Below are 47084 nucleotides of genomic sequence, written 5' to 3'. Positions count from 1 at the left end.
GGTGGATGCACGAACCTTGGACAGTGAAAAAATACATAGACGAAGTATTAACCGCGGGACACGGCAAGCTTTACCACAGTGATGGCCGCCATCGTGTTAATCCGACTGAAGGCTACGGCACAGGCGGTTTATTGCAAGGCAAAAAATACATACTTTCGCTTACTTGGAATGCCCCGATTGAATCCTTCACCCGCGAAGGCGACTTCTTCGAAGGCAAAGGCGTGGACGCCTTGTACATGTACTTCCACAAACTCAACGAATTCATCGGCCTTACCCGTCTGCCGACATTCTTATGTAACGATGTGATTAAAAATCCACAAGTAGAAAAATACTTAGCGGACTACCAAGCACACTTAGAAAAAGTGTTTGGTTAATTGCAAAAATACGTTGAAATTTGACCGCACTTTGATCTGCCCCCAAAAAGTTGGACAAGTTAGTTAACTTTTTGGGGCAGATCAATTTACAGAATCTCTATTTATTTTTAGTAATAAGAGTGCTCTCCACGTTGGTGTTCGGTCACATCTTTTACGCCTACAAGTTCTTCTGGGAACATTGCAAGCAATTGTTTTTCAATACCTTCTTTTAAGGTAACATCAACCATTGAGCAACCGTTACAACCGCCACCGAATTGTAGAATAGCGATTTTGTTGTCGGTAACTTCAATTAAGGTAATTTTACCCCCGTGACTGGCTAATTGTGGGTTGATTTGGGTTTGAATTACATAATCTAAACGCTCAATAAATGGCGCATCGTCTGCCACTTTACGCATTTTGGCATTGGGGGCTTTTAGGGTCAGTTGTGAGCCCATTGGATCGGTGATGTAATCTATCTCCGCTTCATCTAAGAATGGTAAGCTAATTTCATCCACAAAGGCAGAAAAGCCATTGTAGTCAAATTGACTATCAGTTTCTTCTACTGCGTTTGGTGGGCAGTAAGATACGCCACATTCTGCACCAGGTGTGCCTGGATTAACCACAAAAATACGGATATTTGTGCCTTCTTCTTGCTGCTCCAATAAGCGGCGGAAGTGGGCTTGGGCATCTTCAGAAATGGTGATGTGAGTAAGTTGTTCTTGTTCCATTTTTTCTCTCTAATCTGCTAAATATTTGACTAAAACTATTGGATATTCTACGCCTAAAAGCGGTTTTAGGCTAGTTAAGCGGTCAATTTCTTTGATAGTTTTACTTGCTTTTATTTCAAAAATGCATAACTTATTTGAGGTATTTGTTAAAATTTTCTGAGTAAAATGTTGATAAAGTTCAAACTTTTCAAGAGTAAAATGTAAAAAAGTAGGGATTTTATAGAAAGTTTTTGCCATTTTAGGTAGAATAGGGCGTTTTATTTTGTATCTTTGAGATTGATTTTCGAGAGGATGCAGAAACGATTTGAGAACTTTTTGTAACCTTTAATTATAAGTGGGGGAATTCGCTTATGATTAAATTAGTTACGACTCAATACGCGATTGCGATTGTTCGCAATCATTTTTTAACCCAAGAGAAGTAGTGCAAATAATATGATTACAATCAAAAAAGGCTTGGATTTACCTATTGCAGGTGCTCCAGCACAAGTAATCCATAACGGCAATACCGTGACGGAAGTTGCGATCCTTGGCGAAGAATATGTAGGTATGCGTCCTTCAATGAAGGTACGTGAAGGTGATGTAGTGAAGAAAGGTCAGGTGCTTTTTGAAGATAAAAAGAATGCTGGCGTGGTGTTCACTGCTCCTGCAAGCGGTACTGTGGTTGCAATCAACCGCGGTGAGAAGCGTGTTCTTCAGTCTGTAGTGATCAAAGTTGAGGGTGATGAGCAAGTTACCTTTACTCGCTATGAAGTAGCTCAATTAGCTTCTTTAACAGCTGAGCAAGTAAAACAAAATTTAGTGGAATCTGGCTTATGGACTGCGTTACGCACTCGTCCATTTAGCAAAGTACCAACATTAGATGCAACGCCATCTTCTATTTTCGTGAATGCGATGGACACAAGCCCATTAGCGGCAGATCCAACTGTGATCATTAACGAATATAAAGCGGATTTTGAGCACGGTTTAACCGTTTTAACTAAATTAGGCAAAATCAATTTAGTGAAAAAAGCGGGTTCAAATGTGCCTTCTGTAAAAGGTGTGAATGTTCACGAGTTTGCAGGCGTTCACCCAGCAGGTCTTGTGGGTACGCATATTCACTTTATCGATCCAGTAGGCATCAATAAACAAGTATGGCACTTGAACTATGAAGATGTGATCGCTATCGGTAAATTATTCACCACTGGTGAATTATTCACAGACCGAGTGGTGGCTCTTGCAGGCCCGCAAGTGAAAAATCCTCGTTTAATCCGTACTCGCATTGGTGCGAACCTTTCACAATTAACTGCAAATGAACTAAATGCAGGTAATAATCGTGTGATTTCAGGTTCTGTACTTTATGGTGCGAAAGCGGAAGGGGCTCACGATTATTTAGGTCGTTATGCATTACAAGTGTCTGTGATTGCAGAAGATACAACAAAAGAATTTATGGGCTGGATTTCTCCACAAGCAAACAAATTCTCAATTACGCGTACGGTATTAGGTCACTTCGGTCGTAAGTTATTTAACTTCACCACGGCTGAAAATGGTGGTCACCGTGCAATGGTACCAATCGGTAACTATGAGCGTGTAATGCCGTTAGATATTCTTCCATCACACTTGCTTCGTGATTTAGAAGTAGGCGATACAGACTCAGCACAATTATTAGGTGCGTTAGAGTTAGATGAAGAAGATTTGGCGTTATGTACTTTCGTCTGTCCAGGTAAAACCGATTACGGTTTCTTCTTGCGTCAAGCATTAGACAAGATTGAGAAGGAAGGTTAGAAATGGGTTTGAAAAATCTTTTTGAAAAAATGGAACCCGCGTTTCTTCCTGGTGGTAAATACGCAAAATTATACCCTTTATTTGAATCGGTATTTACTTTGTTCTATACACCAGGTACAGCAACGCAAAAAACGACTCACGTACGTGATGCTTTAGACTCAAAACGTATGATGATTATCGTTTGGTTAGCATTGTTCCCAGCGTTATTCTACGGTATGTATAACGTGGGGCACCAATCAATTCAAGCGATTACTAGTTTAGGAAACTTGCAACAAGTAATTGCAAATGACTGGCACTATGCATTAGCGCAAGCGATCGGAATTGACTTAACTTCTGCAGCAGGTTGGGGAAGCAAAATGGCTCTGGGTGCGATTTTCTTCTTACCTATCTATATCGTCGCATTCGCAGTGGGTATGTTCTGGGAATTATTATTTGCTATCGTTCGTGGTCACGAAGTGAATGAAGGTTTCTTCGTAACAACCATTTTGTTCGCGTTAATCGTTCCACCAACATTACCATTATGGCAAGCCGCTCTTGGTATTACTTTCGGTTTAGTTGTTGCGAAAGAAGTCTTTGGTGGTGTAGGTAAAAACTTTATGAACCCAGCGTTAGCAGGTCGTGCGTTTTTATTCTTCGCATATCCAGCACAAATTTCAGGGGACTTAGTTTGGACGGCTGCGGACGGTTTCTCAGGTGCAACTGCACTTTCACAATGGGCACAAGGCGGCGAAGCAGCACTTAAACACGTGGCAACAGGTGAACCAATTACTTGGATGGATGCGTTCTTAGGCAACTTACCTGGTTCAATGGGTGAGGTTTCAACTCTTGCGTTAATTATCGGTGCTGCAATCATCGTGTTCGCACGCATTGCGTCATGGCGTATCATTGCAGGTGTAATGATCGGTATGGCGGCAACTGCAACGATGTTTAACATCATCGGTTCAGACACTAACCCAATGTTCTCAATGCCATGGCATTGGCACTTTGTGTTAGGTGGCTTTGCAATCGGTATGTTCTTTATGGCAACCGACCCAGTATCTGCATCATTTACCAATAAAGGTAAGTGGTGGTACGGTATTTTAATCGGTTTCATGGCGGTGCTTGTTCGTGTCGTAAACCCTGCGTATCCAGAAGGTATGATGCTAGCAATCTTATTCGCTAACTTGTTCGCACCAATCTTCGACTACTTAGTGGTTCAAGGTAACATTAAACGCAGAAAAGTGAGAACTGCCGTAAAAACGGGGGAAACTGCATAATGGCTAAATTTAATAAAGATAGTGTTGGTGGTACTTTAACCGTAGTTGTATTGTTGAGCTTAGTTTGTTCTCTTATCGTAGCAGGTGCTGCGGTGTTGTTAAAACCAACACAAGAGATCCAAAAACAGCTTGATAAACAGAAAAACATCTTACAAGCGGCTGGTTTAATGCAAGAAAATACCAATGTGCAAGACACTTACGCAAAATTCATTGAGCCAAAAATTGTAGATTTAGCAACAGGTGATTATGTTGATGATATCACTAACTTTGATGCAAAAGCAGCAGCAAAAGATCCTGCACAAAGCGTGCAAATTGCCCAAGCAGATGACAAAGCAAACATTAAAGTGCGTGCAAAATATGCTGAAATTTATCTTGTAAAAGATGAAACAGGTAAAGTGAGCCAAGCCGTATTACCAATGTATGGTAATGGTTTATGGTCAATTATGTACGGCTTTGTGGCAGTTCAACCAGATGCAAATACCATCAATGGCATTACCTACTATGAACAAGGTGAAACCGCTGGTCTTGGTGGTGAGATTGCAAATCCAAACTGGCAAAAACACTTTGTAGGCAAAAAATTATTTGACGAACAAGGTAATGTGGCTTTAACCGTCGGTAAAGGTGCATCAGCAAATAAAGAACACGGTATTGATGGTCTTTCAGGTGCTACCTTAACTTCAAACGGTGTGGATGGCTCATTCAAATACTGGTTCGGTCAAAATGGTTTTGGTCCATTCTTAGCGAAATTTAAAGCAACAGCAGGAGCTAACTAATGGCAGGCAACAACCTTAAAAAACTCTTGTTATCGCCAGTGGTTGATAACAACCCAATTGCATTACAAATTTTAGGTATCTGTTCTGCATTGGCGGTAACTACACAGTTAAAAACTGCGGTGGTAATGGCGATTGCGGTAAGTTTAGTAACCGCTTTCTCAAGTATGTTCATCTCAATGATCCGTAACTACATTCCAAATAGTATCCGTATCATCGTGCAAATGGCGATTATTGCATCATTAGTAATCTTGGTTGACCAAGTTTTACGTGCTTATGCTTATGAACTTTCAAAACAGTTATCGGTATTTGTTGGTTTGATCATTACTAACTGTATCGTAATGGGGCGTGCAGAAGCATTCGCAATGAAATCAGGCCCCGTCGAAAGCTTCGTTGACGGTATCGGTAATGGTTTAGGTTACGGTGCAATGTTAGTAATCGTAGCTTTCTTACGTGAACTTATTGGCTCAGGTAAACTCTTTGGGATGACTATCTTCCAAACTATTCAAGATGGTGGTTGGTATCAAGCAAACGGTTTATTCTTACTAGCACCAAGTGCATTCTTTATTATTGGTTTCGTGATCTGGGGTATCAGAACATGGAAACCTGAACAAGTGGAGAAATAAGATGCAAGAATTACTCAGTATTTTTGTAAAATCCGTATTCATTGAGAATATGGCACTTTCTTTCTTCCTTGGTATGTGTACATTCCTTGCGGTGTCTAAGAAAGTTTCGACCGCTTTTGGTTTAGGTATTGCGGTAATCGTTGTATTAGGTATTTCTGTACCTGCAAACCAATTAGTTTACGAACACGTTTTAAAAGATGGTGCATTAGTAGAAGGCGTAGATTTAACCTTCTTAAACTTCATCACTTTTATCGGTGTGATTGCAGGTATCGTGCAAATCCTTGAGATGGTATTAGATAAATACTTCCCTGCACTTTATAGTGCCTTAGGTATTTTTTTACCGTTGATTACTGTAAACTGTGCGATCTTCGGTGGCGTATCATTCATGGTTCAACGTGAATATAGCTTTGGCGAATCTATTGTGTATGGTATTGGAGCAGGAACAGGTTGGATGTTAGCGATCGTTGCGCTTGCCGGTTTAACTGAGAAAATGAAATACTCAGATGTGCCAGCAGGTTTACGCGGTTTAGGTATTACCTTTATCACTGCAGGTTTAATGGCATTAGGTTTTATGTCATTCTCAGGCATTCAATTATAAGGAGCATATCGTGGATAGTAATTTTATTTTCGGTATCGTGGTATTTACTGCCCTTGTATTAGTGCTTGCAGTATTTATCCTTTTAGCAAAATCTAAGTTAGTGGATTCGGGTGACATCACCATTACCATTAACGACGATCCTGAAAAATCAATCACCCTTCCAGCGGGCGGCAAATTACTTGGTGCTTTAGCGAGCAAAGGGATTTTCGTATCATCCGCTTGTGGTGGCGGTGGCTCATGTGGTCAATGTATCGTGAAAGTAAAATCAGGCGGTGGAGAAATCCTTCCAACTGAACTTTCTCACATCACCAAACGTGAAGCCAAAGAAGGTTACCGTTTATCTTGCCAAGTAAACGTAAAAGGCAATATGGACGTTGAACTTCCAGAAGAAATCTTCGGCGTGAAAAAATGGCAATGTACTGTTATCTCTAATGATAACAAAGCAACCTTCATCAAAGAGCTTAAATTAGCGATTCCTGAGGGTGAAGAAGTGCCATTCCGTGCAGGTGGTTATATCCAAATTGAAGCCGAACCTCATACAGTTAATTATAAAGATTTCGATATTCCAAAAGAGTATCACGAGGACTGGGACAAATATAACCTCTGGCGTTATGTCTCTAAAGTGGATGAGCATATCATTCGTGCCTACTCAATGGCTTCATACCCAGAAGAGAAAGGCATTATTATGCTTAACGTGCGTATTGCAACGCCACCACCAAGTAACCCAGATGCACCTCCAGGTCAAATGTCTTCATACATTTGGTCATTAAAAGAGGGCGATAAAGTGACTATTTCTGGTCCATTCGGTGAATTCTTCGCGAAAGAAACTGATGCAGAAATGGTATTTATCGGAGGTGGTGCAGGTATGGCACCAATGCGTTCACACATCTTCGACCAGTTAAAACGTTTACACTCAAAACGTAAAATGTCATTCTGGTATGGTGCACGTTCTAAACGTGAAATCTTCTATCAAGAAGACTTCGACCAACTCCAAGCTGAAAACGATAATTTCGTATGGCATGTGGCGTTGTCAGATGCATTACCTGAAGATAACTGGACTGGTTACACAGGCTTTATCCACAATGTACTTTATGAAAACTACTTAAAAGATCATGAGGCACCAGAAGATTGTGAATACTATATGTGTGGACCACCAATTATGAATGCATCGGTAATCAAGATGCTGAAAGATTTAGGTGTGGAAGACGAAAACATCTTATTAGATGATTTCGGTGGTTAATCTCACTTAATCCATAAAAGCGGTTCGATTTGTAAAAAGTTTTGCAAATCGCACCGCTTATTACATATAAGCAATGACAGAGATATTAGATACAACTGCACTTGAAAAGGTTTTTACTTGGAAGAAACCTAAAAAATCTTGAAAAATTAAGAATGGTTTAATGCTCAACAGTTAAGCATACAAGATACATTGATCGCAGGAGTAATTAAAAAATTTTGGTTTGTCTATGAATTAGACATAAAATGCTCAAACGCCAACTAAAACGTATGTTTCAAATAATTTAGATATTGATAGTGCTTGATTTTAGAGATGTGCTATGCTTTTCTATGCAATATGGATTTAAACAATAGAAGATTAGCTAAATTACCGTAAAATGCAAAACATCGCTTCTCATCTGACTTAAATTTGGCATTGCTTACGAAAACACCACGAACGATTCACCAGCAGAGAGAATTATAAGACGCTTTTTCAGATTCAGATTTACCGTTTAAAGTGGATCTGATTGATTGGGCAAGTTGTAGTAACAGCTTTAAACAGATCATATTAGCTCGCTACGAAGAATTTCCTTTGTTAAATAAACCTTTATCAGCCAAAACGGTAGAATAATGAAACTTAAATCCTTTTTATTTCTTGCAGTCGGTTCACTTTTTTTAACCGCTTGCGAAAAAGCTCCAGAACAAATTTCTTTTGAAGGTAAAACTATGGGAACGACCTATCACGTTAAATATATTGATGATGGTAAGGTACAACTCCCAAAAGCTGAAGAAGTGCAAAAGCAACTTGATGGTTTGCTCAAAACGGTAAATGACGAAATGTCCACTTACCAAAAAGATTCGGAGATTAGTCAGTTTAATCACAATACTGAAGCCAATCAGCCTTTTGCAATTTCTAAAGATTTTGCCAAAGTAGTGCAAGAAGCGATTCGACTTAATAAAGTGACTGCTGGGGCTTTAGATGTGACTGTCGGCCCTCTTGTGAATTTATGGGGCTTCGGACCAGATAAACGCTTAAACAAAGTACCAAGCGAAGCACAAATTGCAGAACGGGCTTCCTTGGTAGGGATTGATAAATTCAATCTTGATATGACGGGTGAAAAGCCAACGCTCACTAAAAGCGTAAAAGGGCTTTATCTCGATCTCTCTTCGATTGCCAAAGGTTTTGGCGTAGATAAACTTGCCGAATATTTAGAGCAATTAGGTATAAGCAACTATTTAGTTGAAATTGGGGGAGAATTGCGTGGCAAGGGCAACAATTTACAAAATGAACCGTGGAGAATTGCAATTGAGCAACCGACTTTAGTCCAAGGTGAATCGGTGCAAATCATCGCTCCATTGCATAATTTAGGAATGGCAACTTCAGGCAACTACCGCAACTATTTCGAAGATGAAAATGGTAGCCGTATGTCTCATATTATCGACCCCGCAAAGCTTAGCCCTGTCAGTCATAATCTTGCTTCGATAACTGTTCTTGCGCCAACTACAATGACCGCTGATGGCTTATCTACAGGCTTATTTGTGCTTGGTGCAGAAAAGGCATTAGCAATCGCTGAAAAAGAGAAATTAGCAGTATTTTTAATCATCAAAAAAGGTGATAATTTCGAAACCCAAATGTCGAGCGAATTTCAAAAACTTATCGAATCTAAATAGGAGTGAATAATGGAAACCCTTTTAATTACTTTCGGCTTTTTCATTGCCGTGATTTTTGCTATGTCTATCGGCTTTATTATTAAAGGTAAAACTATCAAAGGTAGCTGTGGAGGCATTACAGCCTTAGGTATGAAAAAAATGTGCGACTGTGAAGAGCCTTGCGATAACTTAAAAGCAAAAATTGCGGATGGTACTGCAGATCCAGAAGAAGTGGCTCGTTTTAATAAAAATGAACCGCAGTTTTATGAAGTAAAATAGGTATTATTCATCTAGAGTAAATCATAGCTATTTCGTTACTGTGAATTTGCTCGTTATTGGCATAGTTTTTAACAGATTAGAAACTTTTTTGTCTACTATGCCTTTTTCTTTATATTTCTTATGCAGGAATGCTCCCCTAATAGGAGAGCATTCCTGTTAATATGAAAAATTAAGTTAGTTTTATATACGGTATTAACGATTATTCTTTCCACACAACGTGATATTCTCGGTTTTCTTCTTCGTGAGAAATCAAGAATTTCGCAAATACATCATCCATTTCATCTTGGTCATTGACCAAGCCAACCCATACTTCTGCGAAAGCATCAGGATCGATGAGTGTACCAATTTCTTCATCCCAATTATCGGCAGTTTCTACCATTTCCACCGCACCGCGATCTTCAAATTGCAGATTAAATAATAAAATATCGGCAGGATCTAAATTTTCTCCTACCATTTCAAGGAAAATATCGTAAGCAATATCAATTGCCTCATCTGGAGTTAATCTTTTCATAAGGTTCTCTTTAGGTTTAAATAGAATTTACTTGAATTAAACGGCTTGTTACCATTCCTGCCGATTTTTCTTTAATAACTTGCCAATTCTTCGCTAATAATAGAGGCGGATGATTTTTCTCGGTTTCTACATAAATTAACGCATTTTCTGCCAACCAATTATTTTGCTGGAGCAAAGTCAATACTTGTGGGACAAAATTGTGATGGAATGGCGGATCAATAAAAATAATCTCGAAAGGCTCAGTACTGTTTTTTTGCGATAAATAAGTGAGCGTATCGGTGTTAATCACTGTGCCTTTATCCGTTTTTAAACTGGCTAAATTTTTCTTTAATTGCTGAGCAGCATTAGCAAATTTTTCTAAAAAAACGACCGCTTGTGCTTGACGAGAAAGGGCTTCAATCCCAAGCGAACCACTGCCCGCAAAGCAATCTAAGCATCGAGCATTCGCCACATCAATCATCAACCAGTTAAATAACGTTTCCTTTACTCGGTCGGTTGTCGGGCGTAACCCCTCCGCATTGAGCACGGGTAATTTCCGACCACGCCATAAGCCAGCAATCACACGCACTTCGCCCATTGCTTTTGAGGTTTGTTTTTGCGGTTTTGAATTTGGTGTTTTTCGCATAATAAAATTGAAAGTAAAAAGAGGTTTATTTTAGCCTAGAGAACGTAGAAAGGTCTAGTTTCTCAACTAGACCTTTTATGAACTATCTCAACAACCGTTGGCTATTTAACACCACCGTTATAGATGACATCATCATCGCAATAGCGGCAATCATTGGATTGAGCAAAGTTCCTATAAAAGGATAAAGCACGCCTGCAGCAATAGGAATAGCAATAACATTGTAGAAAAATGCCCCTGTCAGGCTCTGTTTCATATTGCGAAGTACATGTTTTGAGAACGGTAGAATTTCTGCAATTGGTTCAAGTCCTGATCGTAAAAGTGAAAGATCGGCGGTTTCAATCGCAATATCAGAACCTAAGTGCATCACAATCCCTACGTGAGCTTGGGCAAGGGCAGGAGCATCATTAATGCCATCGCCGACCATCGCTACGATTTTACCTTGCTGTTGCAATTGCTGAATTTTCTCTGCTTTTTGCTCTGGCAAGACATCTGCAATTACACCATTTAAGCCTAACTCTTTGGCGAAATAATCGGCTGTCGATTTTCTATCGCCTGTGAGCATATAGCATTGGTAGCCTTCCGACTGAAATTTGGCTATGACTGCTTTACTTTCCACTCGCAATTCATCCGCAAGTGTGAAGACTGCTGCGAGCTGGTTGTTCACGCTTAAATAAATTTGAGTTGAACCATTATGGGCTTGCAAATTAAGTGAAGAAATCAACCGCTCATCAAGTTCTAAGAACGCTAAATTTCCCATTTTGACCATTTGACCATTCCATTCACCCGCAATACCTAAGCCTTTCACCACATTGATATTGCTGATTTCAAGGTTTTCTGCTTGTTCGGCAAATCGCACAATGGCTTTAGCAATTGGGTGGGAAGCCTGTTGTTCCAAACTTTTGGCTAATCCCAAAAGCTCACTCTCATTGCCTTGTAAGGCAGTAAATTGGGTGACAGTCATCTCACCAGTGGTAAGAGTTCCTGTTTTATCAAACACGAGCGTATCGATTTCACTGCTGGCTTGCAAAGCATCAATATTTTTGACTAATACGCCCATTTCTGCTGCACGTGCAACGCCTGCGATGGTAGACAGCGGAATCGCCAAACCAAGAGCACAAGGGCAAGCGATAATAAGTACCGTAGTAAAGACAGATAACGCAAAGGCAAAGTCTTTGCCAAGAGCCAACCAAATCAAGGCAGCGATTAACGCAATCGTAACGACGACAGGCACAAAAACAGAAGCGATTTTATCGACTAAATGAGCTAATGGTGGTTTGCTGCTTTGTGCGTGGCGAACGGCATTAATCACGCGAGCCAATGAGGTTTGAGAGCCCACTTGCTCTGCTTTGTAAATGCCTGAGCCATCTTGAATAAGCGTCCCTGCATGGACTTTATCACCCACTTTTTTCTCAACAGGCAAGGCTTCGCCCGTGAGCATTGATTCATCTACCCAAATAATACCGTCGGTTAAGATACCGTCTACCGCCAAGCGATCGCCCGTTAAGACTTGTACTAACATATCAGGCTTAATACCTTTAACTGGAATGGTTTTTGCAACGTTCTCTTCAAAAATAACCGCTTGTTTTGGGGCTAAATCAAGCAATTTCTCAAGGGCAAGCGAAGAGCGTTGTTTTGCTTTCAGCTCTAAAAATTTACCTAGGTTGATAAAGCCTAAAATCATCACACTGGCTTCAAAATAGACGTGGGCATGTACTTGAGAGAAAAGCAACAAGCCGAACGAATAAAACCATGCGACACCTGTGCTAACCGCAACGAGCGTGTCCATATTTGCTGCACGGCTTTGCAAGCTTTTCCACGCACCTATAAAGAAATCTTTACCTGAAAAATACATTGTCGCAAGACTAACAAAGGCAAGCGTAAACCAAGTAAGATGATTGCGTTCAGTGACCACCATGCCGATAAACATTCCCACAGTCATTAATCCAAAGCCGACAATTAATGCCAAAGCAAACTGCCATTTTTTATGACTTAAAATGGCTTTGGTTTGTGCTTGTTGTTTAGTACGACGTTCTTCTTCACTTTCCAACATTTCTGCACCAAAGCCGATTTTTTCGACCGCTTGAATCATCGCTTGCGAATCGGCATAGCCTTCTACGAAGGCGGTTTGGTCGGCAAGATTGACTGAGGCAAAATTCACTCCTTCAACTTTGTTAAGAGCTTTTTCCACACGGCGAACACAAGCGGCACAGTGCATACCGCTGATTAAAAGTTGGGTTTCTGAGTTAGACATTGCCTCCCTCCTTAATTACAAATTCGCCTCAAATCCGATTTCATCTACTGCATCAATTAATGCTTTTGGATCGGAATTTCCTTCAACAACCGCTTGTTGTGGTTCGAGAGAAACATTCACGCTTTCCACACCTGCAATTTCACGCAAGGCTTTTTCTACGCTTTTCACGCAGTTTCCACAATGTAAACCGTCTAATTTTAAGATGATAGCCATAATAAACTCCTGTTAAATAGTGAATGACAAATCAAAAGATCGGGTATATGCTAAACCTTAACCATAGGTTAAAGTCAAGAAGAAAAATGAATATTAGCCAAGCATCGAAAAAAACGGGGCTTTCCGCCAAACAAATTCGTGATTATGAAAAAGCGGGCTTATTACCGAGAGCTTGTCGAAGTGAATCAGGCTATCGTATTTATACCGAAGCCGATTTGGAACGATTGCATTTTATTTGCAACGCCCGTAAGGTGGGGTTTTCATTAGCTCAAATCACACATTTATTAGCATTAAATGATGACCCGCATCGTACCAGTCGCGAAGTAAAACAGCTTACCGAGCAACATATTTTAGCGTTGGAACAGAAAATCCAAGATTTACAGCAGATGCTGACGTTATTGAAAGGTTGGAACAAAACTTGTTGTGGAAATGACAATCCAGAATGTGCCATTTTAAGCGGATTGCACAAATAACCGCTAAAATTAACTTGAATTTACATAACTTGACCGCATTAACTTAGCCTTTCTGGGCAAATTAACATATAATAACGCCTGATTTTTTTAGGTATTTTTAATGAGCTTATTTAACCACTTTCACCGCAAACCGTTATTATCGCAGTTCCTTTTAGGAATCCTTGCGATTTTTTCATTGCCTGAAATTCAGCCTTGCCCTGAAAGTGAACAGACCATTCTAAATCAACCGCTTGTTCAATCTATTACCGCAGAAGTAGAGCAAGAGCAACACTTATTTCTGGCAGAAATCAAACCAGAATGCAGCGCAAACGAAGTGCAAGCGGTCGAAATTACCCCATTTTTTGCAAAAGCCTTCCATTTTGATGGTGATTTAAATCATCCGATTCGAGCAGGACCTGCATTGTTTATCTCTTAAGATTTTTAACTATATTTAACGTTTAACAAGAATGTTAAGTAGGGGAGGGTTTATCCCCTCCCGATAAATCACATAGATTTTGGACGGGGATAAACCCCGTCCCTACGATGAAACTATATAAAATAAAAAATAGGATAAACAATGATTTCAAGAGTATTAACCGCAGTTTTCGGTTCAAGTAACGATCGTACATTAAAACGCTTGCGCAAAACTGTTGCAAAAATCAACAAATTAGAACCAGCCTTTGAGCAACTTTCAGATGAGCAATTACAAGCGAAAACCACTGAGTTTAAAGAGCGTTTAAGTGCAGGCGAAACCTTACAAGCGATTTTGCCAGAAGCGTTCGCAACCGTGCGTGAAGCGAGTAAGCGTGTGATGGGAATGCGTCACTTTGATGTGCAATTAATTGGTGGTATGGTACTGACCGACCGCAATATCTCAGAGATGCGTACAGGTGAAGGTAAAACCTTAACGGCAACTTTACCTTGCTATTTAAATGCATTAACAGGCAAAGGCGTGCACGTGGTGACCGTGAATGATTACTTAGCACGACGCGATGCAGAAACTAACCGCCCATTATTTGAATTCTTAGGAATTAGCGTTGCCGTGAACGTACCTGGTATGTTGCCAGCGGATAAACGCGAAGCTTACAAGGCTGACATTACTTATTCAACCAACAGTGAATTAGGTTTCGACTACTTACGCGACAACCTCGCCCACGATAAAAATGAACGTTTCCAACGTGAATTGCACTATGCATTAGTTGATGAAGTGGACTCAATCTTGATTGATGAAGCACGTACACCATTGATTATTTCAGGTCCAGCAGAAGATGCTACTCAAATTTATCAAGCGATTGACCAAGTGATTCCACACCTTACTTTCCAAGATAAAGAAGATAGTGATGAGTACACAGGCGAGGGCGATTACACCCTTGATCTGAAAAACAAACAAGCACACTTAACCGAACGCGGTATGGTGAAAGTGGAAAACATTTTAACGCAAATGGGCTTAATGCAAGAGGGCGAAAGCCTTTACCAGCCAGCTCGCATTGCGTTGTTACATCACACCTATGCAGCATTACGTGCACACAAATTGTTTGAAAAAGACGTGGATTATATCGTTGAAAATGGCGAAATCGTGATTATTGACGAACACACAGGTCGTACGATGGCAGGTCGTCGTTGGTCTGATGGCTTGCACCAAGCGATTGAGGCGAAAGAGCACGTAAACATTCAAGGCGAAAACCAAACTGTTGCCTCTATCACTTACCAAAACTATTTCCGTTTATATGAAAAATTAGCGGGGATGACTGGTACAGCAGATACAGAAGCCTTTGAATTCCAACAAATTTATGGCTTAAACACAGTGGTGATTCCAACCAATAAACCAATCTTGCGTAAAGACCATACAGACTTAATGTTCAAGAGCGAACCTGAAAAATTCGCAGCAGTCATTAAGGATATTAAAGATTGTATTGCACGTAATCAGCCTGTATTGGTGGGTACGGCATCGGTTGAAAAATCAGAAGTGCTTTCTGACTTACTTAACAAAGCGGGTATTGCACACAACGTATTGAATGCGAAATTCCACGCACAAGAAGCGGAAATTATCGCTGATGCGGGCTTGCCAGGTGCGGTAACTATCGCAACCAATATGGCGGGGCGTGGTACGGATATCGTTTTAGGCGGTAACTGGAAAGCGGAAGTTGCAAAACTGGAAAATCCAACTGAAGAACAAATCGAAGCAATCAAAGCGGCGTGGAAAGAACGCTATGAAACCGTAATGGCAGCGGGTGGTTTACATATTATCGGTACAGAACGCCACGAATCACGCCGTATCGACAACCAGTTGCGTGGTCGTTCAGGTCGTCAAGGTGACCCAGGTTCATCACGTTTCTACTTATCATTGGACGATCCTTTAATGCGTATTTACCTCAACGAAGGTAAGCTCAATATGATGCGTAAAGCCTTTACTGAGGAAGGCGAAGCGATGGAATCGAAATTACTGACTAAAGTGATTGCTTCAGCACAAGCGAAAGTGGAAGCACATAACTTTGATGGTCGTAAAAACTTGCTTCAATACGATGATGTGGCAAATGAGCAACGTAAAGTAATCTACGAACAACGTAATTACTTACTTGAAACGGACAACGTTTCTCCAATGATTGAAACCATCCGTGATGATGTGTTTAACCAAATCATTAGCCAGTATGTTCCTCCACAATCTATCGAAGAAATGTGGGATATTGAAGGCTTAGAAGTGCGTTTGGATCGCCAATTCGGTATGAAATTACCAATTCAACATTGGTTAGAAGATGAGCCAGATCTACACGAAGAAACCTTACGTGAACGTATTCTGAACATTGCGAAAGAAGAGTACAAAGCAAAAGAAACGATTGTGGGCGAAGAAGTGATGCGTAACTTTGAAAAAGGTATCGTATTGCAAACTCTTGATGAACTTTGGAAAGAACATCTTTCAGCGATGGATTACCTCCGCAAGGGGATTCACTTACGCAGCTATGGTCAGAAAGATCCGAAAAACGAGTACAAAAAAGAGTCGTTTGCTATGTTTACTGAAATGTTGGATCTGCTTAAAACCAACGTCATCAGTGTATTAAGCCGTATTCAAGTGCGTAGTCAAGAAGAGGTTGCTGCAGAGCAACAAGCTGCTCAACAAGCACAAGAAGCAACAGAGGCTGAACAAGCAGTAGATATGGACAACCTGACTGAAGAGCAATTAGCGAACTTACATATTAGTCGCAACGATCCATGCCCTTGCGGTTCAGGCAAAAAATACAAACATTGCCACGGCAGCAAAGCAAAATATGCGTAAGCAATAACGGAAGCTAGACTGGCTTTCATATTGGAGATGCGGGGTTTATCCCCGCCCATTCATTATTTCGGATTTCTTTTACTCTATATAGTTTCTATATTTGAATGCCATTTTTTTATTACTTTATAAACTCATTTTATGACAACACAAACCGACAAAGAAAAAAAACAAGCCTACAATCTTAACAAACTGCAAAAGCGTTTACGTCGCAATGTGGGCAATGCGATTGCCGATTTCAATATGATTGAAGAGGGCGATAAAGTGATGGTCTGCCTTTCGGGCGGGAAAGATAGCTACACGCTTTTAGATATTTTGCTTAATTTAAAACTCAACGCGCCAATCCATTTTGATGTGGTGGCGGTGAATTTAGACCAAAAACAACCTGGTTTCCCAGAGCATATTTTGCCCGAATATTTAGCCAGCATTGGCGTGGAATATAAAATTGTGGAAGAAAATACCTACGGCATCGTAAAAGAGAAAATTCCAGAGGGGAAAACAACTTGCTCACTCTGCTCGCGTTTACGCCGTGGGATTTTATATCGTACCGCCACTGAACTGGGGGCAACCAAAATCGCACTTGGGCATCATCGCGATGATATGCTCGAAACCCTCTTCCTAAATATGTTTTATGGTGGTAAATTAAAGTCTATGCCACCGAAGCTGATTAGCGATGATAGCAAGCAAATTGTGATTCGTCCGCTGGCTTACTGCAAAGAAAAGGACATCGAAAAATATGCGGAAGCGAAACAATTCCCGATTATTCCGTGTAACTTATGCGGTTCGCAACCAAACCTGCAACGCCAAGTAATCAAAGAGATGTTGCAAACGTGGGATCGCCAATACCCTGGGCGAATTGAGACGATGTTCAGTGCCTTACAAAATGTCACCCCATCGCATCTTTGCGACCCGAATTTGTTTGATTTCAAAAATATTAAACACGGGCAAATGATTGAAGGCGTAGAAGGTGACCTTGCTTTTGATAAGGAAGAAATACCAGCAATTCCTGTTGTTGCAGGATTAGATGAAGACGATCACGAATTTGCACAGGAAGGATTGATCCTATTTAAAGCGGTTTAATTTTAATTAAATTTTGCAAAGTGCAAACAACTCAAATTAAGAGGATTTCTTATGTTTTCAAACGAAGTAGTGATTTCGATCATTACGTTACTCGTATTAAGTTTAATGCGAATTAACGTGGTCGTTTCACTGATTATTGCGGCCTTGGTCTGCGGGGAGATCGGCAATTATGGTGTCGATAATACCACGCTTTTCCAAGCATTAGAGAAGACCATCGGTAGCTTTACTGGTGGTTTAGGCGGCGGAGCAGAAACCGCGATGAACTATGCGGTACTCGGTGCATTTGCGGTAGCGTTATCTCGCTCTGGTGTAACCGATTTATTGGCTTACAAAGTGATTTCACACTTTGGCAAACGTCCATCGGGTCGCTCAGTGTTCTGGTTTAAATACATCATTTTATTGGTATTAACTGCCTTTGCGATCTCATCTCAAAACTTGATCCCAATTCATATTGCGTTCATTCCGATTGTTGTGCCGCCACTTTTAGGTGTGATGAACCAGCTGAAAATTGACCGCCGTGCAGTGGCTTGTGGTTTAACTTTCGGTTTAACTGCCACTTATATGTTAATTCCTGCAGGCTTCGGGCAAATCTTTATCGAAAGCATTTTGGTTAAAAACATTAATAATGTGGGTTCACAATTTGGCTTAGTGGCAACCACAGCGGAAATGACCAAAGCGATGTTTATCCCTGTGCTTGGTATGATTTTAGGCTTGCTCTTTGCATTCTTCGTTTCTTACCACAAACCTCGCACTTACGCGGAAGTGCAAGAGAAAAATGCAGATGACATTGCAGAACGTGTCGCCCACGTAAAACCATTCCACATCTGGTTAAGCGTTATTGCGATTATCGCGACCTGTTCAACGCAATTAGCGACCAATTCAACCATTATGGGCGGCTTAGTCGGTTTAGTGATTTTCGCATTAGGTGGTGTGTTTAAACTTAAACAATCGAACGATGTTTTCCAAGATGGCTTACGTTTAATGGCGATGATTGGCTTTGTAATGATTGCCGCATCTGGTTACGCAAGCGTTGTAAACTCAACGGGTGGCGTGGCTGAATTAGTGGAAGGCTTACGTGGCTCAATTGATAGCAAAGGCACCGCTGCATTCTTAATGCTAGTTGTTGGCTTGCTGATCACTATGGGTATTGGCTCATCATTCTCAACCGTGCCAATTATTACCTCTATCTATGTGCCTTTGTGTGTGGCTTTCAGTTTTTCACCGCTTGCAACGATGTCTATCGTTGGCGTTGCTGCTGCACTTGGCGATGCGGGTTCACCCGCTTCAGATTCTACCCTTGGTCCAACATCAGGCTTAAATGCTGATGGTAAACACGACCATATTTGGGATTCAGTTGTACCAACTTTCTTACACTTTAACATTCCGTTGTTAGTGTTTGGTTGGATTGCGGCAATGACGTTGTAATTATTATAATGTAATCATTTACTGGGGCGTGTTGCACACGCCCTTTTATTTCGTTCAATATATAAAAATATTCCGAAAAGGCTATTTATGAAATTTATCTCTTTTAATATCAATGGTTTACGTGCTAGACCACATCAACTTGAAGCTATTATCGAAAAACATCAACCCGATGTCATTGGCTTACAAGAAATCAAAGTTTCAGACGAAGATTTCCCTTATGAGTTAGTCAATCACTTAGGCTACCACGTGTTCCACCATGGGCAAAAAGGACACTACGGTGTGGCACTTTTAACCAAAAAACAGCCGCTTATAGTACGTAAAGGTTTCCCAACCGATAGCGAAGATGCACAAAAAAGAATGATTATGGCTGATATTGAGACTGAGTTTGGCGTGCTTACTGTGTTAAACGGCTATTTCCCACAAGGTGAAAATCGCAAGCATGAAACTAAATTTCCAGCGAAAGAAAATTTCTATGCGGATTTGCAAAATTATCTAGAAACCGAATTGAAACCTGAAAATCCGATTGTTATTATGGGCGATATGAACATCAGCCCAACAGATTTAGACATTGGAATTGGTGAAGTAAATCGCAAACGTTGGTTACGTGATGGAAAATGTTCCTTCTTGCCAGAAGAGCGAGAATGGTTAGAGCGTTTACAAGGTTATGGATTAGTAGATACATTCCGAACAATGTATCCAGCAGCCGATGATAAATTCTCGTGGTTTGATTATCGCTCAAAAGGCTTTGATGACAATCGTGGTTTACGTATTGACTTAGTGCTTGCATCAAAACCATTAGCGGAACACTGTGTAGAAACTGGTATTGATTTAGAAATCCGTGCGATGGAAAAACCTTCTGATCATGCTCCTGTTTGGGCTGTTTTTAAGTAATCTATTTACTAGGCATAGTAAACAAAATAAAACAGGAGCGATGCTCCTGTTTTTATAATTCAAGATATATTATCTCTGTCCTAAAGTAATAATATGCTTATTCGTGGCAATATTTGCCGCAACCCAGCCAATAAAAATACACATCACGACAATGAAAAATATTTCACTGAAATCTAAGCCAGTTAGCTCAAATTTCACGGTGAACATATCCGTTACATATTTTACGACACCGACTAAATAGCTAATAATAACTGAGCTAAATAAGATTGCTAGTAAGCTACCTAGGAAACCGTAAATCATACCTTTGTACAAAAATGGGCGGGCGATGAAGTGATCGGTTGCGCCTAAAAGTTGCTGCACTTCAATGGAAGCTCGGCTATTTGCCACATCCGTACGAACTACATTGCCAATCACTAAAAAGACGGCAATCATCATCAATAAGGTACAAAGTGTGCCAATGCGCGCGAAAAGCCAAGTTAAAGCGGTTAATTTTTCTAGCCAACCATTATCTAATCGCACTTCTTGAACGCCTTTGATATTTTGCAAACCGTTGCGAAGTGCCAGCATTTCATCATTGTTAGCAAAGGCTTTTTTCGGTTTAAGTACCACTACAGCAGGAAGCGGATTATCCTCAATAATATCTAAGGCTTCGGCAAAACCAGACCACGTTTGGAAATCTTCTAAGCTCTGCTGGCGTGAAATAAAATTCAGATGTTCAATTTTATCGGTTTCGAATTGACGAATTTTTTCTACGACAATATTGGCTTCGTTATCCGACAGATTTTTGTTGAGATAAATGGTTAATTCAGGCTCAGGATAAAATTCTGTCGAAGCGTGGTTGATATTTTTCCATAATAGATAGCTAACGGTTGGAATTGTCAACGATGCTGCAATCACCAATACGGTTAAAAACGTGCCTAACTTACGTTGCATTAAATCTTGCCAAACTGCTCGCAAGATATAGCGAGTTTGTGCACCTAATCGCGTATTCAATAAAGAAGCCATTTTCAGTCCTTTTGTTTAATTCGTTTGTAGATGCCCTTGTTCTAATACAAGGCAAGGTTTGGGGCGTTTTGCAATGATATTAGTGTCGTGAGTTGCCACAATCACTGTCGTACCTTGCTGATTAAACTCTTCAAACAGGCGGAAAATTTCAAACGAAAGTTTTTCATCTAAGTTGCCCGTTGGTTCATCAGCAAGCAGTAAAATTGGACGATGCACAATCGCACGAGCAATGTCTACGCGTTGTTGTTCCCCACCAGAAAGATGATGCGGGAAGTAGTTTTCTTTACCCGCTAACCCCACACGAGCAAGCGCTAATCTTGCTTCGCGCTCGACGATTTGTTGGTTCATTCCCTGAATAATTAAAGGTAATGCCACATTATCTAAAATGCTTCTATCTGTTAGCAAGCGATAATCTTGGTGCACCATACCAATTTTGCGACGCAAAAACGGTAATTCGTGTGAGGCAAGGCGAGTAATATCATAGCCATTAAACTCAATACTCCCGCCATTGGCACGTTCAATGCCCATAATTAGTTTCAATAACGTACTTTTCCCTGCACCAGAATGCCCTGTAAGATACGCCATTCCGCCTTTTGGAATGTGAAAGCTAATGCCTTGCAGTGCCGCTTTATTTCCTTTATAGACTTTATTGACATTACTAAATTTGATCATTGTTTTGCCTTATATTATACAACTACTTTTCTTCTTCGTGACTAAACAGGGCTTCGATAAACTCTTCTGAATTAAACGGACGCAAATCGTCAATTTTCTCACCCACCCCAATAAAACGAATTGGAATATTAAATTGATCCGCAATAGCAAAAATAACGCCACCTTTTGCTGTGCCATCTAATTTAGTAAGCGTAATACCTGTCAAGCCCACTGCTTCATTAAAGAGTTTTGCTTGGCTAATCGCATTTTGACCTGTGCCTGCATCTAAGGTGAGCATAATTTCGTGTGGAGCAGTTTCATCATATTTTTTCATTACACGTACAATTTTTTTCAGCTCATCCATCAAGTGATTTTTATTTTGTAAACGCCCTGCGGTATCAGCAATCAATACATCAATATTTCTTGCCGCAGCGGATTGCATCGCATCAAAAATCACTGAAGCTGAATCAGAACCACTAGATTGTGCAATCACAGGAATATGGTTACGTTCACCCCAAACTTGAAGCTGTTCAACCGCTGCAGCACGGAATGTATCACCCGCAGCAAGCATCACAGATTTACCTTCATCTTGGAATTTTTTCGCTAATTTACCGATTGTAGTTGTTTTACCTACTCCATTCACCCCAACCATCAAAATCACATATGGTTTTTTAGTTGTATCAATTTCAAGTGGTTGAGCCACTGGCTTTAGCACATCGGCAAGCTCAAGTTTTAATTGCTGATAAAGTAATTCAGCATCTTTAAGTTGTTGTTTGGTTGCGTGTTGAGTTAAGTTATTGATGATTTTGGTTGTGGTTGGCATACCAAGATCCGCAATCAAAAGCTGCTCTTCCAACTCTTCGAACAGATCATCATCAATTTTTTTACCGCGGAAAAAGTTTAAGAAACCTGAACCAATATTCTGCTTGGTTTTAATTAGCCCTTGAATTAAACGACTAAAAAAGCCTGTTTTATTCGCAGGTTTCTCTTGATATTCATCTTGGGTTTCTTCTTTTACTTTTTCCGCTTCTTCAGCAATTTCCTCAGAAATTTCGATTGCTTGTTCTGATTCAGAAATAACCTCTGTTTCAAGTTGAGCTTCCTCAACGATTTCATTTGCTTGCAGAGAATCAGCCATTGTGGCAAAGTCTTCTGCAATTTCATCCGCTTGCAAATTCTCATTCGAATTGTGATGAGCTGTATCAATAATAGCTACGCTCTCTTCTTTTTCTTCTTCGAAGGATTGTTCGATTTTCTCTTCTAACTCCTCAATAATATGCTCAGCAACATCCAATTTTTCTTCAACAAAGTGTTTTGCTTCATCTAATTTTTGTTCAATAAATTCGCTTACTATTTCGTGTTTTTCTTCTACAAACAGTGCATTTTCTGCTATGTTTTGTGAATCTGTTTCAATGGTTTGCTCTTGCGAAACTTGTTCTGTAATTTCTTCTTTTTTCCCGAAGCCCAACCAAGACCAAAAACCTTTTTTCTTTTCCGACATAATCTATTCCAAAAATAAATACTAAAAGTGCGTTAAGTTTACCAAAAAAATGATTTTATGAGTATGAAAAATCTTTCTTGATTTTATATTTCTATTTTCCGAAATATGCTCAATTAAGCTATAATACCATCTCCGTGAATGATTACATTTTTAGTAAGAATAATAAACATTAGGAATAAAATGGGCTTACTTCAACTTTTGTTTAGCTTTAAAGGACGTTTAAATCGGCAAGGCTTTTGGGTAGGAATTGGCATCAACTTTGTTTTTTTATTTATCGTGGTAAATTTTTTCACCTATTCAACCGCTTTTAACCCGATAATGCTTTTTCCGCTAGGGGGAAGCCTGTATAGTATTCTTTCCATTGCCGTAAAACGCTTACACGACAGAAATCGTTCTGGCAAACACGCCTTTATTTTAGCCGTGCCAATGATTTGCTACTTCATTGCCCCGCTTGCAGGTGAAACTAATGCGTGGTTGCTTGGTTTGTTGATGCCGATGTTGATTGGCACGATTGTCTTTTTAGAATGGGGCTTTTTTGCCAGCTTTCCTCAAGGCAACCAATATGGTGAGCAAGGATTATCGTTGAAATTAAAATAGCTTTTGATATTAGAAACAGAAAGTATGACCGAACACATTAAATTAAACTATCACAAAACCAAATTCTTAACCTCTGCACCAGATATTCGCTATTTACCTGAAGATAGTGGCATTGAAATTGCTTTTGCAGGGCGTTCGAACGCAGGGAAATCGACCTCGCTTAACGCATTAACTAATCAAAAAAATTTGGCTCGTACCTCAAAAACTCCAGGGCGAACTCAACTTATTAACCTTTTTGAAGTGGAACCGAACTGTAAATTAGTTGATTTGCCTGGTTATGGCTATGCAGCTGTGCCCGAGCAGATGAAAATTCAATGGCAAAAAGCATTGGGCGAATATTTACAAAAACGTGAATGCTTGCGTGGTGTCGTGATTTTAATGGACATCCGCCATCCGCTTAAAGATTTAGACCAACAGATGATCGAATGGGCGGTTTCAGCAGAATTGCCAGTGTTATTGTTGCTGACCAAAGCTGATAAACTCAGTCAATCTGAACGTAGCAAAACCGTTAAAATGGTGCGTGAAGCGATTTTACCTTTCCAAGGCGATGTGCAAGTAGAAGCTTACTCCGCATTAAAACGCCTCGGCATTGACAAATTATCAAGCAAATTAGACCGCTGGTTTGCGCCAGCATTTGAAATTTCAGCAGCATAATAGGAGAACTGAAATGTACAACTTAACCGAATTACGTCAAGAAACCGATAAAATTATCAAGAACTTATTAGCGGATGGCTCAGATCCTGAAGCCCTTTATATCATCGAACACCACGTGGCTCACCACAATTTTGATAAACTCGAAAAATTGGTGGTGGATGCTTACAAACTTGGCTATGAAATTTCAGAAGCGGAAGAGGTGGAAGAAGATGGCAACGTTTTCTTCGTGTGTGATATTGTGAGTGAAATCAACTTAAATGCGGATTTTATTACCGCCCAGCAAAAAGAATTGCTCCCATTGATTGAAAAAGCAGGGGCAGAATATGAAGGTTGGGGCACGTATTTTGAAGATCCGAATGGTGAGGACGATGAATACGGCAACGATGGCGAATTTTTTGAAGAGCACGATGAAGATTTTGATTTTGACGAAGAAGAGATTGTGCGTCATTAGTTTTATATTGCAATATAAAGGGCGGAGCGTACCTCCGCTCTTATATGTTTTACTATAGATTTATTCTATTTTTCATCTTATCTTAATAACTCCGCAAAATCTCCTTGAGATTTAATCTCTGTAAATTTTCCTTTTTGGATAATCTGTCCTCTTTTCATTACCCAAATTTCATCGCAACTCGCTAAATCTTCAATGCGATGAGTGATCATCAGTGTTGTGTGTTGTTGGCTTAAATGGTGCAAGGCTTGTAGCACTTGTTGCTCAGATTGCAAATCTAAACTGGCAGTCGGCTCATCTAACATCAATAGTTCATAGTTTCTTAGCAACGCTCGAGCGATGGCAATACGCTGAACCTGTCCTCCAGAAATGCCTGCATTGCTGTCTTGCACTTGATGTTCCAAGCCTAAACGGTAAACAAACTCATCCGCTTTAGAAAGCAAAAGAGCTTGTGTAAGAGCTTGTTCTGATACTTCGTAATTGCCAAGCAAAATATTTTCTTTTAATGAACCACGAATAAGCTGAGGGTTTTGCCCTACCCAAGCTAACTTTTCTCGCCATTGGATTAAATTTAATTCACGTAGCTCAATGCCATTGATGGTCACTGAGCCTTCATAAGGCAAGAAACCAAGTAGCATATTCATCAATGAGCTTTTTCCTGCTCCACTCTGCCCAACTAAAGCGATATGCTGTTTTTCGCAAATATCAAAATTGAGTGGTTGAGTTAGGCGTTTACCTTGTGGAGAAAGCACCACGCAATCTTTGGCTTGAATAACAAGCGGTTGATTTTTGAAATCTTTTTGCGAAGTTTGGCAAGATAACACCTCTTCATTTAAAAAGGCTTCAATATTATCCGCTGCTGCAATCGCTGCAGCTTTATCATGGTAGAAAACGCCTAATTCACGCAATGGCTGATAAAATTCTGGTGCAAGCATCAAGCAGAAAAAGCCCGTAAATAATCCTACAGCAACGCCATAACCACCAAAATCTAGCTCACCTAAGAAGGTAAAACCAAAGTAAACCGCCATTACTGCAATCGAAATTGCCGTAAAAAACTCAAGCACAGCCGAAGAGAGAAACGCCATTTTCAACACATCCATGGTGCTTAAACGGAACTCTTCGGTGCTTTGGTAAATTTGCTCAGTCTGCTTTTCTGCTTGCCCAAATAGACGGATGGTTTCTAATCCGCGAAGTTTATCCAAAAATTGACCACTCATTCGTGAGAGTACGCCAATATTGCGTTGGTTGGCTTCCACCGCTTTAATTCCTGCCAATGCCATAAAAATCGGAAGCAGCGGTAGTGTTGCAAATAAAATTAAACCTGCCGCCCAGTTAATTGGGAAGACTACGCAGAGGATTAAGATAGGCACAATCAACGATAAAAACTGCTGTGGCAGATAACGAGCATAGAAATTATGCAGATTTTCGACCTGCTCTAACATCAAATTTGCCCAGCTGCCCGTTGGTTTTTGCTGGAGCGACATAGGTCCGACCGCTAACAGCTTTTGAATAATCTGCTGGCGTAAATGCAAGCGCAAGGTCTGCCCCGCTTTAAAGCCCATTCGCTCACGCAACCAAATCAACACCGCTCTGGCGGTAAAGCAGCCGAATAATAATCCTATTTCAGCTAGAAATTGGCTTGCGGTTTGATGTTCAATAATGATTTTATGTAACATCAAGGCAATCAGTACCATCTGTCCCATCATGAACAAGGCGCTGATTGCGCCAAAGAGCACATTGAGCAGCAGATATTTTTTCACAGTTTTCTGCTGTTCACGTAGCCATTTTTGTAGAAGTTTTTGTCGTTCTTTTTTCATTTATTTCTCTGTAAGTGCTTGGCGTATTTTTAATCAAAATCAAAACGATACATTAAATCGACAGCTTGATTTACGCTAGAAACCCATTGTAAATACAATTTCGGGGCGAGATTATAGCGTAAAGTTAGCTCCGTTAAAGGGGCAAAAATGCCTACGCCATATTTCACTCTAAATTTGGGCGTGAGGCTCGCACTCACTTCCACTTTCGTATTATCGCCAATCCCTGCCGTGCTTACACTTAAATCATTTAAGCCAAAAGCACTGCCCACTTTGCCGACCGTTTTGCTGCTTTTTGCCAAACTCATACCGAGCAAGGCTGCCGCCATTGAGTTACTCGAGCTGGTATCACCGCTACTATCTAACGAACGCCCTGTTAAGATATAAGAAAGCGCATTATTTTGTGACATCGCAGGCTCTGAGAACACTTTAACTTCAGGGCTATCCGCCAAGCCAACCACTTTTACACCAGCGGTAATTGAACTATCTTCCATTGCTTCTGGATTGCGAATTGCTTCAATATTCAAACTTGGTTGAGAAGGCAAGCCCGCAAAGCTGATTTGTCCTTTGCGGATAATTAAATCCTGTCCAAATGATGCGTATCGCCCTTCGGTTAAATTTACTTGACCATACAACCCTAAACCCTGTTTGCCTTGGCGCACCGCAATGGTGCCATCTACATTGGCTTTTAAGCCGTAAGCATTGAGTTTCACATCATCGCCAATATGGATGTTAATGTTCGATTTAATCGCCATTCCGCTTGGCGTAGTTTGTGGAATTTGACGCTGTGCCAGCGGGATTTTTTTCTTCACAGAACCATCCATAATCACTTCGTCATCACTTACGCTTACCACGCTTTCTGGCAACTCTTCAACCTCAATCCTTGCCCACGGAATATCAATGTTACCGCCTAATTCAAGCTCTTTTGGCATGACTGAAACCGAAATATTCGGGCTTACTTCCACTGTCCCAATATTTGGCATACTCACTTTAAAGCGATTCGCACGGGCATTGATTGTACTTCGCCATGCGTCTAATTTTCGCCAATCGGCAGCCCCCTCTAAATGCAGATCACTCTCTGGCGTTTGAACCACACCCGAGAGGGTAGAACTCGCTCCATGGAAATGCATCGCTAAACGCCCATCAGTAATATCAAACGGCATTGAAACCGATTTCGCACGTAAATTGCTTAAACCTAATTGCCCGTGTAATTGTGGTGCAAGCACATTTCCGCCCATCGTTAATTTTGCATTGATATTGCCATCAACCGATTCTCCGCCCGTTAATAACGGTTTGATTAAACGAAGCGAAAGCTGATCAATTTCAATTTGTCCAGATAATGTTCGTGACTTAGTAATGTCTTTCATCACTAAATCTGTTGCTAATCGCCCGTTATTTTCAATCCGTAAGTCTGTTTTCAGATTTAAATTATTGTCTGCCAAACGAGCGTTGATTTTAAGTGGGCTTGCCGTAATCGGGAACGTTTTGCCCTCCGATAAAGCTTGCGTAAATTTTAAGTGATGTGAATTAACCTCTAAATTTACTTGCGGTGCTCTGTTTTTAAACCACGCTGCATCGCCTTTTGCCGAAAGAATGCCCGATAATTGCGTGCTATTATCTAAATAGGTTTTTAGCATCGCTAAATCTAATCGCTTGATCTCAAACGGAATTTTCCCTTCTTGCCCCGCATTAAAAGTTTGCGGGAAGCAGAGTTCAGCGTGCGAATTTAACCAGCAATGAGGAGACACTTGGGCGTTAATTTGCTGATTGTTGTAATTCACATTTACCGCTTGGTTGGTTCTAAATTTGCCGAGCTCTCGGTTTTCAATTGCCAATTGGCTGATTTGCCCATTCCACACTTGTTGCAAGCGGTCAAATTTGCCAGAAAGTTGCAAATTTGCCGAGATTGGGTCGCCTTTTGCGTTGAATGTGAGGCTATGTTGCGCTTCTGAACCTTTCGCATTGAGATCCGCTTTTTCGACTTTCATTTCGCCATAGGCAAATTTTTGCAGCGTTAATGCAACATCACCTTGAATGGTTTTCTCGGTCGTGACTTTTCCTTTCGCTGTTAAATGTTGCAAATTAAGATCATCATAAGCTACATTATTTGCTGTTAGATCGAGATCTAAGTTTGGCTCGCTCACTTTACCCGAAAGCGTCACATCACCTTTGATGCCTGCTTTTAAACGTGGCACTAACCCTTGCAAATTCGGGGCGTCTAGATTGGCGGTAAAGTTTGAACTGTCCCCCAATACGCCTTGCATTGCGATGCGGTTTTCACCATAAATCAAGGTCGCATTTGGTACGTTCAGCAAGGTTCGATGATCGGACTTCAATTGTCCTTGAAGCTGTAAAGTCCGTTGTGAAAGTGTCCCCTTGATGTCTATTTTGGGCACATCCACCGCCCATTCATTGTGCTCTTCCCCGCGAGCGGCATAACCTTTACTTTCAAGATCACCACTTAACACTGCAGCCCAATCTGGAGAGAGAGATTTTGTGTTGATATTATTGAGCTGTAATTTGCTTTGCCATTCTATTCCATCACGCCAATCCACTAAGCCAGAAAGCTGAGCTTTGCCGTCTAAAGCGGTTAAATTTAGGCTATCAATTGCAAAATGGGTAATCGTGCCATTACCTTTTAAATCCACGCTAGAAGCAGGAATATTCATCCCTTTTGCATTGCCCGAAAGCGTGAGCTGATAATGGTTCATATCGCCTTGTAAATTCAACGCAACATTATTTAATTTCAGCGGATCATTCTTATCTTGCGTAATGGCATAGCTTGCCGACGGGCTTTTTAGGCTAAGATTAAACGGATTTTTCTCCGTGGTTAACGCAATATCACCTATTAATTCGGCTTGAATTGCCCCTATCGTTTTTACATTTAATGCCGTTTTTTGGAAAAGATCACCAGAAAGTGCAATATCGGCATTATTCACAGGAATTGCCGATGAGAAGTTTTGCAAACCTTCTGCGTGCAATTGCAAATCAAGCGGGTAATCCCCGTTTAGCATCAGCTGCCCTTGTGCGGAAAGATTGCCTTGCTGACTTTTCAGATTTAAACGGCTAATTTCAACCGTTTGGTGATCCGCTTTTGCCGCTAAAGTTGCCTGATCTAAATTAAAAATCTGGCTCGGTTTCTCATCTGGGGTTAATGGCTTTTGGCTGATATTGATATTGGCTAAATTCAGCTGTTCAATATTGAAATCAAGCGGCAAAACAAGCGGTTGTTTTTTGGTTAAAAATGGCGAATTTAGCGTTTGCTGAATAGCCGCCCAATCAATCGGCGCTTTTGCAGATTGTTCTTCAGATTGAACCGCTTGTTTTGCCTCGGCATCCTCCGCTTTCATTGGGGCAAGCGAAATCGCCAAGCCATTTAACTCGGTGGGGAAAAGGGTCACAGAGCGCCCTTCACCTTGAATGCCCGACTGGAAATGATCAAGTTGAATATCTAACGCATCCACTTTCACGCTGATATTATCCAGCGCAATCTTTTTCGCAGTAATCCCAAGCGGGAGATTAAGTTCGGTAAAAGGCTCGCTCTCTTCTTGAGGTTGAGATGGCGGAAGTTTGCTCGTGTCAATCGCAACGATTGTATCTTTTAAGCTCAAGTTTTCAAGGCAAGCATCATATTTCCATAGGCAAGAAAAATCGAAATGTAACTGTACTACGCCTGCAGAAACCTCCACGCCTGCCATGTTGTATTGGGTGTTGGTCAGCGTTAGCCCTTCTTGTAAGCTACCTTCAACCTGTTCAATGGAAAGCTCATCTAATAAGCGTTCAGCCAAATGAATGACCGAACGTTGCCCGTAACCAGTGGCAAGATAGCCCATTCCGCCAACCAAAAGTAGCGGAATCCCGCACAGCACCCAACGCAGAAATTTAACTTTGCATTTTGGTTTTATGTCTGAAGATTGCTTTTCAGTTTCGCTCAATTTTTCTGTGATTTCTTGTTCTTGCATACTAAAGTTCTGAACCTAATCCGATATAAATTTGCACGCCTTTTTCATTGCTTGGCGATTTTACAGGTGTTGCGACATCAAGTTTGATGGAGCCAATAGGTGACACCCAACGCACGCCAATGCCTGCCCCTGCGTGTAAATCTTTGCTGTTGAATTTGTCGGACGCTAATCCCGTATCATAAAAAGCGGCTGCCCACCAATCTGGATAAACTTGATATTGATATTCGACCGAACCTGTGGCTAAACGCGAGCCGCCGAGCCGTTTTCCGTTATTGGGATCGCGTGGTGAAATATCTTTGTAGCCAAAGCCTCGCACGCTCATATCGCCCCCCGCAAAATAGCGTAATGCTGGCGGGATTCGTTCAAACTCTTTAGCGTGAATACTGCCCACTTCGCCGCGCAATACAAAACGATGGTTTTTAAAGTAGGTTCGAATCCAAGCGGTAGACAGTTTCCAGCTATAAAAATTAACATCTGAAGTCAGATCTTTCGATCCCCAGTTCACCGTTAATTTTTGCGTATCGCCCCACAATGGGAAACGACGTCCATCTGAACGGGTGCGATTTAATGATGCCGTTGGGTAAATCAGCAACGTTTTATGAGAAATATTTGCTTGCGTGAAGGAATCGTAGCGTACTTTCACGCCAGTCGAAAACGACCAGCCTGTCTCACGTGTCCAAAATCGCATTAAGCCCAAAGTTGCAGCGGTTGATTTGGTATCATGTTGATCTTCACGCTCAATCCCACCAGACACTTGGTAATAGTAGTGAATCGGATTCGCTCTCACAGGAATGTTATAACCAAATTCTGCGGTCTGTTCAGGGCGAGAAATGTAAGTGCGGGATTCAAAACTATGCCCACGGCTGTTAATCCAAGGCTTTTTCCAGTTAAATTGCAAGCGTGGTCCCACATAGGTTGCAAAACCTAAACCGACTTCCATCTCATTACGTTTACGTGGCTGAAAGAGCACATTGAGATCCACCGTTTTCTGCGCTTCATTCAGCTTTGGTTCAACCAACACAGAAGAGAACCAATTACTAGACGTGTAATCTGAAGTCAGCGTGGTTAAATCATTTCCGTTGTATGGCTCGCCCGTATGGATTTTAAGAATATTCCGCAAATAATCTTCACGAATTTGGTTGTCGGTAAATTGGATTTCTCCATAACGATAACGCTCACCGCTGTCGTAACCTAATCGCCAATCGGCGGAATGCTCGGTTGGATACACCTCAAGACGATGATAGAGCCAATGCCCATCAAAATAGCCTTTTTTGAAGGCAAGCCCTTCTAAGCTACTTTTGAAATTATCATAAACGCGATGATATAAAGTCGTCCCTTTTTTCGGCACGGTGGTGAGCAGCTGTTCAAAATCTGGATCGGTTTTCGCCTCACCAATAATTTGCACATCCGTTTCATCAATTTTGACGGTTTCTTTATCCAACTCAACATTCAACACTAAAAGTGGCTTTTTGCCCTCACGCGGTTCTAGTACAAACTGATATTTGGTGTTGTAGAAACCTTTGGCACGCAAGCCTTTATCAACTGCATTTTTGACTAAATATTGGTAGCGCTCCGAGCCATCGGCATATTCGGGAGCGATTTGCGATAAAAAAATCTGCACGTTTGCCCAAGCATCTTTATCTCTGCTTGCAATGCCTTTCACCTCTAAATCAACTTGAGCTTGTTCGCTATTCTCCGACGGCTCAGAAGCGGTCGAATTTTCTTCCTCTTTTGCGATTTCTTCTGCATAGCTCAATGAAGAGATTGCCATCAGGCAACAAAGTGTTAAAAAACGAAGTTTAAAATGCACGTTATTTCCTTGGAAATCACCTAGGGCTACACGCCCTAGGTTAGTAATAAATGTGTCCCTATGGGACACCAATCATTGTAATCATTCCAGCCCCATCGGGGCTGATTTATGCGTAACCTAGGGCAAAAGCCCTAGGGTGATACTGGCTGCGATAAACCTATCTCACCAATCTCAACGGATTCACCGCTACACCAGCTCGAGTAATACCGAAATAAAGCGCAGGGCTACTTCGACCGCCAGAGTTCCCCACGGTTGCAATCGTTTGACCTGCTAAAACGCGTGCGCCTTCTTTTACCAAAATGCTTTGCGTGTAACCATAAACAGATAAATCATCACGACCGTGGCTGATAACCACCATATTGCCATAGCCTTGTAACCAGCCTGTGGTAACAACACGCCCGCTTGCGATAGCCCGAATTGGTGTGCCTGCACTGGCTGAAATCACGATGCCATTCCAACCATTACCAAATTTAGTCACGACTTTACCAGAAACTGGCATTGAATATTTGCTTGAACCTAAACCACTGCCCGCTCGTACTTGCTGTTTCTCACTTTCAGTTGCTTTGCGGTTTTCTTCTCGGCTTTTCTTCGCTTCTAACTGAGCAATATCGCGTTTTTCTTGCTCTTCAGCTTGGTGCGTTGCTGCCACTAATTTTTCTTGGAGTGCAGCAGCGTTTGCTTTCAATTCCTCTAATTGGCTTTGGTCTTTTTCAAGCGTTTTATCAATCGCCTTTAATGTATTTTCACGCTCCCGCTGCACTTTTTTTAAGTCTTGCTCTTGCTTCTTTTGGGTCGAAAGCTGTGTTTGATGTCCTTTCTGCTGTCCTTTTAGTTCATCGCGACGCGCTTTTAGTTCCTCTTGGGTATGGCGTAAATCATTAATTAAATCAATGCGAACTTGATTGATATGCTCATAGTAAGCGGTCATTCTGTCCGCATTTTTTGCAGAATCGGACATCAACCGCTCAAGCACAGAGGGATGAATACCCGAACGGTATGCAGAATCCAGCTGATCTTTTAATCGCTCTTTTTGCTCTTTTTCTTGCTGTTCTAACCGTTTGATTTCTTGCTCTGTACGTTTAATCGAAGCGCGAATATCCGCCAATGAACTTTCAGTATCTTTTAGCTTGGTAAAGACTTGCCCCATTTCCACTTCTTGCTGTTTAAGTGTGGCTTGCAACGCATTACGTTTTTGGCGGCTTTCATTGATTTTACTTTTCTGTTTTTCAATTTTTTGATTGATTTCAGAAAGTTGATTGGCGTTGCTTATCGCAATTAGGCTATTTAAACCAAATAAGCTAAATATAAGAACGAAAAGATAGCGAATTTTCACAAAAAATTCCTTAAGAGAGCAGATGTAAACAGTGCCTATTTTAGTGAAATTTTTGAGGAAAATCAGCTTTTCTACGACTTTTTATACCCTTTTACAAAAAGAAAGTGGCTCACCCTTTAAAAATCAAGGATTTTTTGCTATAAATAGCCCGTTTTCATAATCAACTCAACTTAATAGGAGCTCCTATGGAATTAGTATTTATTCGCCACGGTTTCAGTGAGTGGAATGCTAAAAACTTATTTACAGGTTGGCGTGATGTTAATTTAACAGAACGTGGTATCGAAGAAGCAAAAGCAGCGGGTAAAAAATTATTAGGCGCTGGTTACGAATTTGATATCGCATTCACTTCTGTATTAACGCGTGCAATCAAAACTTGTAACATCGTATTAGAAGAATCTAACCAATTATGGATTCCTCAAGTGAAAAACTGGCGTTTAAACGAGCGTCACTACGGTGCATTACAAGGCTTAGATAAAAAAGCAACAGCGGAACAATATGGTGATGAGCAAGTTCACATCTGGCGTCGTTCTTACGACATCTCTCCTCCTGACTTAGATCCGCAAGATCCAAATTCTGCACACAATGACCGCCGTTATGCACACTTACCAAAAGATGTGATTCCAAACGCAGAAAACTTAAAAATCACATTGGAACGTGTTTTGCCATTCTGGGAAGACCAAATCGCACCAGCATTATTATCTGGTAAACGTGTTCTTGTAACGGCTCACGGTAACTCATTACGTGCATTAGCAAAACACATTATCGGTATTTCTGATGCTGAAATTATGGATTTCGAAATCCCAACGGGGCAGCCATTAGTGTTAAAACTTGATGACAAATTAAACTTTGTAGAGAAATTCTATCTATAAGCCAATTTGAATTGAGAGCCTAGAATGGAAATTCTAGGCTTTTTTTCACCCTATTTTAGGCTATAATGGAGTGCAACCTAATACGTTTATACTCTGCATTACAATGGAGGTTTTATGGTAGCTATTCGACACTCTCACGAACTTAACCCTGCAACATTTGAACTCGCTGGTTGGAGTGAGTCGTTGCATATGTCTCCTGTTACCTTTGATAAATTGCAGAATGCGTGGCGATATTCGCAAGAAAAGCTAGACCCCACTCAATATGAATTGATGTGGGATGGCATTGAAATGGCAGAAATTCTCTATGGCTTGAATATGGATGATGATAGCCTTGTTGCCGCAATGCTTTTCCCTCTTGTTAAAGGCAATATTATTGACCTTGTGCAAGTCAAAGAAGATTTCAGCAACCAAGTGAAAAACTTGGTAAAAGGCGTGTTGGAGATGGAAAACATCCGCCAACTCTCATCTAATTCTGCTTCCGATCTGCAAATTGATAATATTCGCCGTATGCTGTTGGCAATGGTGGATGATTTCCGCTGTGTGGTCATCAAGCTTGCCGAACGCATTACTTATCTCAGAACTAAAAATCGTTATAGCGAAGAAGATATTGTACTTGCGGCAAAAGAGTGCTCACACGTGTATGCACCTCTTGCTAATCGTTTGGGCATTGGGCAATTGAAATGGGAGCTTGAAGATTACTGCTTCCGTGCGCTGCACCCGCAATGTTACCGCCAAATTGCGAAATTCGATCTTGGTGAACGCCGTGTCGATCGTGAAAAATATATTGCAAATTTTGTGGCGGATTTAACCGCTTCACTAAAAGAAGAATTAGACGAAGTGCAGGTTTATGGTCGTCCAAAACATATTTACAGCATTTGGAAAAAAATGCAGAAAAAAAATCTGCGTTTCGATCAATTATTTGATATTCGTGCTGTACGCGTCATCGTGCCAAAATTAGAAGATTGCTATACTGCACTGAGTATTATTCATACCCAATATAAACATCTACCAGAGCACTTTGATGACTATATCGCTCAGCCTAAACCTAACGGCTATCAATCTATTCATACCGTAGTGATCGGCAAAAGCGATAAACCTATTGAAGTGCAAATTCGCACGCAAAAAATGCACGATGATGCCGAACTTGGCGTTGCCGCTCACTGGAAATATAAAGAAGGGGCAACTGCGGGGCGTTCAGGCTATGAAGAGAAAATCGTTTGGCTGCGTAAACTCTTAGCGTGGCAAAATGATATTGCGGATTCTGGAGATGTGCTTGATGAAATGCGCTCACAGGTGTTTGATGATCGCGTCTATGTCTTTACTCCACGTGGCGAAGTGATTGATTTGCCAAAAGATGCGACACCTCTTGATTTTGCTTATGCAATTCATAGTGAAATTGGTCACCGCTGCATTGGGGCGAAAGTAGCGGGCAAGATTGTGCCATTTACCTACAATCTCAAAATGGGAGATCAGGTTGAAATTATTACCCAAAAACAACCGAATCCAAGTCGTGACTGGCTTAATCCAAACACAGGCTTTGTGAACACCTCAAAAGCACGTTCCAAAATTATTGCGTGGTTCAAAAAACTTGATCGTGAGAAAAATATCCCGATTGGGCGTGAAGCTCTTGAAGCAGAAATGATCAAACTAGGCTTAACGCACAAGCAAATCGAAACTTATGCATTGCCACGTTACAACCTCAAACAGATGGACGATCTGTATGCGGGCATTGGTGGTGGCGATATTAAACTCAACCAGCTCAGCCACTATTTACAAAGCCGTTTAATTAAACCTACCGCCGAGCAAGAAGATGAAGCGGTATTGAAACAGCTTAATAAAAACTCGCATCAAAAAGCCCAAAATGGTCAAGTAATTATTGAAGGCGTGGGCAACTTGATGCACTCCATTGCACGCTGCTGCCAACCAATTCCAGGCGATCCGATTGTAGGCTACATCACTCAAGGTCGCGGTATTTCAATTCACAAAGCTGATTGTGAACAGCTGTTTGAATTACAAAGCCTTAATCCAACTCGTGTGGTAGAAGCCCAATGGGGAAGTTATGCTGGCGAAGGCTTAAGTCTTACCATTCGTATTATTGCCAACGACCGTAACGGTTTACTGCGTGATGTGAGTGCAATTATGGCAAACGAGAAAGTCAATGTATTAAGCGTTGCTAGCCGTATTGATGCCAAACGTAGCCTTGCAATTATCAATATGGAAATTCAGATGAACAATGTGGCAATGCTGAATAAAATCTTGGCTCGCATTACGCTTCTTGATGATGTGATTGAGGCAAGAAGAGCTGGATAATTCATTGATACTCACTTTTACTTATTCCCTTGCTATTTAGTGGGAATTTTTATTTAACTCTTATTAAAAGTAATAAAATTACTTGTTTTTCCATTTTTACCCCCCATAATGGGAAAATTATTTAAAACCAAAGAAGAGAGCAAATTTATGGCACCAAGAAAAAAGAAAACTATTGCATTGCCACTTTTGCCACTGCGTGATGTAGTGGTGTTCCCGAATATGGTAATGCCATTATTCGTTGGACGTGAAAAGTCGGTGCTTGCACTACGTGCTGCGATGGATGCAAACAAGCAACTGTTTCTTGTTACCCAAAAAGATCCGCAAAATGAAAATCCGACATTAGATGATATGTATGACATCGGTGTAACTGCTAATATTATCCAAATGCTAAATCTACCAGATGGTACGGTGAAAGTGTTGGTGGAAGGTCAGACTCGAACCAAAATTGAGAAGGCTCACGATGATGAATCTGGTTTTTGGGCAGAACTAAGCGTGATTGAAACAACGGATAATGCCGAATCTGAAGAGCTAGCTGCACTTACAAAAACTACCTTTGCTGAGTTCGAAAATTACGTTAAAAATAATAAAAAAATTCCCACTGAGATTTTAGTTAAATTGCAGAAAATCAGCGATCAAGAACGCTTAGTGGATACGATTTCAGCCAATCTTTTAACGCCTGTTGCGAAAAAACAAGAGCTTTTAGAAGAGGCTAGCTTACTCAAACGTTTCGAAACTTTGTTGATTGCAATGGCAACTGAGCTTGATTCAATGCAGATGGATAGCCGCATTCGTGCACGCGTGAAAGAGCAGATGGAAAAAAATCAGCGCGATTACTATCTAAATGAGCAAATCAAAGCGATCCAAAAAGAGCTCGGCAATAATGAAGATGTTGAGCAGAGCGAATTAGATAAACTGAAAGCAAAAATCAATGAAGCGAAATTACCTGTGGATGTGTTAGAAAAAACAGAAGCAGAATTCAAAAAGCTCAAAGTGATGCCACAAAGTTCTTCTGAAGCAGCGGTGATCCGTGGTTATATTGACTGGATTTTACAAATGCCGTGGCACAAAAAATCAGCCGTGAAAAAAGACTTAGCCAAAGCACAAGAGATTTTAGATAAAGATCACTACGGCTTAGAGCGTGTGAAAGAACGCATTGTGGAATACCTTGCGGTACAAAGCCGTTTGAACAAGCTTAAAGGTCCAATTCTTTGCTTGGTCGGTCCACCAGGGGTAGGGAAAACCTCACTCGGTCAATCGATTGCGAATGCCACAGGGCGTAAATATGTGCGTATGGCGTTAGGTGGTGTACGAGATGAAGCAGAAATTCGCGGGCATCGTCGTACTTACATCGGTTCAATGCCAGGCTCGTTGATGATGAAAATGGCAAAAGTAGGTGTGAAAAATCCGCTCTTCTTGCTTGATGAAATAGACAAAATGGCACAAGATATGCGTGGCGATCCTGCTTCGGCATTATTAGAAGTGTTAGATCCAGAGCAAAACAAAGCGTTTAACGACCACTATTTAGAAGTGGATTACGATTTGTCTGATGTAATGTTTGTGGCAACCTCAAACTCAATGAATATTCCACCAGCGTTGCTTGACCGTATGGAAGTAATTCGTCTTTCAGGTTATACCGAAGATGAAAAATTACACATTGCTCGTGAGCATTTAATTGCAAAACAGCAAGAAAATAACGGCTTGAAAAAAGGTGAATTGGTTATCGAAGATGGGGCGATTATAAGTATTATTCGCTACTATACCCGTGAAGCGGGTGTGCGTAACCTTGAGCGTGAAATTGCCAAAATTTGCCGTAAAGCAGTAAAAGCGTTAGTGTTGGATAAAAAATTAAAATCTATTACTGTCAATGAAGATAACATTACCGATTATCTAGGTGTGAAACGTTTTGACTACGGCAAAATGGATAATCAAAACCGCGTAGGTGAGGTAACAGGTTTGGCGTGGACAGAAGTCGGAGGGGATTTACTTACCATTGAAACCGCTTCTGTACCAGGTAAAGGTAAATTCTCTTACACAGGCTCTTTAGGCGATGTGATGAAAGAATCTATCCAAGCGGCGATGATGGTCGTGCGTGCACGTGCCGATAAACTCGGTATTGCTGACGACTTCCACGAGAAACGCGATATTCACGTCCACGTTCCAGATGGAGCAACGCCAAAAGATGGTCCAAGTGCAGGTATTGCAATGTGTACCGCCTTGATTTCTAGCCTCACAGGTAACCCTGTGCGTAAAGAAGTGGCGATGACAGGTGAAATCAGCTTGCGTGGTAAAGTGTTACCAATCGGCGGCTTAAAAGAGAAACTTTTAGCAGCACATCGTGGTGGCATTACCACTGTCATCATTCCAAAAGAAAACGAGAAAGACTTGGAAGAGATTCCAGCTAATGCGAAAACAGCACTTTCGATTCACTCTGTGGAAACCATTGACGAAGTATTGGCAATCGCCCTTGAAAATCCACCGCTAGGCATTGAAATTGTACCAAGCAAAGCTGTGAAGGTGAAGAAAACAACGAGAACGAAAGCGATTCAATAATCTCTAAAAGGTATAATAGATCAAAGTGTTGGTAAAAAGTGGCTTAAAGCCTTATATTACAAGGCCCTAAGCCCTTTTTTTGAAACATAAACCTAAAATGTCCATTTTGCCAAAGTACAAGAATAAAGAAACAGGGTAAAAAATAATGTTCAGCATTACTTTTGCCATCAATATAATAAAGCCTTTATCCTAAAGAATAAATTAGCTCATATTAACATTTAGTCTGATTACACTTCTGGAAAACAAACCTACCAGCAACTTTCAATAAAATATCAATGTTTGTCAGTACAATCCAACGATATATTGATAAAGCCCCTAAATCGCATTTAAAACTACTTAAAAATAGATATCTGAGCATCATGGATATAACTTTTTTTCCATCGCTATTAATGTGTTTTAGTCCTGATGGATTCGAATACAGATAAGGTTGTTAGCTATCATTTTATACGGACGAAAAAAGATATTTACTACACGCTTACTTTGGATTGATTACGAGGAAAAGATTATATAATTCAATCAATTACCTGTGAAGGCAGGCAAGGTCTAATAAAAAATCTTTTTAATGCACCAGTGTAGGTGTGCCAGTTTTATATGGTAGCCATCGTGATGAGAAAGTTAAGGAAAAAACATCAATCACAAGTGGGTAAAGAGTTAAAAATAATTGCAAAAACATTGGTAGAGAGTCCAAAAAATGAATTTTATCTTCGAAAATCATACCGAAATAAAAATTGAAAGGATGATAAATAGACTTAAGGGATTATTTAAGCATTTTAAGCACCAATTAAATAATCACAACGAATGAACTAAAAGACATAAGGTTATGTTTATAAAGGATTTTTTAAATAAAAATAGTTGCTAATATTTTGAAAAATAAACATTAGCAACTGTTTTATCTATTATGACGGCGTATTTTCGATATTTATTTCAGCATGTTAAAGGCAATTCGATATTATGTAGAACTGCCCTTTTAGTTTATAAATTTCTCAACGCCTCAATACGTTTTTCAAGTGGAGGGTGACTCATAAACAATTCTTTTGAACGCACACCGTTAATCATAAATGCTGCTAATGAACCTTCCATTTCTTGAGGTTCATGAACACGTTGTAAACGTTGTAATGCCATAATCATTTTTTCTTTGCCAACTAATTTAGCGGAGCCCGCATCCGCACGGTATTCACGGTAGCGAGAGAACCACATTGCAATCATGGTTGCAATCACACCAAATACCATTTGTAAAACAATATCTGCAATCCAGAACACTATCGTGTTTGTGCTTGAATTACCATTTTCATCTTTGGTGCTTGCCACCGCAGTTGAAATCATACGAGAAAGGAAAATCACAAAAGTGTTTAACACACCTTGCAATAAAGTCATTGTTACCATATCACCGTTCGTAATGTGGGCAATTTCGTGAGCAACAACTGCTTCTGCTTCATCTTCGGTCATATTGTCCAACAAGCCAGTACTTACTGCGACAAGCGAGTTATTTTTAGTTGCCCCCGTTGCAAATGCATTTACGTCAACAGAGTGGTAAATCGCAATATCTGGCATTGGAATGCCTGCTTGTTGAGATTGGCGTTGAACGGTGTTGAACAGCCATTGTTCTGCTTGGTTACGAGGTTGTTGAATTACTTCCGCTCCTACTGAACGTAATGCCATTGTTTTTGATAAGAACAGGGAGATTAAAGAACCTGAAAAGCCAAACACAAGCGATAACACCAAAATGCCTGCGGTACTCTGGCTTTGAATGCCAGTTACTTTAAAAATAATGTTTAACACAATCCCTAATACAAAGGTAATCGCAAGGTTGGTTAATAAAAAGAGAATGACACGTTTTGCCATTGATTAAACTCCAAATAAAGGTAAAAAAACTCTCCCTATAATGAGGGAAATGTCTGAGAATTCAAGCTATCAGACAACATTTATTCCCATAAATTTAACTGATTTGTAATTTTTCTGCTTGGAAAATGTACATTTAAGCCAATTAAACGAATATTACGCTCATTTCTACGTGCCCAAACTTGATGCAATAATTCTCTAAATCGTTCAAATTCAAGCCCATCTGTGGTGCGTTCAATCGTTGTTTGGTTGAAGTCTTCAAATTTTAGTTTGATGCCCAGTTTTTTAAATTCATGCAGAGGTGTATCTGCCCAATTACGTTGAATTCGGAAAAGCAGCTTGTGATAAAGTTCATCGATAATCAGTTCTGCCTGTGCGAGTGTGTTGATATCTTGCAAAAGCGTATTTTCAACTGCGAGGGATTTACGCGGGCGATCAATCTCTACTTCACGAATATCAATACCGTGGCAGAAACCCCACAAGCGTTGTCCAAATTTACCAAACTCTTGATAAATCAGCGTTTGCGAGCTTTGTTGAACATCTTGGCAAGTGAGCAAGCCCATTTGTGCGAGCTTCTCTTGAGTGACTTTCCCCACACCAGGGATTTTTTTAAGCGGTAGATTTTTAACAAAATTTTGCACCTCTTCAGGCGGAATCACAAATTGACCGTTTGGTTTATTCTGATCAGAAGCAATTTTTGCCAAAAATTTAAGCGGAGCAACACCGGCTGAAGCTGTAAGGTGCAATTCATTCCAAATTGCTTGGCGGATATTTTCCGCAATCCAAGTTGCAGAGCCGGAATGTTGTTTACAATTGGTTACATCCAAATAGGCTTCATCCAATGAAAGCGGTTCGATAATTTGTGTGTAACGGCGAAAAATCTGATGAATTTGAGCAGAAACCGATTTATACAACGGCATATTAACAGGCAGCAAAATCAAATTTGGACAGAGCTTCAATGCTGTTGCCGTTGCCATCGCACTATGTAAACCAAATTTTCTCGCCTCGTAATTACAAGTGGTGAGCACACCTCGCTGATTTGCTTTGCCACCCACCGCAACGGGCTTACCTTTTAACAAAGGATTTTCCCGTATTTCAACGGCAGCATAGAAGCAATCCATATCAATATGGATAATTTTTCTCGTTTTTTGCTCTGCCATCATTTGTAAAATTTCCTTCAAAATACACCGCTTACAAATGGATATAAAACCAGTTTTATTTTATCTAAATACTGGTAAAATTTCCATAAAAATTCATTATTCAAGGCATAATATAATGTTATACGGCTTGTCGATTGTGCTCACCCCTCTCTTTTTAGGTTATTTTTCTCGCATTTCTCACCCAATGATTTTGCATTGGGTCAATCGCATTGTGAGCCTTTGCCTCTATTTGATTTTGCTCGTCATCGGTGTTTCGCTTGGGCAGTTGGATAATATTGTCGAAAAACTCCCACAAATTGGCTCAGCAGCATTGGTATTTAGCCTTTCTATTCATACCTGCAACATCTTAAGCCTTGTGATTTATGATAAATGGCAGCCAATGGCTCGCAAAGTTGTTGCACAAGATGAAATGCCTTCTCGGTTAGCACAATTAATGATGTCGTTAAAATTGATTGGGGTGACTATTCTCGGGGGGCTATTTGGCTTTTTCACCAAAGATTTCTTTGTATTTCCTTCACACGCAAGTTCTGTTGTGCTGGTAGTAATGATTTTCGGCGTAGGCATTCAACTCAGAAATAGTGGCATTCCATTGCGAGAAGTTTTTTTGAATAAACGAGGCATCCAAGCCTCAATTATCTTTATGATGAGTAGTTTGATTGGTGGTGTGATTGCGGCTTGGTGGCTTGATTTCTCTGTAATGAAAGGGCTTGCTTACGCTTCTGCTTTTGGTTGGTATTCTCTCTCAAGTGTTTTGATGCATGATGCGTGGGGGGCTTTTTATGGAAGTATCGCCTTTTTCAACGATCTTTCCCGTGAAATTTTATGTCTCTTTATGATCCCATTTTTTATGCGGAATTTCCCATCCACAGCAGTAGGATTAGGCGGCGCAACCTCATTAGATTGTACTTTGCCGATTATTCAAAAATCGGGCGGAATGCAAGTTGTACCGCTTGCAATTAGCTTTGGTTTTATCGTAAATCTTGCTGCACCATTGTTATTAGCGATTTTTATTGGGTTGGCGTGATTAACCTAATAATTTAGACAATGCTTGCGATTTTCTCTCAATTTCTTGCCACTCAGAAACAGGCTCTGATTCCTTAACAATGCCCGCCCCTGCATAAAGAGTGATCTGATTATGTTCAATTTTGGCTGAACGAAGGGTAACGCAAAATTCGGCTTCTTGCGGGTTGAAAATACCTAATGTCCCCGCATACCAACCACGTTTAAAAGGTTCATTTTGGGCAATAAATTGTTTCGCCTTAGCTCGCGGTAAGCCTGCAACAGCTGCGGTTGGGTGAATCTGTCGTAAGCAATCTTGATCGAGCACATCGGCTTTTAAGGTTGCCTCAATCCGTCTTCTTAAATGTTGCACATTATGTAAACGTTTGATTTCAGGTAGATGTACCTCAAATGCCTCCACATAAGCATTCAAATGCTCCTCAATATCTTCCACCACAAGCTGATTTTCGTAGATATTCTTGGCATCTTTTAACAACCATTGGGCGTTTTGCTCGGTTTCGATTGGGTTATCAGAAACGGCAACTGTTCCCGCCAAAGCTTCAGTAAAAAGTTGATTGCCCTTGCGATAATATAAACGCTCAGGCGTTGAGCCCACAAAAGCATTCTGTGCATTTTCTGCCCATAAAAAATGGTAGCAACCAAGGTTAATTGCTCTGCTTTGTTCAACTAAATCATAAGCAGAAATGAGATTTTCAAAGGTAAGTTGAATGGCGTTCGCTAACACGACCTTACGCAAATCGCCCGTGCCAATTTGGGTAATAGCTCGTTCAATATTCATTTCCCATTGTTCAAATGTGCAGGAAGATTGAGGTGCTGATATTTGATAGTTTTTAACAGGAGAAGTTGAATTTAGCTCGGTAAAAAATTCAGTAAAATCAACCGCTTGCTCGCTTAGGTTTAATGTCAGGTAAGCGGTCAAATTTTGCGAATTTTTTACTAGCATCAAGCGTGGTAAGACAAATTGGCAAATGCCTTCAAATTGAATGCCACCGACGAGCGAAAGTGAGGTAGATTGTACAAAGACTTGTGCCTCTTCTAACGAAGAAAAAGTTTTTACTGCCCCAATAGTAGCAATCGTTTGATTTTCATCTCGCTTTTCAAAGAAAAAGTGTGGGAAATACTGATTTTGCGATTTTAGCCAGCCTAATAACAAAGATTCTTCTACAGATAAATTGACTTCTGCCGTAAGTTGAATCCATTCTTGAGTTGATTGCAGCTGTGAAAGTTGCTCGCTAAGTTGTTGTTCTAATTGAGTAAAAACTGACATACGCAAAATTTTAAGAAAATCAAACCGCTATTTGTAAAAAAGATGTTTATTTTAGCTTAAATCCTCTTTTTTTTCCTTAAAAATCGGAGTAAAGTTTGAAAATCCGTTTTAAATCTAAACACAACACAGGAAGCATTATGGAACGTTTTCCAAAATCAGATAAATTAGCACAGGTTCGCTACGATATTCGCGGTCCGATTCACAAAGAGGCACTTCGCTTAGAAGAAGAGGGCAATAAAATTCTCAAACTCAACATCGGCAACCCTGCCCCATTTGGGTTTGAAGCCCCTGATGAGATTTTAGTAGACGTTATTCGTAACCTACCAACCGCACAAGGTTATTGTGATTCTAAAGGCTTGTATTCTGCACGTAAAGCGATTGTGCAGTATTACCAATCAAAAGGTATGCTCGGAATGGATGTGAATGATGTCTATATAGGCAATGGTGTGTCTGAGTTGATTACGATGTCGATGCAAGCACTATTAAATGAAAGTGATGAAATCCTCATTCCAATGCCTGATTATCCACTTTGGACGGCAGCGGCAACGCTAGCGGGTGGGAAGGCAGTGCATTACCTTTGTGACGAAGAGAACGAGTGGTTCCCTGATATTGAAGATATCAAAGCAAAAATCAGCCCACGCACCAAAGGGATTTTGATCATCAACCCAAACAACCCAACAGGGGCGGTGTATAGCCGTGCGATTTTGTTAGAAATTGCTGAACTGGCACGCCAACATGGATTGATTATTTTTGCTGATGAAATCTACGAAAAAATCTTATACGATGGTGCGGTTCATCACCATATCGCAGCTCTTGCACCTGATGTATTGACAGTCACTTACAACGGCTTATCTAAAGCTTATCGCGTGGCAGGTTTCCGCCAAGGCTGGATGGTATTGAACGGACCCAAAAACCAAGCGAAAGGCTTCATTGAGGGCTTGGATATGTTGGCTTCTATGCGTTTGTGTGCCAACACCCCAATGCAACATGCGATCCAAACCGCACTGGGCGGCTATCAAAGCATCAATGAATTCATCCTCCCTGGTGGACGTTTACTCGAACAACGCAACAAAGCATGGGAGTTATTGGTGCAGATTCCAGGTATTACCTGCGTGAAGCCAAAAGGGGCGATGTATATGTTCCCGAAAATAGACACCGAGATGTATGGCATTAAAGACGATGCGAAATTTATCTACGATTTGCTTCAAGCAGAAAAAGTGTTACTGGTGCAAGGTTCTGGCTTTAACTGGCATAAACCAGATCACTTCCGTGTAGTAACCTTGCCTTATGTCCATCAGCTTGAAGAAGCACTTGGACGATTAGCGAAATTCTTAAAAACTTATACACAAGATTAATTTTTATCCTTTTGCTTCCTCCTTCCGTAAATGGGGGAGGATATCTCATTTATCCATTCTTTATGTTAAAAGGCGTCCTCTTTTCTTTAACAGCCTCTTTTTTATTTGGTTGTTTATATTATTTAGCTATTCACTTAAAACCACTTACAGGAGAAAGCATCTTCGGTATTCGTATGCTGTTAACGCTTCCTTGCTTATTTTTGGCTTTATTGTTATTTAAAAAATGGGATGAATTTAGTTTATTTTTACAACGATTAAAACGTGAGCCAAAATTATTTCTATTAATTCTCACCACCTCGACGATTGTCGGTGGGCAAATGTGGCTATTTTTATGGGCACCGAATAGCGGGAAAGCAATTGAAGTTTCCATGGGCTATTTATTAATGCCAATTGTTATGGTCGCTTTTGGCAAAATCGTTTATAAAGAACCACTTTCAAGAAATAAATGGCTGGCAATTATTTTTGCCTTTATTGGTGTGGTGAGTAATATTATTTTAGCGGGAAAACTCTCTTTAGAAAGCGTGTTTGTTTGCACAGGTTATCCGATTTATTTTTATTTACGCCGAAAATTTGACTTAAGCCATCTATATAGTTTTGTACTCGAAATTGCTTTTTTAATTCCAATTGCAATCTATTTTATTACGCAGATAGATATGCCTATGATAAAAGCAGAAAATCCACATATTTATATTTTTATTGCCTTATTAGGCATTATCAGCGGGGCAGCTTTAATTTCTTACACGTTGGCAAGCACTATCTTACCTTTTAATTTATTAGGCTTATTGGGTTATGTTGAACCGTGCGTGATGTTACTCATCTCATTTTTAATTGGTGAAAAATTAAATCCCAATGCTTATATTTTAATGTCTTGCTTATTAATTTCCGTTTTATTATTAATATTAGACGGTATTCAGGCTGTTCGCCGTAGCCATCGAAAATATAAAGCACAAATGAAGGTAAAATAATGTTAAAAGGTGTCTTTTTTTG

General features: G+C 40.5%; 40 protein-coding genes. 24 read left to right on the top strand and 16 right to left on the bottom strand.

Features of this window, described 5'->3' with window-relative positions:
* A partial coding sequence (locus QMF79_RS09060) for an NAD(P)H-dependent oxidoreductase (RefSeq protein ID WP_281773590.1) occupies positions 1-374 on the top strand: 374 nt, incomplete at its 5' end.
* 107 nt (positions 375-481) lie between these two features.
* On the opposite strand, the gene nfuA is transcribed toward QMF79_RS09060, so the two are convergent.
* Together nfuA and QMF79_RS09050 are read right to left on the bottom strand one after the other, a co-directional pair.
* Positions 482-1081 carry a Fe-S biogenesis protein NfuA gene (gene nfuA / locus QMF79_RS09055; RefSeq protein WP_005706873.1) on the bottom strand — a complete coding sequence of 200 codons (600 nt, stop codon included), beginning with the start codon at positions 1079-1081 and terminating at the stop codon, positions 482-484.
* A 9-nt stretch (positions 1082-1090) separates the two neighbouring features.
* On the bottom strand, positions 1091-1318 hold the full coding sequence (locus QMF79_RS09050) for a hypothetical protein (RefSeq protein WP_281773589.1): 228 nt from the start codon (positions 1316-1318) through the stop codon (positions 1091-1093).
* A gap of 195 nt (positions 1319-1513) precedes the next feature.
* Between QMF79_RS09050 and QMF79_RS09045 the strand changes: the two genes are divergently transcribed.
* The 8 genes from QMF79_RS09045 to nqrM all read left to right on the top strand — a co-directional run bounded on the left by QMF79_RS09045 (position 1514) and on the right by nqrM (position 9236).
* Entirely contained in the window at positions 1514-2842 is a 1329-nt protein-coding gene (locus tag QMF79_RS09045) for a Na(+)-translocating NADH-quinone reductase subunit A (RefSeq protein WP_281773588.1), read from the top strand.
* A 2-nt stretch (positions 2843-2844) separates the two neighbouring features.
* A complete protein-coding gene (locus QMF79_RS09040; RefSeq protein ID WP_281773587.1) occupies positions 2845-4098 on the top strand; it encodes an NADH:ubiquinone reductase (Na(+)-transporting) subunit B in 1254 nt (417 codons plus the stop codon).
* Positions 4098-4871 (top strand): Na(+)-translocating NADH-quinone reductase subunit C, encoded by a 774-nt coding sequence (locus QMF79_RS09035; protein WP_281773586.1) that lies wholly within the window; start codon positions 4098-4100, stop codon positions 4869-4871. Before QMF79_RS09040 ends, QMF79_RS09035 begins: the two co-directional genes overlap by 1 nt.
* Positions 4871-5494 (top strand): NADH:ubiquinone reductase (Na(+)-transporting) subunit D, encoded by a 624-nt coding sequence (locus QMF79_RS09030; protein ID WP_281773585.1) that lies wholly within the window; start codon positions 4871-4873, stop codon positions 5492-5494. Before QMF79_RS09035 ends, QMF79_RS09030 begins: the two co-directional genes overlap by 1 nt.
* A gap of 1 nt (position 5495) precedes the next feature.
* Positions 5496-6092 carry an NADH:ubiquinone reductase (Na(+)-transporting) subunit E gene (nqrE, locus tag QMF79_RS09025; RefSeq protein WP_281773584.1) on the top strand — a complete coding sequence of 199 codons (597 nt, stop codon included), beginning with the start codon at positions 5496-5498 and terminating at the stop codon, positions 6090-6092.
* 10 nt (positions 6093-6102) lie between these two features.
* Positions 6103-7332 (top strand): NADH:ubiquinone reductase (Na(+)-transporting) subunit F, encoded by a 1230-nt coding sequence (gene nqrF / locus QMF79_RS09020; protein WP_281773583.1) that lies wholly within the window; start codon positions 6103-6105, stop codon positions 7330-7332.
* 605 nt (positions 7333-7937) lie between these two features.
* The gene (locus QMF79_RS09015) at positions 7938-8978 is read left to right on the top strand and encodes an FAD:protein FMN transferase (protein WP_281773582.1); all 1041 of its coding nucleotides are present in this window, start codon (positions 7938-7940) and stop codon (positions 8976-8978) included.
* Between the two features lie 9 nt (positions 8979-8987).
* Positions 8988-9236 carry a (Na+)-NQR maturation NqrM gene (gene nqrM / locus QMF79_RS09010; RefSeq protein WP_005706910.1) on the top strand — a complete coding sequence of 83 codons (249 nt, stop codon included), beginning with the start codon at positions 8988-8990 and terminating at the stop codon, positions 9234-9236.
* A gap of 199 nt (positions 9237-9435) precedes the next feature.
* Here nqrM and QMF79_RS09005 read toward each other — a convergent pair whose 3' ends face one another.
* From QMF79_RS09005 to QMF79_RS08990, 4 genes are all read right to left on the bottom strand, one after another.
* Complete coding sequence (locus QMF79_RS09005; protein ID WP_281773581.1) at positions 9436-9747, bottom strand: HI1450 family dsDNA-mimic protein; 312 nt, start codon at positions 9745-9747, stop codon at positions 9436-9438.
* Positions 9748-9763: 16 nt separating this feature from the next.
* Positions 9764-10372: a 16S rRNA (guanine(966)-N(2))-methyltransferase RsmD gene (gene rsmD, locus QMF79_RS09000; protein ID WP_281773580.1), complete on the bottom strand. Its 609-nt coding sequence runs from the start codon at positions 10370-10372 to the stop codon at positions 9764-9766.
* Between the two features lie 82 nt (positions 10373-10454).
* Positions 10455-12623, bottom strand: a complete 2169-nt coding sequence (locus QMF79_RS08995) for a heavy metal translocating P-type ATPase (RefSeq protein ID WP_281773579.1) — start codon at positions 12621-12623, stop codon at positions 10455-10457.
* A gap of 15 nt (positions 12624-12638) precedes the next feature.
* Positions 12639-12836 carry a heavy-metal-associated domain-containing protein gene (locus QMF79_RS08990; RefSeq protein WP_281773578.1) on the bottom strand — a complete coding sequence of 66 codons (198 nt, stop codon included), beginning with the start codon at positions 12834-12836 and terminating at the stop codon, positions 12639-12641.
* Between the two features lie 86 nt (positions 12837-12922).
* On the opposite strand from QMF79_RS08990, the gene QMF79_RS08985 reads away from it, so the two are divergent.
* From QMF79_RS08985 to xthA, 6 genes are all read left to right on the top strand, one after another.
* A complete protein-coding gene (locus QMF79_RS08985) occupies positions 12923-13309 on the top strand; it encodes a Cu(I)-responsive transcriptional regulator (RefSeq protein ID WP_005706907.1) in 387 nt (128 codons plus the stop codon).
* 100 nt (positions 13310-13409) lie between these two features.
* A complete protein-coding gene (gene secM, locus QMF79_RS08980; RefSeq protein ID WP_281773577.1) occupies positions 13410-13724 on the top strand; it encodes a secA translation cis-regulator SecM in 315 nt (104 codons plus the stop codon).
* A 141-nt stretch (positions 13725-13865) separates the two neighbouring features.
* The gene (gene secA, locus QMF79_RS08975; protein ID WP_281773576.1) at positions 13866-16559 is read left to right on the top strand and encodes a preprotein translocase subunit SecA; all 2694 of its coding nucleotides are present in this window, start codon (positions 13866-13868) and stop codon (positions 16557-16559) included.
* 138 nt (positions 16560-16697) lie between these two features.
* On the top strand, positions 16698-17636 hold the full coding sequence (gene ttcA, locus QMF79_RS08970; RefSeq protein ID WP_281773575.1) for a tRNA 2-thiocytidine(32) synthetase TtcA: 939 nt from the start codon (positions 16698-16700) through the stop codon (positions 17634-17636).
* A 51-nt stretch (positions 17637-17687) separates the two neighbouring features.
* The gene (locus QMF79_RS08965) at positions 17688-19061 is read left to right on the top strand and encodes a Na+/H+ antiporter family protein (RefSeq protein WP_281773574.1); all 1374 of its coding nucleotides are present in this window, start codon (positions 17688-17690) and stop codon (positions 19059-19061) included.
* Positions 19062-19148: 87 nt separating this feature from the next.
* On the top strand, positions 19149-19952 hold the full coding sequence (gene xthA / locus QMF79_RS08960) for an exodeoxyribonuclease III (RefSeq protein WP_281773573.1): 804 nt from the start codon (positions 19149-19151) through the stop codon (positions 19950-19952).
* Between the two features lie 69 nt (positions 19953-20021).
* Here xthA and ftsX read toward each other — a convergent pair whose 3' ends face one another.
* From ftsX to ftsY, 3 genes are read right to left on the bottom strand one after another with little or no spacing between them, the layout of a single operon-like run.
* Positions 20022-20957: a permease-like cell division protein FtsX gene (gene ftsX / locus QMF79_RS08955; RefSeq protein ID WP_281773572.1), complete on the bottom strand. Its 936-nt coding sequence runs from the start codon at positions 20955-20957 to the stop codon at positions 20022-20024.
* A gap of 15 nt (positions 20958-20972) precedes the next feature.
* Positions 20973-21629, bottom strand: coding sequence for a cell division ATP-binding protein FtsE (gene ftsE, locus QMF79_RS08950; RefSeq protein ID WP_281773571.1), 657 nt, complete (start codon positions 21627-21629; stop codon positions 20973-20975).
* Between the two features lie 22 nt (positions 21630-21651).
* Complete coding sequence (ftsY, locus tag QMF79_RS08945; RefSeq protein ID WP_281773570.1) at positions 21652-23109, bottom strand: signal recognition particle-docking protein FtsY; 1458 nt, start codon at positions 23107-23109, stop codon at positions 21652-21654.
* A gap of 180 nt (positions 23110-23289) precedes the next feature.
* Here ftsY and QMF79_RS08940 point away from each other — a divergent pair, with 180 nt between their 5' ends.
* From QMF79_RS08940 to rraB, 3 genes are read left to right on the top strand one after another with little or no spacing between them, the layout of a single operon-like run.
* Positions 23290-23706 (top strand): DUF805 domain-containing protein, encoded by a 417-nt coding sequence (locus QMF79_RS08940; RefSeq protein ID WP_040217248.1) that lies wholly within the window; start codon positions 23290-23292, stop codon positions 23704-23706.
* A 24-nt stretch (positions 23707-23730) separates the two neighbouring features.
* On the top strand, positions 23731-24360 hold the full coding sequence (gene yihA, locus QMF79_RS08935) for a ribosome biogenesis GTP-binding protein YihA/YsxC (RefSeq protein ID WP_281773569.1): 630 nt from the start codon (positions 23731-23733) through the stop codon (positions 24358-24360).
* A gap of 13 nt (positions 24361-24373) precedes the next feature.
* Positions 24374-24811 carry a ribonuclease E inhibitor RraB gene (gene rraB / locus QMF79_RS08930; RefSeq protein WP_281773568.1) on the top strand — a complete coding sequence of 146 codons (438 nt, stop codon included), beginning with the start codon at positions 24374-24376 and terminating at the stop codon, positions 24809-24811.
* 77 nt (positions 24812-24888) lie between these two features.
* On the opposite strand, the gene cydD is transcribed toward rraB, so the two are convergent.
* The 4 genes from cydD to envC form a co-directional block, all read right to left on the bottom strand.
* Complete coding sequence (cydD, locus tag QMF79_RS08925) at positions 24889-26625, bottom strand: heme ABC transporter permease/ATP-binding protein CydD (protein ID WP_281773567.1); 1737 nt, start codon at positions 26623-26625, stop codon at positions 24889-24891.
* A 29-nt stretch (positions 26626-26654) separates the two neighbouring features.
* Positions 26655-30584 (bottom strand): autotransporter assembly complex protein TamB, encoded by a 3930-nt coding sequence (tamB, locus tag QMF79_RS08920; protein WP_281773566.1) that lies wholly within the window; start codon positions 30582-30584, stop codon positions 26655-26657.
* A 1-nt stretch (position 30585) separates the two neighbouring features.
* Positions 30586-32394: an autotransporter assembly complex protein TamA gene (gene tamA, locus QMF79_RS08915; protein ID WP_281773565.1), complete on the bottom strand. Its 1809-nt coding sequence runs from the start codon at positions 32392-32394 to the stop codon at positions 30586-30588.
* A gap of 157 nt (positions 32395-32551) precedes the next feature.
* A complete protein-coding gene (gene envC / locus QMF79_RS08910; protein WP_425591894.1) occupies positions 32552-33727 on the bottom strand; it encodes a murein hydrolase activator EnvC in 1176 nt (391 codons plus the stop codon).
* A 185-nt stretch (positions 33728-33912) separates the two neighbouring features.
* Here envC and QMF79_RS08905 point away from each other — a divergent pair, with 185 nt between their 5' ends.
* The 3 genes from QMF79_RS08905 to lon all read left to right on the top strand — a co-directional run bounded on the left by QMF79_RS08905 (position 33913) and on the right by lon (position 39456).
* On the top strand, positions 33913-34596 hold the full coding sequence (locus QMF79_RS08905) for a 2,3-diphosphoglycerate-dependent phosphoglycerate mutase (protein ID WP_281773564.1): 684 nt from the start codon (positions 33913-33915) through the stop codon (positions 34594-34596).
* A gap of 114 nt (positions 34597-34710) precedes the next feature.
* The gene (gene relA / locus QMF79_RS08900) at positions 34711-36906 is read left to right on the top strand and encodes a GTP diphosphokinase (protein WP_281773563.1); all 2196 of its coding nucleotides are present in this window, start codon (positions 34711-34713) and stop codon (positions 36904-36906) included.
* 147 nt (positions 36907-37053) lie between these two features.
* The gene (gene lon / locus QMF79_RS08895; RefSeq protein WP_281773562.1) at positions 37054-39456 is read left to right on the top strand and encodes an endopeptidase La; all 2403 of its coding nucleotides are present in this window, start codon (positions 37054-37056) and stop codon (positions 39454-39456) included.
* A gap of 972 nt (positions 39457-40428) precedes the next feature.
* Here the strand turns inward: lon and htpX are convergent.
* Both htpX and dinB read right to left on the bottom strand, forming a co-directional pair.
* Entirely contained in the window at positions 40429-41298 is an 870-nt protein-coding gene (htpX, locus tag QMF79_RS08885) for a protease HtpX (protein WP_281773561.1), read from the bottom strand.
* Between the two features lie 80 nt (positions 41299-41378).
* On the bottom strand, positions 41379-42458 hold the full coding sequence (dinB, locus tag QMF79_RS08880; RefSeq protein WP_390891355.1) for a DNA polymerase IV: 1080 nt from the start codon (positions 42456-42458) through the stop codon (positions 41379-41381).
* Between the two features lie 112 nt (positions 42459-42570).
* On the opposite strand from dinB, the gene QMF79_RS08875 reads away from it, so the two are divergent.
* The gene (locus tag QMF79_RS08875) at positions 42571-43479 is read left to right on the top strand and encodes a lysine exporter LysO family protein (RefSeq protein WP_281773560.1); all 909 of its coding nucleotides are present in this window, start codon (positions 42571-42573) and stop codon (positions 43477-43479) included.
* On the opposite strand, the gene QMF79_RS08870 is transcribed toward QMF79_RS08875, so the two are convergent.
* Entirely contained in the window at positions 43480-44742 is a 1263-nt protein-coding gene (locus QMF79_RS08870) for an isochorismate synthase (protein WP_281773559.1), read from the bottom strand.
* A 137-nt stretch (positions 44743-44879) separates the two neighbouring features.
* Between QMF79_RS08870 and QMF79_RS08865 the strand changes: the two genes are divergently transcribed.
* Entirely contained in the window at positions 44880-46097 is a 1218-nt protein-coding gene (locus QMF79_RS08865; protein ID WP_281773558.1) for a pyridoxal phosphate-dependent aminotransferase, read from the top strand.
* Positions 46098-46159: 62 nt separating this feature from the next.
* Positions 46160-47062 carry an EamA family transporter RarD gene (gene rarD, locus QMF79_RS08860; protein ID WP_281773557.1) on the top strand — a complete coding sequence of 301 codons (903 nt, stop codon included), beginning with the start codon at positions 46160-46162 and terminating at the stop codon, positions 47060-47062.
* The last annotated feature ends 22 nt before the right edge of the window (positions 47063-47084 follow it).

This window comes from Pseudohaemophilus parahaemolyticus, from assembly GCF_938021905.1.
Lineage (GTDB): Bacteria > Pseudomonadota > Gammaproteobacteria > Enterobacterales > Pasteurellaceae > Haemophilus_A > Haemophilus_A parahaemolyticus_B.
Note: the sequence above shows the minus strand (reverse complement) of the source record. Positions and strands in the feature narration are given on the sequence as shown.

Coding starts and splice junctions, on each gene's coding strand:
- nfuA (WP_005706873.1), bottom strand. CDS start 1,081: ATGGAACAAGAACAACTTACTCACATCACCATTTCTGAAGATGCCCAA.
- QMF79_RS09050 (WP_281773589.1), bottom strand. CDS start 1,318: ATGGCAAAAACTTTCTATAAAATCCCTACTTTTTTACATTTTACTCTT.
- QMF79_RS09045 (WP_281773588.1), top strand. CDS start 1,514: ATGATTACAATCAAAAAAGGCTTGGATTTACCTATTGCAGGTGCTCCA.
- QMF79_RS09040 (WP_281773587.1), top strand. CDS start 2,845: ATGGGTTTGAAAAATCTTTTTGAAAAAATGGAACCCGCGTTTCTTCCT.
- QMF79_RS09035 (WP_281773586.1), top strand. CDS start 4,098: ATGGCTAAATTTAATAAAGATAGTGTTGGTGGTACTTTAACCGTAGTT.
- QMF79_RS09030 (WP_281773585.1), top strand. CDS start 4,871: ATGGCAGGCAACAACCTTAAAAAACTCTTGTTATCGCCAGTGGTTGAT.
- nqrE (WP_281773584.1), top strand. CDS start 5,496: ATGCAAGAATTACTCAGTATTTTTGTAAAATCCGTATTCATTGAGAAT.
- QMF79_RS09015 (WP_281773582.1), top strand. CDS start 7,938: ATGAAACTTAAATCCTTTTTATTTCTTGCAGTCGGTTCACTTTTTTTA.
- nqrM (WP_005706910.1), top strand. CDS start 8,988: ATGGAAACCCTTTTAATTACTTTCGGCTTTTTCATTGCCGTGATTTTT.
- QMF79_RS09005 (WP_281773581.1), bottom strand. CDS start 9,747: ATGAAAAGATTAACTCCAGATGAGGCAATTGATATTGCTTACGATATT.
- rsmD (WP_281773580.1), bottom strand. CDS start 10,372: ATGCGAAAAACACCAAATTCAAAACCGCAAAAACAAACCTCAAAAGCA.
- QMF79_RS08995 (WP_281773579.1), bottom strand. CDS start 12,623: ATGTCTAACTCAGAAACCCAACTTTTAATCAGCGGTATGCACTGTGCC.
- QMF79_RS08990 (WP_281773578.1), bottom strand. CDS start 12,836: ATGGCTATCATCTTAAAATTAGACGGTTTACATTGTGGAAACTGCGTG.
- QMF79_RS08985 (WP_005706907.1), top strand. CDS start 12,923: ATGAATATTAGCCAAGCATCGAAAAAAACGGGGCTTTCCGCCAAACAA.
- secM (WP_281773577.1), top strand. CDS start 13,410: ATGAGCTTATTTAACCACTTTCACCGCAAACCGTTATTATCGCAGTTC.
- secA (WP_281773576.1), top strand. CDS start 13,866: ATGATTTCAAGAGTATTAACCGCAGTTTTCGGTTCAAGTAACGATCGT.
- ttcA (WP_281773575.1), top strand. CDS start 16,698: ATGACAACACAAACCGACAAAGAAAAAAAACAAGCCTACAATCTTAAC.
- QMF79_RS08965 (WP_281773574.1), top strand. CDS start 17,688: ATGTTTTCAAACGAAGTAGTGATTTCGATCATTACGTTACTCGTATTA.
- xthA (WP_281773573.1), top strand. CDS start 19,149: ATGAAATTTATCTCTTTTAATATCAATGGTTTACGTGCTAGACCACAT.
- ftsX (WP_281773572.1), bottom strand. CDS start 20,957: ATGGCTTCTTTATTGAATACGCGATTAGGTGCACAAACTCGCTATATC.
- ftsE (WP_281773571.1), bottom strand. CDS start 21,629: ATGATCAAATTTAGTAATGTCAATAAAGTCTATAAAGGAAATAAAGCG.
- ftsY (WP_281773570.1), bottom strand. CDS start 23,109: ATGTCGGAAAAGAAAAAAGGTTTTTGGTCTTGGTTGGGCTTCGGGAAA.
- QMF79_RS08940 (WP_040217248.1), top strand. CDS start 23,290: ATGGGCTTACTTCAACTTTTGTTTAGCTTTAAAGGACGTTTAAATCGG.
- yihA (WP_281773569.1), top strand. CDS start 23,731: ATGACCGAACACATTAAATTAAACTATCACAAAACCAAATTCTTAACC.
- rraB (WP_281773568.1), top strand. CDS start 24,374: ATGTACAACTTAACCGAATTACGTCAAGAAACCGATAAAATTATCAAG.
- cydD (WP_281773567.1), bottom strand. CDS start 26,625: ATGAAAAAAGAACGACAAAAACTTCTACAAAAATGGCTACGTGAACAG.
- tamB (WP_281773566.1), bottom strand. CDS start 30,584: ATGCAAGAACAAGAAATCACAGAAAAATTGAGCGAAACTGAAAAGCAA.
- QMF79_RS08905 (WP_281773564.1), top strand. CDS start 33,913: ATGGAATTAGTATTTATTCGCCACGGTTTCAGTGAGTGGAATGCTAAA.
- relA (WP_281773563.1), top strand. CDS start 34,711: ATGGTAGCTATTCGACACTCTCACGAACTTAACCCTGCAACATTTGAA.
- lon (WP_281773562.1), top strand. CDS start 37,054: ATGGCACCAAGAAAAAAGAAAACTATTGCATTGCCACTTTTGCCACTG.
- htpX (WP_281773561.1), bottom strand. CDS start 41,298: ATGGCAAAACGTGTCATTCTCTTTTTATTAACCAACCTTGCGATTACC.
- dinB (WP_390891355.1), bottom strand. CDS start 42,458: ATGATGGCAGAGCAAAAAACGAGAAAAATTATCCATATTGATATGGAT.
- QMF79_RS08875 (WP_281773560.1), top strand. CDS start 42,571: ATGTTATACGGCTTGTCGATTGTGCTCACCCCTCTCTTTTTAGGTTAT.
- QMF79_RS08870 (WP_281773559.1), bottom strand. CDS start 44,742: ATGTCAGTTTTTACTCAATTAGAACAACAACTTAGCGAGCAACTTTCA.
- QMF79_RS08865 (WP_281773558.1), top strand. CDS start 44,880: ATGGAACGTTTTCCAAAATCAGATAAATTAGCACAGGTTCGCTACGAT.
- rarD (WP_281773557.1), top strand. CDS start 46,160: ATGTTAAAAGGCGTCCTCTTTTCTTTAACAGCCTCTTTTTTATTTGGT.